Raw genomic sequence first — 57,671 nt, forward strand, 5'->3', positions numbered from 1 at the left:
CGATGCAGGTCCTGCAACACACACTTCCTCAGAGACGTAGATCATCTCCCTCTGCGATCAGAGGCGATAGTGCAGTTAACACAGTACGACCCGGCACCGAACTGGACCGGGTCGACGGTGGAGCGGTCCACGAACGCGACGATCTCGATGGCTTTCGCCGTCGGCAGCGGCATCCCGGCGAGGTCCTCGTCCGTGATGGGGATGATGTGGTCCTTCCGGTCCTCGTAGCCCTTCCCGATCTCGTCGTCGGTCAGCTCCTGGCCGTCGATCTCGCACGTCTTGCGGTACCGGATACGGCCGCCGTCCTCCGTGTGCACCTGCCGGAGGGACACATCGTGCCTCTCGGTGGCATTCACCAGCTGACACGGAACGGTGACCAGGCCGAACGAGATCGCACCGGACCACAGGGGACGGGGCATGCGCACTCCTCGCGGCCCCCCTTGGGCGTGCCATGTAGGGTCTCAAGTTTCGCTGCACAGTCTCACTCTCTGATGCATATCGACTGCATTTATGCAGCGGTCGTGAGACAAGCAGGTCGGCGTGTTCACCCTTTCGAGCTACCTCGCTCCTAGGCTAGGTGCGTTCTCTCGGCGGCGGGCAGTCTGGTCGTACGGACCATGGTCTGAACGGGGGTACGTCTTGGACATTGCTACGGAAGTCGTGGCCAGAGTGCGCTGCGATAACAGCGGCGCTGTCGAGGAGTACGCCTGGTCATCTGTTTCCGAGGAGCGGTTGGCCTCCGCAGCGCCGTGGCGGATGTTTCGCTGGTACCGAGGGCAGAAGCACTACTCGGGTACCTATTGGTCAGCGACTTTGCGGAACCACGTGATCTACGAGTCGCGTCTGGAGCTGGCTCGATTGCTTTTCGCGGATTTCGATCGCAGCGTGCATGGCATCGTTGCTCAGCCGTTCCTGCTTCAGACCGTGCTGGAGGGGAAGCTCCGCAGACACGTTCCGGACTTTCTCCTGCTCACCGATCAGGTACCAGTGGTCGTCGACGTCAAGCCTCTGCATCGTCTGTCCATGCCCGAGGTTGTGTTCACCTTCGGTTGGACCCGGCGGGCGGTAGAGGCACGTGGATGGAAGTACGAGGTCTGGAGCGAGCCTCCGACGGGAGAGCTGGAGAACGTCCGATTCCTGGCGGGCTTCCGCAGGGAGTGGCTGTTCAGTACGGCGCTGTTGCAGGAGCTTCGCGAAGCCGACCTCCATGGAGTGCCCTTGGGGCAGGCTGCTTCGTGTTTGCCTGTGCATCCGGCCTCCCAGGTTCGGTCAGCCATCCATCATCTGCTCTGGACGCAGAGACTCGTTACCGATCTTGACCAGCCACTGGGACCCTCCCACATCCTGTGGCAGGCAGCATGAGCAGGGCCGGGGCTCGTGTCGGGGTCGGTACGCGATTCCGCTACGACGGGGAGACCGTCGAAGTGGTCGAGCTGGCGGCGACGGCTGCGGGGAACGAAGTGGTCCTCAAGGATGGGCATGGGTGCGTCCGGCGGCTGTCCTTGAAGGAGCTGTTGTTCTCCGACCGTGCCGAGATCGTTCCTGACCAGGCCGGTCCGTCAGCGGAGGATGCCGGGGAGATCGCCTCGGTTGTCCTGAGTCAGCTGCGTGATGACGAGCGCCGGAAAGTCCTGGAGCGAGCGGAGCATGTCCGCGAGGTCCTGACGGGCTACCGCTCGGGCAGCCCGGAACTCGTACGCGAAGGGGAGCCACGCACGGAGTACCGGACGGGTGAGCCGGCCGAGGCCAGGTACGCGGCGAAGGCCCGGGAACTGGGCGTATCGGTTCGGTCGGTCAAGCAGTGGGTCGCGGACTTTCGGTGCCATGGTGAGGCCGGGCTCGTCTCGAAGCGTGGTCTGTCCGTGCCGAGGCAGCCGTCGGTCGATGACCGGTGGGTGGAGACCGCTCTAGAAGTGATGGTCGAGCACACCGGCCAGTCGAAGCCGTCGCGGACGCTGGTGATTGAGCGGACGCGGGCGCGGGTGGTTGCCCGGTTCGGTCCGGAGGTGGTGCCGCAGCCGAGCCGGGCGACTGCGTTTCGGGTGCTGAAGGGTCTGGAACGGCGGCATCCGTTGTTCCGGCTGAGTGCGAAGCGGAACCGGGACATCGCTGATCGTCCGGAGGGTGCGTACGGGAAGCTGCGGCCGACGCGGCCGGGCGAGTATCTGCTGATGGATTCGACGCGGCTGGACGTGTTCGCGTTCGACCCGGTCACGCTGCGCTGGGTGCAGGCGGAGCTCAGTGTCGGGATGGACTGGTACACGCGATGCATCACCGGGATCAGGGTGACGCCGGTGTCGACGAAGGCTGTCGATGTCAGCGCGGTGCTCTACCAGGCGTTCCGTCCTCGGCCAGCAGGGAGGGACTGGCCCCGGCACGCAGTGTGGCCCGAGCACGGGATCCCGCGGTCGGTGCTGGTAGACGTCGATGCTGTGGATGGGCCGGGTCTCGCGGGACCGGCGATGGTGCCGGAGACGCTGGTAGTCGACCACGGCAAGGTCTACGTCTCGGAGCATCTGACGAGTGTGTGCCGGCGGGTGGGGATCTCGATCCAGCCGACGCGGCTGAGGACGGGCCGGGACAAGGGGCCGGTCGAGCGGTTCTTCCGCACGCTGCGGGAGGACCTGCTGCAGGCGCTTCCCGGTTACAAGGGTCCGGACATTCACGGCAGGGGTGAGCGTCCGGAGGCGGAGGCGTTCTTCTACCTGGATGAGCTGGAGGCGATCATCCGTGAGTGGGTGGCGGTGGCCTATCACCACCGGCCGCATTCGGGGCTCGTCGATCCGGGGGTGCCGGGACTGCGGATGTCGCCGGCCACGATGTTCGAGCACGGTGTGGCCCGGGCCGGGTACATCGAGGTGCCCCGTGATCCGGACCTGGCCTTCGAGTTCCTCCAGACGAAGTGGCGCACGGTCCAGCACTATGGGGTCGAGATCGACCGGCGCCGGTACAACGGGCCGGCCCTCACGAAGCTGAAAGGGGTCCGCAGCCCCTATCGGGGGCCGGTGAAGAACGGCTGGCCGTTCCAGGTGGATCCCGACGACATCACCAGGATCTACTTCCGAGACCCCGATGACCGCAGGTGGCAGACGCTGCGCTGGGAGCATGCGCCCAGCGCGGAGATGCCGTTGAGCGAGGAGGCGCTGGCGTTCGCGCGGAAGCTGGCCGCCGCCAAGTACCGCTACCCCGACGACCGACTGGCTGTCGCTGACCTGCTGGAGCGCTGGAGTCTGGGGCTGGGTGACACCCTCGCCGAGCGGCGTATGGTCCTGCGGCTGTCGCGTGAGCAGGCCGCCATCGACCTGCCCACCACCGGGACGTCCTCTGCAGTGACGCTGCCGTCCGTCCGTCGCGCCCTGGGACAGGGCCTCCCGCTCAGCCCCAGCCAAAAGACGGCGCCGGATCAAGCGGAGCCGGAGGGCGGCGATGACGACGAGGCGGACCTCGATGCCTTCTACGCCGACGCCCTGGGCGACGCATGAGTGCCCGGCCAGAGCTGGCGTGCGCGTCGTTGTCCCGGAAGGAGGACTTCAAGGCGTTCGCGGACGCTCCACGCCGGCGCCGGCCGGACCCGCTCACCCGTGGACAGCTGGCCGCGCTCAGTCCGTTGGCACGGGCGGAGTACGACCTCGGTCGGCGTGAGTGGCACGCCAACCTGGGGCCGCTCCGTACTCCGCAGCTCGCCACGCTGCACGAGGACCTGTGGGACATCGTGGACAGCAACCTGCAGGACGGGGACAGGGCCAAAGGTGCCGTGGCCGTCGACGCGTTTCCGGGGCTGGGCAAGACCACTGCGGTGCTCGCCTTCGCCCGGGAGTTCCACCGCCGCGAGATCGCTGAGCACGGTCCGTTCACCGCGCAGGGGCATGAACGGTGGCCTGTGTGCCGGGTGGGGCTGACCGGCAACACCGGCATGAAGGACCTGAACCGGGCCATGCTGGAGTTCTTCGGCCACCCCGGACGCCAGACATCCACCGCCGCCCAACTCGGGCTCCAGGCGCTGGACTGCGTGCTGTCCTGCGAGGTCCGCCTGCTGATCCTGGACGACTTGCACTTCCTGAAATGGCGCAGGACCAGCGGCATCGAGGTCAGCAACCACCTGAAGTGGATCGCCAACGAGTTCCCCGTCACCCTCCTCAAGGTCGGCGTCGGGCTCGCGGACAAGGGCCTGTTCAGCGAAGGTGAGGCTCTCGGCGAGACAGTGCTGGCCCAGACCGGCCGGCGCACCACCCGTCTGGACATGCCTCCCTTCAGCATCGATACCGAGCAGGGCCGCCTCCAGTGGCGTCAGCTGCTGCTGTCCCTGGAACAGCGCATCGTGCTGACCGATGCCTATCCCGGCATGCTCGCCGACGACCTGTCCGACTATCTCTTCACCCGCAGCACCGGGCACATCGGCTCCCTGATGACGCTGGTCAACCGCGGCTGCCAGCGCGCCCAGCGCACCGGCACCGAGGGCCTCACCAAGGACCTCCTCGACCAGGTCCGCAACGACGAGGCCGCCGAACAGGCCCGCCGCGAACTCGAATACGCCTTCCACACGGGGATGGCCACCAGCCGTCCCCACGGCGTTCGGACGCCCAGGTGAGCCCGGCACGACGGACCTTGCCCATCAGGTACGCCCCGTTTCCAGGTGAAGCTCTGGACTCCTGGCTGGAGGCGATCGCCGCCCGGCTGAGCTGTCCCTTTACCGACGTCCTCGGCGCACTCGGCCTCCCGAACCGCGACCCAACCGCGGCAGCCCCGGTCCTGCCCCGCTGGACCACCTGGGCCACTGCCGACGAGCTGGCCGCCATCACCGACGTCACCGGAGTCGCCGCCGATGTTCTCACGGCCATGACTCTGCAACCGTACGACGGCCACGCGGTGGAGATCGTGCCCGGACAGCGCCGCGTGCACCGGCAGGCCCTGTGGGGACGGGCAGGATCTCGATTCTGTCCCGCCTGCCTGGAGGAGACCGGTGGCCGCTGGCAGCTGACCTGGCTGTCCCGCAACGATGCGTCGCGGGTGTGGGTACTGGTACACGAGCAGCCCGAAGGTTCATGGGATGCCGGATGCGCCGTCGTCCGCCACGCCGACCTGACCGTGCTCGCGGACGCGCAGCGGGCGGCCTCGTAAGCCCCTCACGATGCGCCCCACGGCACAGCCCGGATCGGTAGAACTGCTGGCCTGACGCGAGGGCAACTAACCCATCCCGGAAGCAGAGTTCATCGAGCCGCACCTGTCGAGCCGATGGAAACCGGCCCGGCCGGACGTGGCAGCCGGACCAGCGCACTCGCCGCGCGGAAGCCTCCCCCACCTGCGTCAACGCCGCGCCCCGGGCACTGAGGGCGAGGGTCGACGCAGAGGGTTCGTCTGCATAGAGTGACTATTTGATCGATCATTCGTATGCGCAGAGCTTGGAGGATCCGGACATGGCGGAACAGGGAGATCGGCGGCGGGTGACGGTGGTCACCGGTGGCAGCCGGGGCATCGGCGCGGCGATCTGCCTGCGGCTGGCGGCCGAGGGGCACGACGTCGCCGTCGGCTACCGGTCGGACGCCGAAGCGGCCGAGGCTGTGGCCGAAGGGGTACGCGCGCTGGGCCGGGCGGCCGTCGCGATCGCCGTCGACACCGCCGACGCGGCGGACGTGGACCGGCTGTTCGACACCGCCGCCGCGCAGCTGGGCCCGGTCACCGGACTGGTGAACAACGCCGGGGTGAGCGGACCGGTCGGACCGCTGGCCGACGCCGACCCGGAGGGCATGCGGCAGGCCCTTGAGGTCAACATCCTGGGCTACCTGCTGTGCGCCCGCCGGGCCATCGGCGACATGACGGCGGGCGGCGCGATCGTGAACATCTCCTCCGCCGCCGCGACCCTCGGCAGCCCCGGCACCTACGTCCACTACGCGGCGGCGAAGGCCGCCGTGGACGCCATGACGGTCGGCCTGTCCAAGGAGGTGGCGGCCGACGGCATCCGGGTCAACTGCGTCGCCCCCGGCACCATCTGGACCGACTTCCACGCCGACCCGCAGCGCCCCGCCAAGATCGCGCCCCTCGTACCCCTGGGCCGCGCCGGGCGGCCCGAGGAGATCGCCGGAGCGGTGGCCTGGCTGCTCTCGGACGACGCCTCCTACGCCACCGGCACGGTGATGAGGATCGCCGGCGGGATGTGAGCACGAGCGGCCCGGTGGCCTGTTCGTCGTCCCGGCCTCGCTTCGTACGAGCAGGCCGGGAGGATGTCAGGGGGTGACGATGGCGAAAGCCGGGTCGGGGTCGGTGACGTAGGAGAAGAGGCGGGTAAGGAGGCCGGGGTCGCCGTCGACGGCGACTCCGTCGAGGCCCTTGCCCGCGAGGACGCCGAGGAGTTCGGGCTTGGTCAGGGTGAGGGTGAGGCCCGGCTCGGTCTTCGGTCGTTCGGCGGCAGAGGTGGAGCGGTGGGTGAGGGCGCCGTTGTGGAGGGTGAGGCGGTGGCGGCGCTGTTCGTCGGTGAGGACGAGGTCAATGGTCAGTTCTTCGTCCCAGGCGCGGGGGCCGTCGATGCGGATGGCGACGGAGTCCAGGAGCATGTCGGTGGTCAGGGCCATCACCATCTCGGGGTTGGTGGTGTCGATGGCGATGGGGTTGACGCCGTGGCGCAGTTCCATGGCGGAGGTCAGGTAGAAGTTGCGCCAGGTGCCGTTCTCGGCGCCCTGGCCGAGGGTGTCGTAGACGCCGGCCAGGGTCTGCTTCGCGTCGGCGTTGCCGGGGTCGGCGAAGACCAGGTGGTTGAGAAGGGTGGCGGCGAAGCGGAGGTCGCCGTCCTCGACGTACGCGCGCGCCTTGGCCAGGGTCGGTTCGGGGCCGCCCATCGACTCGACGTACCGCTGGGCGAGTTCGACGGGCGGGTGCTCCCACAGGTGGGCGACGTTGCCGTCGAACCAGCCGAGGTAGCGCTGGTAGATCGCCTTGACGTTGTGGGAGAGGGACCCGTAGTAGCCGCGGGCGTGCCAGGACTTCTCCAGGGCGGGCGGGAGCTGGATCTCCTCTGCGATCTCCGGGCCGGTCAGGCCGGAGTTCAGCATGCGCAGCGTCTGGTCGTGCATGTAGGCGTAGAGGTCGCGCTGCGCGGTGAGGAAGGCGACGACGTTCTCCCGCCCCCAGGTGGGCCAGTGGTGGGAGGCGAACGCGACGTCGTAGCCGTCGCCGAAGTACTCGACCGCCTCGTCGAGGTAGCGGGCCCAGATCCGGGAGTCGCGGACGACGGCGCCGCGCAGGGTCAGGATGTTGTGCATGTTGTGCGTGGCGTTCTCGGCCAGGCACAGGGCGCGGTGGTCGGGGAAGAGGAAGTTCATCTCGGCGGGCGCCTCGGTGCCCGGGGTGAGCTGGAAGACGATCCGCACGCCGTCCACCGTCTCCTCCTGCCCGGTCTCCGTGATGTCCACGGTCGGCGGGATCAGGGTGATGGTGCCGTTGGAGGTCGTCATGCCGAGACCCGCGCTGATCTGGCCCTCGGGGGACTTGGGCAGCCGGTCGCCGTACATGAAGATCGCACGGCGGGTCATCGCGTTGCCCGCGTACACGTTCTCGCTGACCGCGTGCTCCAGGAATCCGGCGGGGGCGAGGATCGGCACGCCCTCCTCAGTGCCGCGGGGCAGGACGCCGCGGGAGCCGCCGAAGTGGTCGCCGTGCGAGTGGGTGTAGATCATGCCGGTGACCGGACGGTCGCCACGGTGCTCGCGGTACAGGGCCAGGCCCGCGGCGGCGGTCTCCGCGCAGAGCAGCGGGTCGATGACGATCACGCCGCGTTCGCCCTCGACGAGCGTCATGTTCGACAGGTCCAGGCCGCGGATCTGGTAGATGCCCTCGGTCACCTCGTACAGGCCCTGCCGGGCGCAGAGCTGGGCCTGGCGCCACAGGCTCGGGTGTGCCGTGTCGGGGCAGTCGGCCTTGAGGAAGGCGTAGGCGTCGTTGTCGTAGACGACCCGGCCGTCCTCCCCGGTGACGACCGCCGGGGAGAGGGCGTCGATGAAGCCTCGGTCGGCGTTGGCGAAGTCGGTGGTGTCCTCGAAGGGGAGGGCGGTCATCTCTCGCTCCGTTCTGCGGCGGTTGACGCCTGCGGCCAGGGGCTCCGGGCGCGGGCATGGCCCCATCTGAACATCACACCCACCCGGGTGCATTCTGGGGTATTTCAGTCATCGTTTCGGCTGGGTGGTTCACGGGCTCTCGGCGGGGTGGTTCACGGAGCGGAGAGATCGTCCGGAGGCTGTTCTCCCGGTGACGCCGGCGTGTGCTGCTGCTGCGCGATCCACGCCTCGGCGCGTACCACGGCGTCCTCCAGCGGGGCGAAGACCTCCGGCCGTGCCGGTACGATCCCGTCCTCCCCGAGCCGGGCGGCGATGCCCGAGCGTGCCAGGAGGCTCATCAGCGGGGGCTGGACCCCGCACAGGACGAGCCGGGCGCCCTGCCCGGACAGGCTCGTGGCGTAGCGGTCGAGGAGTTTAAGGACGGCCGAGGACGGCACGTCGGGCAGGGTACGGACGACCAGGACGAGCACGGCCGCGTGGGCGCCGTCCGGCCGGGGCAGCTGGTCCTCGATGCGGGGCAGCTCGGCGAAGAAGGAGGTGCCGGCGTAGTCCAGGACCGTGACCTCGCCGGGCACGAGCCGCTCGGGCGGGTCGGCGGTGCGCCATCGGCCGCCCGCAGTGCGCCGCAGCGCGACCAGCTTGGTCTGCCGGGCCGCCTGAACGCAGTACAGCAGGAGCGACAGCACGGCCCCCAGCACGATGGCCTGCTGGAGCGGGAGCTGGGTGGTGGCGAGGAACGTGAGGACCATCGCGGCCGACGACAACGCACTGGTGCGCAGGACGAGCAGGATGTCGTGGCGTTTGCCCCAGATCAGCTCCCCTCCCACGACGAGGATCAGGCCGCCAATCACCGGCATGGGGATCCGTTCCGCGAGCGACCCGCACACCAGCACGACGAGGGCGAGGAAGACGCCGGAGATCACCCCCGCCCAGCGGGTCCGGGCCCCGGCCGAGACCGCGACGCCCGTGCGTGACATCGACCCGCCCGACGGCAGCGCCTGGAACAGGCCGCCGGCGAGGTTGGCGTACCCCTGCGAGCGGAAGTCGCCGTCGACGTCGGAGCGGGTGCCGTCCGGGTTGGGCATCGACGGGGCGATCCCGGCCGCCTGGGCCAGGGCCACGAGCGCGACCGACACCGCGCCCCAGGCCAGGTCGGGCACGGCCGACAGGTCCGGCGCGCTGAACCCCGGCAGGGCGCCGGGGATCGAGGCGATGTCCTTCACCAGCTCCACATCGACGGCGAGAACCGCGACGCACACACTGACGACGCCCATCGCGACGAGGAGCGCCACCGGCTCCAGCCGCTTCACCGCGCGGGCCCCCGCCCACACGGCGACCGTCACCGCGGCGACGAGGGTCGCCGCGCCCTTCCAGTCGCCGACGTGCCAGAGCCAGTCGCCCAACTGGTAGAGCTTGTTGTGCCCCTGCGGCTTGTAGCCGGTGGCGTCCTTGAGGACGCCGGTGATGATCTGGAGCGCGATGCCGGTGGAGAACCCGGTCATCACCGCGTTCGACACGAAGCTCATCACCACACCGAGCCGCAGGACCCCCATCAGCAGCATCACCACGCCGACCATCAGCGTGAGCGTGGCGACGTTCCCCGCGTCCTTCGGGTCCAGCCCGGCGTCCGACAGCACGCTCTGCGAGGTCAGCGCGATGGCGCTCGTCAGGGTGGTGACCATCAGAACGGTGCGGGACGTCAGTGAACCGACGATCGCCGGGACGACGCCCGCGTAGAGGCCGGCGACCGGATTGAACCCGGCGATCGCCGCGTACGCCATCCCCTCAGGGATCGAGAACAGCCCCGTCACAGCACCCGAGCTGACGTCGGATGCGGTCGGGCGCCCGAGCCTCTTAAGCCGCACCCGCACCGTGCACCCCTCTCGCCGGCAGCTCCCGTCTCTTGATCACAGAGCCTGGCAGCGGGCTCCGCCGTGCACGAGTCGGTTGGGCCGTCCCGGGGACGTTCGGCAGGCCAGGTAGACCCGGGAGGCGGTGGGCTCGCCACCGTGCGAGGTTGAAACCGGCTCGTTCCACGGCGCGGAGGAGTGGCACATGGGAGACGCGATCGGACAAATGCTGACCTCTGCCATCGGCATCGCCATCAGTCCGCTGCCGCTGATCGCGGTCATCCTCATGCTGGCCACTCCGAAGGGGCGGGCCAACGGCATGGCCTTCGCCGCCGGATGGATCGTCTCTGTTGCTGCCGTGGTGACCGTCGTGGTCCTCGCCGGTTCCGGCGCGGACGCGGCGGGCGACGACGGACCCGCTGCCTGGACGCTCTGGCTTAAGCTGGCCCTCGGCACCCTGTTCCTGTTGCTGGGCGTCAAGCAGTGGAAGGACCGGCCGCGCGAGGCCGATGAGGCCGGGATGCCCGGCTGGATGAAGGCCATCGACACGTTCACCCCCGGCAAGGCCGCCGCCCTCGCCGGCGCCCTGGTCATCGCCAACCCCAAGAACCTCGTCCTCGCCGTCGGCGGCGCCGTGTCCATCGCAGGCTCCACGGCCTCGGCCGACGGCAAGACCGTCGCCGCGAGCCTGATGGTGCTGATCGCCTCCCTCTGCACTCTGCTCCCCCTCGCCGTCTACCTCGCTGGCGGGGACAGAGCGGCCGAGGTTCTCGGAAGCTGGAAGACATGGATGGCCCGCCACAACACCGCCATCATGACAATCCTCTTCCTCGTCCTGGGCGTGAAGTACGTCGGCGACGCCATCAGCGGCCTGACCACGTGAGACGGCACCTGACCTCTGGCCGGCGCGACCCATCGGACCTTGAAGCCGGCCACCCCACGGCTCAGAGGGGCGACGTGCGGGTGATGCAGCGGCGCAATCACAGGACACAAGACAGGAACGCCGAGGATGTGTCACGGCTCGTGAGACCGAGTGGCGTGCCATCGCCGTGAGACAACTCGAAGCCACTGGCCAGAAGTTCGGTCGGTGCCAGGGGCTGCGAAACCCTACAGCTGTGCCTGTAGGGTCCAGCATTTCGCGGCACAGTCTCAGCTGCAACGGCACCAAGATGGCACTTGTGCCATCCCTCTGAGACTCGCAGGTCGCACGCGGCATCCGTTCGAGCGGCTCCGCGCCGTGGTGACGCCCTCGCGGGCATCCCGTTTGTCATTCATTCGAGTGTCGGAGCCTCTGAGCCGAGTCGCTGAGGGATGACTCAGCCTGCCAGCGGGCCCGCACGACTCCGTCGCTGTCAGGCATGACAGCGGAGAGCAGGGGGACGCGTTCATCGGCGTACATGGGCAGAAGCGCCGCAGCATGCGCACCGGTGATTCGGGCAGCCAGCTCCGGGAACTCATCTTCGTCAGCGACGGCGCTGTGGATCTGGCCGTCCGTGTCCTGCCAGACGCCTTCGACGAGACCCTCGGTGGGGAGGGCGTCGAGGACGGCGGAGGTGTCGGAGGAAAGGTCTGGCCACACGGCCAGACGCGCGCGAGGAGCGAGGGCGGCGCGAATCGTGTCGATAGTGTCGCTGGTGAGGCGATGCCACCGTGAGGCGTTCTGGACGTAGATCTCTTCCAGGAGTCCCGCGCGGCCGCTGGCAACTGCCATGTGCAGGCTGGCCCAGAATTCGTCGTCACCCGGCCGTCGAACGCCGTCCTCGTCGGGCTCGAAGTCGTAGGGGGACGCGTCCAGGCGTTCCGGAAATAGTCCGAGCTCGCGGGTACGGGCCAGTGCCCCGTGGCAGGGCCGGCTGCTGCCGATGTAGACGTACTGGTCCCATCCGACGTGCACGGCGAACGCCCCCTCAGCCTCCAGTCGGCACCAGGCGCCACTGTCCCGCAGCATGAGCCGCACCAGCTCCAACCCGGTGTCCAGCGGCACCTCTGCTCCGTCGTGGAAGCCGGCAAGACCGCCCAGAAGAAGCGTGCCGAGACCGAAGCCATCCAGAGGCGGTTCGACGCCGAAATGTACGAACAACGAGACCTCCGGCTCGCGCACAGACAGACGGTCGACGTCTGTATCCACGGCGAACGCCTGAACCGCCTGAAGATAGGCCGCCTCGACCTCGCCGTGATCGCTGGTGACGTCCTCGACACCGGTGTAGTGCCCGTGATCGTCACGGTCGGCTGGGTCGTACTTAGTGACGCAATAGACGTGGGAGAGCTGCACACCGACATCTTCCAGCGCTGCCCTGAGGAAGTGCCACGGATTTGAGACAAGGACGTCGACACGCACTGCGAGACCACCCAGAGACTTGCTGGTCAGCGTGCTGCGCTATGCCACAAACGACGAGACCCTACATGCCACCAGGCTAGGCAGACCCGGCCCGTGATCGCACGACTCGGCGAGCGGGAGAGCGACGGCCCGCTCCTGTCTCCGCCCCGCGGCTCCGCCACCGGCCCGGCCGCGACCAGACAGCCCTTTGGCCCCCCGGCACAACCCACGGGGAGGAGTTGCGTGCCTAACCCGCCGGTCCTCCACCGTGCTGCCCACGCCCCGTGGCCAGTGCACCCAGCGCCGTATGGGTCCTACCGGTGGAGGAACCAGCACCATGACTCAGACCCAGACCGTCTACCTGCTCGCCATCGTCGTCACCGGGATGGTGGCCGGCGGCCTCGCGCTCCTCGCCTACACCCGACCCCGGACCGGCATCCCCCTCACGATCGCCGTCGCAGTGGTGGCCATCTCCGCAGCGCTCCTCAAGCCCGGGTCATGACCGGACGAGTACTCATGGACGAGTTCGACAAGGCTTTGCTACACCTGGCGGACGACGTGCTACTCGTCGTCCTCCACCTGCCGCTCGCCGCCGTACTCTCCGGGATCACGAACGGCGCCCCCGCTGGCCGACGCCAGTCCGCCGCGCGACGCACGCCCGGCTTCGGCAGACCCGCCCGTGATCGCACGCCCCTTGGCTACCCGGTGACGCGTACCCGCAGCTTGTACGGTGCGCCGCTACGAATAGCCTCAGCCTGCTCGATCAGGTCGGCGGTGGCGAAGCCGAGCAACGCGCGGTCGGCGGCGGCGCGGAGCAGCGGCACGATCTCGGCTGTCGGCCGGCCGCGGTGGGAGGCGGCGAGTTCGGCGTAGGCCCGCTGGTACGGGGCGCCGTAGATGCTCGCCGGGTCGTGGAGACGGTGGCCGATCTCCTGTGCGCTGACGGTGATCTCGCCCATGACCCGCTCCTGTCTCGCGGCGTGCCATCGCCCTTGCCGCCAATCACGACTCGTGTTCTGGCCCCGGACCGGTCTGGAAGTGCCTGGACATCACCACCGAAGACCTCACCGGCCTGCCGGACCCCGCGTACGCCCTCATCACCTGCCGCCTGGTCTACCGCTGGATGGACGACAGCCGGCGTTCCTCGATCGCGTCCGCCGACTTCTTTCGCCCGGCGGCACATTCTGGGTCGTCACCGAAATCGCTGGCCGTCGCGCGACAACCGACCCAGTTCTCCACGAGCTCGGCATCACCCCTGAGGACGCCGAACTACTCACGAGCGGATGGTCCGTCGTTCGCACCGTAGATCTCGATGTCCTGCGCTGCTACGTCCTGCGCCCCTGAACGCACTGCTTGACGAAGCCGAGTCCCGGCCGAATGCGAGCTGACGGTGGGTGGCCGGTGGTCAAGGGTCCGCAAGCGTTGACTCTGTTCTCGCAATCTGATGCGCGCCGGCCAGCTCGTAGCCCTGAGCTGTCCCCTGGGCAGGGGGTGCGGTCCTCATCTGTGGTGCGTCGCTATGGCGTCGGGGCGATGAGCTCGATTTCGAACTTGTCGCGTGATTCGAGGTAGGCGGTGTGCTGGTGGGTGCCGCCGGCGTGGGGGTGGCGGTCGGGAAAGAGAAGCGTCCAGCCGTTCTCGCGGGCCTTGGCGGTGAGGAGGTCGACGCGGTCGGCGGTGTCGATGTGGAACGCGAGGTGGTTGAGGCCGGGTGCGCAGCGGTCGTGGCGTTCTGCGGTGAGTGCGGGTGACTGTTCGAAGACGAGGTAGGTGGGGCCGAGTTTCCAGCTGAGGCCGTTGTTCCAGTTCTGGTGGAGGGTGTAGCCGAGGTCTTCGAGGAGCCATTGCCAGTCGCTGACGGCGTGGTCGAGGTTGGGGACCCAGATCTCGACGTGGTGGAGAGTGCCGGGTGCTGGTGGGTTGTGGTCGGTCACGGTGTGTTCTCTCGTTGGGGTTGTGGGGGCGGCAGCCTATACCAGATGGGCTATTTTGCTTCTAGGTGGCCCATTCGGTCATATGCCGTTGTTGTTACAGACAGTTGGCGGCATGATGCACCCATTTTTCTCTTCCTGACGGTACGACAGCTCTACAGCGTCGTGGACCAGGTGGGTCCTGCTCGTTGCGCCCGGGGAAGGAGGCTGGCTGGTGGCCGTGCTGCTGTGTTCGGCTGATACCGCTGCGGGGCAGGCGTCTTTCATCCTGAAGTCCGGCCCCTCCGCCTACGGACCGGCCCGGGTCGTCCCTACGGGCCGGGGGCCTCTGGCCGCGGTGCAGTGCTCTGATGGGAGCCTCTACCTGGCAATGTCGGTTTCTGACGAGGTTCTCGTCCTGAGCCCGGACGGCACGGAGTGTGGCTGGATGCGGGTGGGGTGGGCGCCTCGGTGTCTGGCTTCGGTGCCGGGCACGCCGTTCCTGCTGGTGGCGAACGCGGGTTCCGACACTGTCTCCGTCGTCGAGACCACCGAGGCACGGGAGGTGGCCCGGGTGGCGGTGGGCCGGGAGCCGGGGGCGATCGCGGTGACGCCGGACGGCAACGGCGCGGTGGTGTGTGAGCGCGGGGCGGGCTCCGTGGCTGTTTTGGACTTGTCCGCCCTCGTCTCCGACCGGAAGGTCAGGGTCGGGTCCCGGATCGCGCTCGGCGCCGCGCATGCTCAGCCGCGGGCGGTGGCGCTGTGCGGTGATGTGGCGGTGGTCGCGTGCACCCGGCTGGACGTGCTCCCTGTAGTCAACGTGGCGGGCGGACGGGTAGTGGGCTCGGTGCGGCTCCCGGGTATAGGTGCGGCGCCTGCCGGTATCGCGGTCACGGGCGAGGGCGGCTACGCCCTGGTGTCGCTGGAGCGGGTAGGTGCGCTCGCGATGGTGGACCTGCTGGATTGGGCGGTGACCCGGGTGGTCCCGGTGGGGGCCGGCCCGCGGGGTGTGACGATCGATCCGGCCGACGCCACTGTGTACTGCGCGCTCGCCGGGCAGAGGTCGCTGGCCGTGGTGCACCTGGACGGTGTGGACCTGTCCAATACGGACGGCAGTCCGCAGTTCGAGGTGATTCCCGTGGGCGCCGGGCCGAGCTCTGTCGCGCTCGTCCACGTCGATGACGCTCCCCGCTGTCCCCGGCCGGCGTCCCCGCACGGCAGGCCTTGAGTTCCGCCGGGGCGGAGCGGTGGAACTTCTCGCGATTTGGAAGGCAGTGCGTTCATGCCCTTACCTCGAAGTTCGCCTGTGCCGGGGCGGCCGGAGCCTGCGCGTGTCCGGGCGTTGGCCGCGCTGCTGGGGTCGACTCGTGCGCGCATTTTGCTGCGGATCGCCGTTCTGGAGGCGGCGACGACCAGTGAGCTCGTGCAGGAGCTGGGAGTGTCCGCGGCGACGGTCTCGCATCACACCGGGGTCCTGCGGCGTTCGGGGCTGATCAGCACGGTCCGGGACGGGGTGAGTGTCCGTCACGCGCTGACGCCGCTTGGGCAGAGTGTTCTGGGGGCGCACGGTGTGCGGTGAGGGCGGCAGGCGCCGGGGAGGTCTGGGTGAATGTGCGCCCCCTGGCGGCGGTGGTGAGCGCCGCCCAGAGGGGCTCTTGGCGCGGGTGGTGCGCGATTTTACCTTCGCGGGATGAGGTATTGGCGTGCTCTCGCCATCTCGGTGTGGTCGGTGGTGCGGGGTGGTGCATGGAATTCTGTGCGCGCCCTTTTAGAGCAGGATCGAAATGCTTGCGGCTTTGAAGGATTCGGGCACAGACTGATGGCTGCTCTCAATAGCACAGGCCATTTTGGTCGGTGAAATCCGCCGAAAATGCGCGGGGGTTGCTGTTCTATGCCGGTTTCCGAGAAATCCCAGAGTGCGGGGCCCGATGTGGCTGCCGCGACCCGGGCGACCGTCCTGCAGTTGTTCGCGACCCCGGTTGCCCGTACCAGGTGCCCGTTCGCCGAGGAGATCGGCGGCCGGCTGGTTGGGCTGCTGGCCGAGCGGGCTGGTGAGGGGGCGAAGGAGTTCGGCTACAAGCGGGAGACTGCCGGGGAGTTCACCCGGTGGGGCGGCCCGGACGCGGTCCGGCTGAGCCGGTGGGTGTGCGCGGTGGCGGGGAAGTTCACGGAGTCCCTCACCGGGATGCCGCTCGCCGAGGCGTTCGACCGTTCCCTGGAACGGGAGGCCGAGCGGTCCGCGGGCGATGTGCGGGCGGTGTCGGTGGGTGTGACCCGTAGCTGGGCCTCGCTCTACCGGGCAGGTGACCGGCACGAGCCGCACTTCCATCCCAACACCGCTCTGTCGGCGGTCTACTACGTGGCCGCTCCCGGCACGTGCGAGATCGACCTTCTCGATCCCAGGCCGAACGCGGACTACTACGACCCGGGGATCTCGCTGGCCGGTGAGAGCCATCGCGTCCGGCTCGCCTGCACGCCCGGGGAACTGCTGGTCTTCCCGGGCTGGCTGAAGCACGCGGTGCCGCCGTTCCAGGACGAGACGCCGCGAATGTCCATCGCCTGGAACCTGAACTACACCCTCGGCTGACCACTCATTTTCACGAGTCAGCCATCCAGTCCGGAATCCACCCTGGATTTCGGCTTGCCGTCCCGCACAGAAGAAAAGGAAACACCGCCATGCGCAATATCCAGTTCTTCTCCACCGACACCGACGACGGAGTGGTCTCCGTCGTCGCCAAGACCGGTTCGGGCGAGCACCGCACCATCGCTCAGATCCCCATCGGCAACGCGCCGCGGGGCGGTGTGAAGTTCACCAAGGACGGACGCGGGTTCGTCTGCAACACCAGCCAGAACACGATCTCCGAGATCGACGCCGTCGCGCTGACCGAAGTCCGCCGCATCGAGGTCGGCCACGGACCCCGCGGCCAGGGCCTCCTGCCCGGCGACAAGTACCTCCTGGTCTCCAACTCCGGCTCCGACACCGTCTCCGTCGTGGACCTCGACCTCAACGTGGAGGTCCACCAGATCCCCACCGGCCGCGACCCCCGCCACATGGGCGTCAACCAGGACGGCACCATCGCGTACGTCTGTGTCTGGGGCGACGGCTACATCAGCAAGCTCGACATCAGCCCGCTCGCCGACGGCCACCCGGAGCAGGTCACCGAGATCGCGCAGATCCCCGTCGACCGCGAGGCCCATCCCTACAGCCTCGGCATCGACCCGACCGGCCGTCGCGTGTTCGTCGCCAACACCCAGGCCTCCTACGTGACCGTCATCGACGTCGCCACCGACGCCACCCACCGCGTCGACGTCAGCTCCACCGGCGGCCGCGGCGTCGCGTTCACCCCCGACGGCCAGTACGCCCTGATCACCGTGGAGAACTCCTCCACGATCGCCGTCATCGACGTCGACACCCTCCGCGTCACCCGGCACATCCCCACCGGCTCCGGCCCCCGTGGCCTGGTCATCGACCACGGCGACAAGACCGCCTACATCACCAACTTCTCCCGCGCCGGCATGATGTCGGCCGCCCACCCCCAGTTCTCCTCCAACAGCCTGACCATGGTCGACCTGACCTCCGCACCTCTGGACCGCGACGAGGGCACCTTCACCTACGAGGAGATCTCCGTCGGCTACGGCCCCTGCTCCGTGGTCATGTTCGACCTCGACACCCTTCCCGAGTCCGAGCGCCTGCGGCGACTGGACCGCACCGACACCCCGGCCTGACCCTCTGGTGGGGCCGGACACCAGCCGCCCGGCCCCACCAGCCAGCCGGTCCGGGTGCCTCCCGGCACCCAGCACGACAAGGCGCTCGGCCACCGGGCCCGAGAGGTTCCAACCCGCCCGGGCCCCTGACCCGCCGCCCTCAGCCCGTGCTGAACCGGACGGCGCCGCGCCGCCCCCGGGCCCGTTCCCTTCCGCGAGCACGGGCCCGGGGGCAGCGGTCCATGAACAGCCTGTCCAACGACAGAGAGCAGAGCGCATGGCCGAGGTCACCTTCCGCCCGCTCCAGCCCTGGGCGCTCCTGCCCGACAAGCCACGCATCGACCGGGCAGCGGCCCGAGCCGAACGCGACATCTACGAGGCGTCGTTCCGGTACCTGCGTATCCCGCGTCTGCCTGCGGACTGTCCGCCCTGGGTCCTGGGCCAGGAACTCGGCTGGAGCCTACGGTCCCCGCTGACCCTGACGATGAAGCCGCTCGACGACATCGGCTTCGCCGTTCCCGGTCCCGAGGACCCCCACCACACCGGCCGGCGGCTGGGTGGAGCGGGCATGTGGCAGCGCGGCGAGCACTGGATCGCCGCACGGGACGCCGACTGGCTCCACCTCGGTGACCACCGGGGCCCGAGGGGAGGCTGGGAGGGCATGTTCGTCCCCAATGGGCTGGGCACCGTCGAATGGCGACTGGGCTGGGCAGCCACGATCCCCGCCGGCACCTTCCTGATGGTGATGCCGCTCCCCGAGGGGGCACCCGATGGCCTGCGAGTGCCGCTCGGCGTGATCCCCGCCAAAGCCGTCAACGCCATGACAGCGCGCGGCGGGATGAGCATCGCGGTTGAACCCGAGCGACCGGTCACCGTCCACCGCGGCCAGGCCGTCGCCCGCATCGTGCTCCTGCACGCCGACTCCCTCCGTGCGGGCACCCGAACGGAAACCGCCACCAGAGCTGAGGAGCCTCTTCTCCATGGCGCGGGCCCCGTGGCTGAGGCTCGGCTGACGGCGGACGGCGAAGGTCCCGCAGACGAAACGGAGCCGGTACGGTGACCGCACCCGACGCAACGGCTGCCCGCATGGAATCCGCCGGTTTTCTCAAGCATCTGACCCGCCCGCCGGTGCGGGGCCTTCTCGCGCTCGCGTTCCTCGCGCGGACCACCGCAGCCGTCCTGCCGATCACCCTGCTCCTGGCGCTCGCCCAGTCCCACGGCTACGCGCGCGCCGCGCTGGTGGGCGGCGGCTACACCTTCGTCCTCGCCTTCTGCGCGCCTCTGCGCGGCCGCCTCCTCGACCGGTACGGCGCCCACCTCATGCTCACCCTGATGGGCGCGGCGACCGCGCTTTTCCTGGGACTGGTCGCCTGCAGCGTCGAGTTCCTCTGGCCGTGGTGGACGACATTGCCCCTGGTCATCGCCGCCACCCTGACCAGCCCGCCCCTCAACGCCGCCCTGCGCTCGTCCTGGCGCCGCCTGGCCAGCGGCGACGCCCAGCTGAAAGCGGTCCACAGCGCCGACTCCATGCTCGAGGAAGCCGGTTTCGTCCTCGCCCCGCTGGCCGCTGGCGCCGCGATCGCGATCCTGGGCCCGCGCCACGCGTACGAGATGGCGGCGGCCTGCTTCGTCGCGGTCACCGCCCTCTACCTCACGGCAGCCCGCCGCCACCAACTCGGCACCGCCCCACCCGCCGCCACTCCCCCGCCCACGCGTGCAGGGCGTCCGGGCGGGCGGACGTGGCTCGGCCCGCTCGCCACGCGCGGGATGCCGGCGATCCTGCTGCCGCTGCTCGTCATGGGCTGCGTCTTCGGTGGCACCGGCGTCCTCGTCCCCGCCTACACCCAGCACCAGGGCGCCACCGCCTGGTTGGGCCCCCTCCTCGCCGCCATCAGCACCGGAGGCGTCATCGGCGGACTCCTCTACGCCACCATCGACTGGGAGACCAGCCTGTGGCGCAAGTACCGGCTCCTCACTCTGGGCTTCACCCTCCCCTGCACCGCGCTGTTCCTCGCACGCCCCCTGTGGCTCCTCGCCGCCCTGCTGCTCCTGGCAGGCCTGTTCGTCACCCCCCTGTTCATCAACGCCTTCCTCCTCATCGACGCCACCGCCTCCGACGACACCCGCGTCGAGGCGAACACCTGGGTCGGCGCCTCCACCGACATCACCAACGGCATCATGGCCATCGTCATCGGCGCCCTCGCCGAACACCAGAGATGGGACCTGGCCCTGCTCACCCTCACCTGCTGCGCCGCAGCCGGCGCCGCCAGCACGCTCCTGACCTCAGCCCGCCACACACTCCCGCCACCGGCCTGCCCCCAGAAGCCGGCGCCACCTGAAGCTGCTCCCCCCACGGTCACACCTCCAGCCACCGGGACACGTACAGGTGAAGCCACAGAGCCGATAGACGGCACAGCCTCGATGCCGGAGCCGCGCCGATGACCGCCCCAACCCCACCACCCGCGGTGGACATTTCCCTGGCGGAGGCGCGGGACATCGCCGTCGCCGCGGCACTGCCCGCCGCGGGATTCCCTGACGTCACCGCCGCCCTCGCCCACCTGCACATCATCCAAATCGACAGCATCAGCACCCTCGCCCGCGCCCACCAGCTCACCCTCACCGCCCGCGTCCCCGGCACCACCACCCAGGACATCGAAGCCGCCCTCAACGCCAGCGGCGAACCGGTCGCGTTCGACTACCCGGCCCACGCCCTCGCTCTCGTGCCACTCGCCGACTGGCCCCTATGGGCCTTCCGCCGCCGCGCGGCACGCCGCCGCCCCGATTACCCCGACCAACAGACCCGCGCTGCGCTCATCTCCCGGATCACCCGCGACGGTCCGCTCCCCCTCCGCCGCCTGCGTGCAGAAGCCGAGGCAGGAGCCGGTTGGGACTGGAGCCCGACCAAGACGGCCGTGGAGTTCCTGCTCTGGGCCGGGGACATCACATGCACCCGCCGCACCGGTGGCCAGCGGCTGTTCGATCTCGCCGAACGCTCCATCCCCGCCGCCTACCTCACCGACCACACCACCGACGACGACTGCCTGAGCCAGCTCCTCACCCACGCCGGGACAGTCCTCGGCGTAGCCACGACGGACGACCTCGCCGACTACCTCCGCATCCCGGCCTCCGTCGCCACGCGAGTCCTGCCTGCCACTGCTCTCATCCCTGTACGGGTCGAGGGGTGGGGAACATCCTGGGCCGACCCGAAGGCCCTGGAAGGGGCTGTCCACCCATTTCGGGAGCCTGTGTTTCTCGGGCCGTTCGACAACCTCATCTGGCACCGCCCTCGGGTCCAGCGCCTGTTCGGATTCACCCAGGTCTTCGAGGCATACAAGCCAGCAGCTCGCCGCATCTACGGCTACTACGTGTGCCCGCTGCTCGCGGACGGCCGGCTGATCGGCCGCGCCGACTTCGCCCGCCGCGACACCATACTCACCATCCAGCGAGCCAGCCTCGAACCCGCCGCCGGGCCGGACGCCGCGACCAGCTTCGCCCACGCATGCCGCAGGCTCACCGCGGCCACCGGCCAGGCCGCCATCAAACTCGCCGGACCAGCCACAGACGCCGCAACGGCGTCACTCCTCGGCGGGTTCGGGCGCCAGCAGAGTCAGCCGACAGACCAGCCGTGACCGCCGTCGCGGCCTCAGTGTCCTTCGCCCGGCGTGCCTCGGCGACGTACGCGTCTCTCGACACGGTGAACTCGCCCGGCTTCAGGCCGTACAACTCGTCGGCGACCTGCTCAACATCCACACCCGTGGCTGTGCCCCGCCTCGCCCGGGCGATCGAGCCGAACCTCGGCCAGGTCTCCGTCACGCTGACCATGGGCCGGGGAGAGGCCAGCTCAGCGGTCGATCTACAACGGGGACGACGAGTGCGGAAAGCATGCCGCGCCTGCGTCATCTGCGTGATCTGCTGCCTGTCGCTCCACAGGGACGCGGGCGTGCAGCCTGAGGTCATCGCCGTAGGGAGGCGAAGCGTTCAGGCTGCACGCGGGTACCTCTCAGTGCCGGGGCGGGACGGGTGGTCTGCGCCCGGTGAGGCTTTCAGCTCGGTTCATGAGTCCTTCGGCGATGTCGATGTAGTCGCCGCGGGCAACGGACTGAAGCAGTTCGCAGAGCGCGGCGAGTTCCCCGATCCGTCCGGCCGGGGTTTCGAGGACGTCGGCGAACTCGTCCCGAACGCGCGCTGCGACTGTGGGGACGCTCAGGCTGTAGGCGTGGAGGAGGCCGGCGTCGTAGCCGACGGGCACGTTGCCCCACCGTTCCCAGTCCATGATCGTGAGCGGGGTGCTGGTGAGGTTGGCCCAGTGCAGGTCGCCGTGCCCGGTCACCCGCTCGATGTGGTCCGGGGCGTCGACTCCGAGGAAGAGGGGGAAGGAGCGGCGCATCCAGAGCGTCCGGACCGTCTCCCGTTCCGTCGGCACCCCGGCGAGGACGTTCAGGGCCTGGTGGAGCTGGTGCCACCACGCGTCGGTCAGGTCTGGGTCGGTGAGGAGTTCGGGGGTGTTGCGGGAGATGACGGGGTGGTGGATGTAGGAGATCAGGTCGGCATCGTAGGTCCAGCCGTCCTTGGTCCAGCGGACTGTGGCACGCGTGCGGGGGCGTGGTACGGCGTCCGGGATGTGTTCGGCGCCGGGGATGCCCTCGTGCGGTGAGCGGGCCGTGGCCCGGTTGTCGGGGGTGGCTTCGACGCGGAGCCAGTGGTCGGTGCCCGCGCGGGAGCTGATGGTGCGGCCGTTCCAGCCCCAGGCGTACGGCGGGCTGGTCGCGGTGGCGAGCCGGCTGGCCGCTTCGGTGTGCGCTGCCTCCATCCGCGTACGGGTGGTGTCATCGGGGGGCGAGTACATCGAGCACCTTCCTGAGTTCCGTGTCGGTCAGCGGGGTATCAAGGGCTGATGCGGCGGTGTCCCAGTGCTCTGGTGTGCTGGCCGAGACCAGCAGGACGTCCAGGCTGGGGCAGGAACCGGCGGCGAGCAGGCAGGCGGTAGCGGGGGGTGTGCCGGGCCGGATCAACTCAACCAGTTCGGGCGTGATCAGGTCCAGGAGTTCTCCGCCGTGCAGGGGCGCGGAGCCGAAGGTCAGGAGGCCGGCGGAGCGGGCCTGGACCAGGGGGCCGCGGCCGTCGAGTGCGCGGCTGATCGGCTGGGCCATGACCAGGCTGACGGGCTGCTGGACGGCGGCCAGGTGGTGGCCGGGGCCGCCCGCGTCGCGGGCGAGGGCGAGGAGTTCGGGGACGGTGAAGGCGTCCTCGGTGAACCCGGACCAGGTGGCGATGCCGTATCCGCCGATCAGGCCGGAGCCGGCCAGGTCTTCGAGGACCTCGAAGGCGGCCCGGATTTCCGCGTGCAGGCGGTCGCGGTCGCTGTGACCGGCGGTTTCGGGGTTGTGGACGAAGACTATGTCGGCGCGGCCGAGAGCGGTGGCGGAGCGGCGGGTCTGCCAGTCGATGAAGTCCGGGGCGAGGCTGTGCCGGGCCTTGCCCTGCCCGGGGCTCAGCACTCCGGCCTCGACGGCGGCGTGGCCCTGGGCGCGGGTGTGGAAGCCGGTCTTCGTCGCCACCCTCACCGCCGGGAACGCTTCCAGTACCGGGCGGAGTTCCGGATGTACGGTGCCGGCGCCGTAGTTCGGGGCGGTGTCGATCCACCTTGTTCCGCCCTCGCACGCGGTCCGCGCCGCTGCGGCGGCGGCGCGGACCCGGTGGGTGCCGAGGGCCGCTTCGGCCGTCACCGGCCGGCCCCGGTCACGGCGGCGGCCTGGCCCTGTACGAGGACGGTGAGCAGCGCCGCGGTGTCGGTGACGGGCAGGCCTGCGTGCTGGGCGAGTTCGCCGAGCGTGGCGGGCTGCCCGGTCTCCAGCCGCGTGAGGACGGGGCCGGCCGGGGTGGCGAAGTCCCACGCGGTGCCTGCGGCGGTAAGGGTCCACTCCCCCGTTTCGGGGTTCTGGTGGAGGCGTGCGCGCGGGCAGGTCAGCCGTACGGTCAGGTCGGGATCGGCGGGGATCTGGTCGAGGTGGGGCAGGGAGGGGTGGGGGCGGCCGTGGTGGGTGGCGTCGAGGGAGCGGGCCCAGTGGCCGGTGACCGCCGGGTCGTCCAGCGCCGTCACGACGGCTTCGCGGAGCGCGGTGACGTAAGCCCTCTGGGCGGCCAGGGTGTCGAAGCGGGGGACGTCGGTGCGGAAGCGGACGTCGCCGCGGAGCTGGTCGATGATCCAGTTCATGAAGTCGGCGCCGGTCTGGGTGGTGAGGCCGAAGGTGAGGTGGAGGGAGGGGGTGCCCTGGTCGGCGGTGACGGCGTGCCACCAGCCGCGGGGCAGGTAGAGGGTGTCCCCTGGGCTGAGGACGACATCGGCGAGCGGCTCTCCGCCGGGGATGTGTGGGGTGTCGGTGTCGCGCCACGTGGGGGCCGGGCGCGTGGGCCCGTAGATCCGCCACCGCTTGGCGCCCTGGACCTGGCAGACGACGACGTCGTGGTCGTCCCAGTGGGTCCCGAAGCCCTCGGTCGCGGTCCACGACGCGTATGCGTTCGCCTGCACCGGGGTGCGGAGGAATCGTTCCAGGCCTTCGGCTGCGGCCGTGATGGGGGCATGGATCTCGTCGATCGAGTCGATGACGAGGGAGGCGCCCTCGCGGATGCGGGCGTGGAGTTCGGCGGGCTGGACGCGGTGCCAGACAGTGGCCCGGCGGGTGGTGACGGGCACCGCGTATCGGCGCAGCGGCACCATCTCGCCGCCTTGCGAGAGCCGCAGCCGCGGCGGCTCCAGTCGGTGTGTGGCGATCACCTGGTTGAGGGTGGTCCAGGAGACGAGGTCGGCGAAGTCGTCGGGCTTGCCCCGGACGACGAGGTGGGAGCGGAAATACGACTGGGCGAGGAAGACGTCCCCGCCCAGCCGTTCCGCCCACGAAGGGGCGTCGAACATCAGAAGGTCAGCTCCTGCCGTTAGTCGTTGCTGTCGGATCGGCCGGTGCCGCCGCCGTCGGACTCCTGCTCGGCGCGCGAGCGGGCGGCGTTGATGCGGCGGGACGCCAGGAGCAGGCCGCTTCCCGGCTTCGTGTCGGAGGTGGTGCTGTCGGGCGTGGTGCTGTCGGGCATGTAATTCCTCCTGCTGCCGTGAGGCGGGCCGGTTGCCCGCCCCGGGTGCGCGCCGCGTAAGACCTGGCGCGGTTCCGCCCCGGAAAGGGGCGGACGTGGTGACCGCCGGCGTAAGTCGAGGGCGGAGTTGTGCTGGCCGGGCCGTGCCTCGAAATGGGCTGAGGCACCGCCCCGGCATGGCCGCGGCAGCCTGAGCGGCCGGTGGCCGCTGCGGTGGATCAGGCCGCCGGGCTCGGGCGGAGGATCACGGGGCGGACCGCTCGGCCGGCGCGACCAGGGCGCAGCCCCGTATGGCGAGTCGGCGTTCGGTGCGGTCCGCGAGGCGTACCCAGAGGTAGGCGTGGGCGGCGTCGACGCCGTTCCAGCCGCTGCCGACCTGGACGACTTCTCCCTCGTAGGTGTCGGGGGTGCGGTGGTCGCCCGGCGGGAGGGCTTCGGGGCCCCGGACCACGTCTCCCACCGCGTAGGGCGCGGACATCCCTCCTGGGCGGTGTCGGGTGCGGGCGGCCACGGCGGTCATCCCTGAGCGCGGGCGGCGAGGGCGAGTTTGACTACCTGGGCCAGGTGCGGGCGCACTGCGGTGGCGGGCGGGAGGGGGAGCTCGTGGTCCGGGGCGGTGTCCCAGCGGATGCCGTGGGATGGGGGCATGGCCACCCAGCTCTGTGGTCCGGAGCGGACTTCGACCTGGGGGCAGGCGTCGAGAAGGGTGCCGGTGCCGGCTTCCACCAGCAGGGTGGCCGTGGTGTGCCCGGCGGTCAGGCAGGGGATGTGCAGGCTCTTCGCGTCGGCGCGGAGCATGACGCCCATGCCGATGGCGTGGGCGACGACCAGGGCGTCGAACCGCGTGCACGGGATGATGATCCCGGCGCCGGGTGCGGCGTCGAAGGCGGCGGTGAGTTCACCGCTCTCCAGCGGCCGGACGGTCTTTCCGGCCGGGTGGGCGCCCGGGGTGAGGCACGGCGTCGCCGTGGGGTTGTCATGGCAGGTGCAGCCGGAGCCGGTGCGCTGGCGGTGTCCGATCGCGACGGGCCAGCCGAGCCGGTGGTATACGGCGGCGCTCTCGGTGGTGTCACGGCCGTGCAGGACGTGCAGGATGTCGCCCATGTCGCTCCCCGTGCCCGGCTGGGAACCGTAGGTGATGGTCACGGTATGAGGGTCCCGCCGAGGACGAAGGGCGACCCACAGGATTCCTGTAGGCCGCCCAACTGGCATATGCGCCCCGGTGTCAGGACCCGAGTTCCATCCCGCGCACCAGCCCCGACAGGGCTGCGGCCTGCGACGGGACGCCCCGGCGGACCATGTCGCCCACCAGCTCACGGGCCATCGGATGGGCGTGCACGTAGTGCGGTGCGCGCTGCGCAGCCGCCCGCAGGGTTACCACGGCTTCACCGGAGCGGCCCATGCGGTGCATCGCCCGCGCCTCGTCGATCCGGTAGTGCGTGATGCGCTCCCGGCTCGGCATCGCCGTCACGTCGACGTCGTCGACGAACGACAGCCCCGTGGCGGGGGCGTCCACTTCGACACCGGCCTCGGTCGTGTGCACCAGGACGTTCGCCCGGGAGAACACGGTCTGCCACCGCAGATCGTGATGGCCCTCGGGGAGGCGCTCGGAGACCTCTACCGCGCGGGCGGCCTGGCTCCAGGCTCCGTCGGCGTCGCCGGCGCGAGCACAGGCCACGACCTGACGCAGCACCAGAGCGCCCTCCAGCACGAGGGCGTCGGTGTCCCCCGTCGCCGAGACCGCCTCCAGATCGCGCAGAGCGGCGTCCGCGACCGCCTGCGTCTCGCGGGCCGAGCCCTGGTGGAGCAGGGCGCCGCACCGGTCCCACGCGACGGCGGCCTTCACGATCGGGTCGTCCAGCTGGGTCGCCGCCCCGGCCGCGACCTCCGCCGCCACCCACGCCAGATCGGGCAGACCGGTCTGGTTGAGGGTCTGGCGCGCGTTGCGGGCGGCGTCGACCAGGAGGCGCAGGGCTTCGTCCCACTCGGCGGTGCCGCGCTCGTGCATCAGGATCGTGGTGTTGAGGTCCTCCAGCAGAGCCGGCAGGAGTCCGGCGACCGCGGGGAGGTTCGCGCCCTGGCGGTGCCGGTTGGCCGCAGCGGCCTGGTCCCGGACGCTCTGGACGTCGGCGGCCGGCGCGGACGGCACCAGACCGGGGTGGCCGGAGAGGATCAGCGAGGAACGGCGCAGCGCCGCACGGAGCGCGGGCACGTGCGGGACGGCGGAGCCCTGCTCGCGGCGCAGACGGTAGGGCTGTCCGAGGAGCCAGACGACGTCGACCTCGCAGACCGTGGCCACGGCCGTGATCAGGGAATACCGGTCCAGAGGGAGGCGGCCGGCCTCGACGTCCTCGGCCCAGCGCTCCGAGCGGCCCACCAGACCGGCCATCTCCGCCTGCGTCAGGCCTGCCGCGATCCGGGCCACACGCACGCGCGCCCCGATGCCGGTGTCAGGGGAATGGGTCATCAGCGGCACCTCTCCGTTCTGGACTCCTCACCCGGACGGTACTCCCCACGAGCGAACTGCGGACACGCCAACTGCTCGACAGAGGCCGCCTCTACGTCCGCAAGACCGTCTCCGGTGCTGTCATTGGAGGGACGGAGAAGCGGCCGGATGGCCCACGAACCGACGGCATCGGGACGGGTTCTCGGTCGTCCGGGGCCGGTGCGCGGAACACGGATGGCGGCCATGACGGTCTCGAAGACCGGGGCGTCACCCGCCTGGCCTGTGGTGAAGGGTGAGTGCCTCGCCGGGATTCGAACCCGGGTTTCCGATTCCGGGTGACCCGGAGACCGGTGTCCTTGGCCGCTGGACGACGAGGGATGTGCGGCAGCATACGGGCCGGTCCGGCGTGGGCACACCAGATTTCCGGCAGCGGCAGAGCCCGGCAACACGTACCCGGAGTTTGTACGGAGAGCTGCGCTGCTGATCGCCTGGGGCTGCTCGGACAGGTCGGCACCGGTGAACGCGAGTAGCGCCCCGTCGGCGGCCGCGTAAAGCAGGGGCACAACCTCGGGCTTGTGGCCGGTCTCTCGCCAACGTGCCGGATCAGTACAGGTCGTACAGCAGCTCGGTCATCGCGTTGCGTGCGTCGACTGCTGCGGGAGTCAGTGGTCCGGCCGGGTGCGGGGCTGGCCCCTCGCGAGGGGCGAGCACGGGTTCCAGGGCGCGGAGGTGGCGAATCATGGTCAACCCGTCGCCTTAAGATCGCAGGGCCTGAAGGTGGCCGCTGGCCTCAGGACCGAGCGCGGCCCATGCTGGCGCCGTGGCGGCCACTGCTTCGGAGACTGCCCGAACACGGGTCTCGTTGCGCAGGACCCATGCGTCCGTGAGTCGCTCATGGGCTTCGCGGAGGGCTTCGACGGAAATCGCCCCACAGGCCTGACCGTGGGCGACGGGCTGGCTCATCTTCATCACGCCCTCCCAACGCTCCACGACCGCCTTCGGTGACTGCCCCCCCCCGCCGCCGTGTTCAGTCGCACCGGCGCGGGCACGGCATCGTGTTGATGCCGGGCCGGCGCGAACTCGGCTGTGCTCACCCTGCTGGGTGTTGGCGTGCTGCGGAGAGCAGCCTTTGCGCGGTGCGGTCGCTGACTTCGTAGCGGTGGGCGACCTCGGTGGTGGTGACGTGGAACCGGCGGGCGCGCTCTGCGATCTCGGCGATGCGCGGGTCGTGGCGGGGACGGGGCGTTCGGTTGCGGGGGCCCAGCTGCCGACCGGGATTCTGGTGGCGCAGGTCCCCCGCGTCGCCTCGCGCGGTGACGGCTCGGCGCGGCCACCAGGTCCGGCCGTGCCGGTCGGTGCCCTTGGGCAGGTAGCCCGTGGTGGCGTAGGCACGGACGGTGGAGGGGGCGATGCCGAGGAGGGCTCCGGCTTCCTTGTCGGTGAGGAGGTCGCTGGGGTGGAGACCCGTAGGGGGGAGGGTTGGGATTGCCTTGCCCGCGATGTGAGCGAGGGCTTGGGCCGCGTCGTAGAGCCGCAGCCGTGCGCGGGGGTCGACCACCTCTACGCGGGCGCGAAAGTCGGCGCCGTGTCGGCGCCGCCAGGTGTGCAGGGGAAGGCCGCTGGCGGCGGCGATGTCGTCCTCGGTCATGGTGGGGCGTCCGTGGGGGATCATCCGTGTCGCTCGCTTTCGGTGGGACGGGTTCAGCGTGCCGTACGCCGAACCCTTCGGTTGTTGAGGTTGCGAGACGGGCGCGCCGCGGGCGCTGCGGTTTGCGCGCATCGGGAGGTGGCCGGCGGACCCGCCGTCGTCCAGAGACTTCCGCCGACGGCGGCGTGCGCGCCTGTCTGCGGCCCCGGGCGCGACCGCCGCGTTCCCGCGCTGCCAGCGGATCGGAGTGAGCCATCGGCGTGCGCGCCGGGAGAGGTCCGACGGGGCGAGTGCCGCCCGGCGGGATGCCATTGACGGCGGCGTGCGTGCCCGGCGTTCGGCTCTTGGGCGGCCGTCGCATCGCGCCTTGGTCTCGGGCGCGGGGTCGCCCGGCCGGGGCTCGCAGCTCCGACCGGGCGAGGTGAGGCAGGTTCCTTGGTTGTGGACGGGTGCTGCCCGGCCGGATGGGTCTCCGGCCGGGCTAGGTGGGTCACGCGCTGCGAGCGCTGTGCTGGTGGGGGCTGGTGAGCGGGCGGGGCTCGGCCTCATCGGTGAACTGCGCGATCGCGTCGCAGGCCGTCCTCCAAGCGCACCCGTCCGGGATGTGGTGTGCGGACGCGGCGAGCAGGTCGGCGATCGCACCGGCGAAGGCCGTGTCGTCGAGTCCTTGGACGGGGGCCGGGCGCTCAGTGGTGCGGGCGTAGTTCAGTGCTCGGTGGAGGATGTCGGCGGCGTCGTGGTGGTCGGCGGTCGCGGCGTGCAGGACGTCGCAGACGGCGTCGGTGAAGGCGGCCTGTGCGGAGGCTTCGTGTCGGTGGTCGCGGGCGGCCTCCGCGACGAGCTCCGTACCTCGGTCGATGTCCGTCGGTGCGTCCAGGTTTTCGCTGAGGTCCATGTAGATATGGACGGTCGCCCGGCCGTTGCAGGCGTACGCCTCCCGGAGGGCGCCCCGGATCGCGATGACGGCAGCGGCGGTGTCGGCGTCGAGGTCGGCGGCGGCCGGACCGGAGTAGATCCGCTCATGGTCTTCGGCTTCTCCGGTCGGGCTGTAGGTGATCCCCCACCCTTCGTGCTGGCACGACGGGTAGCCGGTCTCGCACTCGACGCCGCGCTGGCCGGAGATGATGATCTGGCTGCCGAGCGGGCCTTCGATGCTGATCCAGTCGGCTCCGGCGTTGATGTGCCCGTCGTGATCCCAGCGGATTCCGGCGGCGGCGAGGGCCTGCTCCAGTACGGTCCTGGCGGTCGGGGCGTCGGTGGCGGTCGTCATGGCGTTCCTCCGTGCTGCGTGTGGAGGGTGGGGCGGACTTGTCGCCCCACCCGACGGGAACTGATTTACAGCGGTAGGCGACTGATCAGAGGACGGCGGCCACGGCGGCACCCAGCCACTGGGCGACGTTGCACGAAACGGCGTTTCCGGCTTGCATCGTCTGCTCGGTCTTGTTGCCGCGCATGATGTAGTCGGCGGGGAACCGCTGGGCGGCCAGCTGCTCGCGTGGCTGCAACATCCGGAAGTGGCAGTCCTCGACCCGCAGGGGTTCTTCGACGGCGTCGGTGGGGGTGAGGACTCCGGCGGAGTCGCGGGTGGCGAGGGTGAGCAGCGGCTCGCTGGTGGGCTTGGCCGCGCCCTTGCGGTAGGGGATGACCAGTCCGTGGTGGCGGCCTGCGGCTGTGACGGTGGCGAGGGGCCGGTCCACTCCGTCGGTGCGACCATTGCGGCGCATGGTGACGACGAAGGGCATCGTGACCAGGGCTTCGCTGTCGCGGGTGGTGCGGGTGCGCATTGGCTCGGCGAGCATGGTGCCGGTGTCGTTCCAGGTGCCTCCGGCGGGGACGAGCATGCCGTGGCGGCTGGGGATGAGAATGCCTTCGCCAACCTTTCGGGTGCGAGCGGGCAGCGGTCCGTGCTCGGGGAGCATGGCTCGGCCGTCGTGGCCGGAGTGGTTGAGGGTGAGCAGACTGGCGCGCTGCGGGTACTCCGCGAGGCCCTTCTCGATGCGGCCGATGGTGTTGGCGGCCAATGGGCGGGTTCGGTCGCCGATCCGCTTGCCAAGGTTGGTCCAGTCGATCGCCTCGGCGGCGGGGCGGGTGTAGGGCTCGATGAGGCTGTTGCGGCACTTCGCGTTCGGGCAGCGGTAGTCGTACTGCTGGCGGTACTTGCCGATCGTGCGGTTCTTGCGCCACGCCTGGACGGCGTGGACGTCTTCGTCGCAGGTGGGGCACCAGGCGAGGGGGCGGGGCCGCAGGTCGGGCCGCTTGATGCCGGTGCGGGTGAAGCAGATGTAGATCCGGTCGCGCCACTGCGGGGCGTGCTGGTTGTCGGGGCTGCCGACGTGGGCGGACGAGACGGAGACGATCTGGCTGTTGTAGCCGAGGAGTTCGATGCCCTGGCGCCACCACTGGAACAGGCGCCAGTCGGTGGCGAACTCAACGACGTTCTCGCAGAGGATGGCCTTGTAGTAGTGGACCTCGGCGGCGCGCATCACGTCGTAGGCGGTCGCGCGGGTGCGGACGAAGCTCTCAGGGTCGGCGGGCTCGTACTCGTCGCCGATGCCGATCTGGCCGCTGTTGCGGGTGCGGCGGGTGCCTCCGGCGGGGCTGATCTCGGTGCAGATCGGGGAGGCCCAGAGGATGTCTGTGCTGGGGAGGCGCCTCATGTCGTAGTTGTTGATGTCGGCGCAGATGTGGTCCGCGTCGCGGTGGTTGGCGCTGTGGGTTTCGATGGCGATCTTGCTGTGGTTGGCGGCGAGCTTCAGCTCGTATCCGGCGGCGACCAGGCCGGTGGAGCTTCCTCCGGCGCCGCAGAAGATGTCGGTTGCGGTCAGGGACATGCCTGCTCACGTTCTGTCGAGATTGATCTGACGGGCTGCCAGGGTGGGTACCGACCACCCTTAGCGACAAGATCAACTTTACAGCAATAGCAGACATACGGGCGGATTCTCTGTAGTGCAAACGGGTGAATAGTGATCACCGGTAGAGCCGGAATTCGCGGCGGCGGCTCGCCGAAGTGCCGGGCGAAGCGGGGTGGGTCCCTCGTTGGGCGGCGCTCTCGGTGGCCCTGCGGGCGGGTGGGGGTGGCGGAGCTTGCGGAGCTGGCCCCGCCCGGTCGTGGGGCATGGTGCGGAGGGACGTCCAACGAGGGACCCGCCCCGCGCACCACACCTCTCCCCCACTCAGCGCGCGCTGTCGTCGACCCCCCTCAGCAGGGTGGCCAGGGGTGTGGGGGCGGAGCCACCGCTGTCTGAACCTGCGGGGGGCGGCCCGGCCGCGCCACGTCGGCCGGGCCGGGAGGTCAGCGTCCTGGCCGGGGGCCGCGCTTGGGGTCAGCCGCTGTCCGTCGCAGGTGCCCCAACTGGTCGGCAGGGGCACCTCTGGGCTTCGGCGGCTTGCGGACCGTGGTCGAGCGGGCCCTTGCCGCGTTGACCTTCACCTGCGATGCAGCCAGGCCATCGCCCAGCAGCCGCATCCGCTTCTGGAGTTCGGACTCTTCGCCGCACGGAGGAACGGTGGGCCGCCCATACCGGTCGGCAGCCTCGTGTAGACGTTCCATACAGGCTGCCGGCTCCAGCACGTCGCCACGTAGCCGGTCGGCGGCTCGCGTCGCCAGGTTGGCGATCCTCTCGCAGATCCGGATGGAGGTCCTCTTCCACCAGGCCTGCACGCCGTCGTCGCCCATGAACTGCTGAAAGTGCACGCCGGTCTGCCGCTTGATGACCTCCCACAGGTTCCGGACCGCACCGCGCACGGTCTGGATCTCCTGCCACTCGGGCGTCGAGTGCAGCGCAGCTTGGTGCTGGTCGGCAGCGACGAGAGCCCTGTTGACCGCGGCGCCGTCATGCCTCGGGGTTGATCCCGGCGATTCCCCTTCAGGTGAGTCCCCTGTGGCGTTCTCCTCGGCAGCAGTCTGGACGGCGACGGGGCCGTTCAGCGCCTGCTCAAGGGCGGTCAGCTCGTCCTGGAGTGCTTCCCGAAAGTCTTGTGGGACATCACCGTTGGCCAGGACCGCAGCTGCTGCCTGGAGCATGCTGAGGTCGCTGCCAAAGGCCGAGTCGGCGGCGTCGGGCTCGTAGGAGGTGATGTCGTCGGGGTCGCTCGCGGCCCACAGGGGAAGATCTGCAGCTGCTTCCCCGGCGGGCTCCACCGGAGCAGGCTCTCCGACGCTCGGCGAATCGACCCCGGGCTGCTCCGGCACCGCAGCTTCCTGCTCACGGCCTGCCGGAGTGGAGGTGTCGGAGAAGTCACCCACCGCGCTCGGTGAGACGACCAATTCCGCCGGCTCTTCGTAGGGCGGAGCCGATGTCGACTCGGCTTCGGCTTCGGCTTCGGCTTCGGCTTCGGCTTCGGCTTCGGCTTCGGCTTCGGCTTCGGCTTCGGCTTCGGCTTCGGCTTCGGCTTCGGCTTCGGGAAAATATCCGCCAGCCACTGGCAGGTAGTCCGGTGACGGGTCGGGCTCGGCATTAGGCTCGGCAGAAGCGTTGGTACCCAGATCCTGGTCGGGTCCGGTCGGCACGCTGGCCTCAGTGTTCCGCTCAGCCACTGGCGCCTCGGCTGAATCTGCCTCCGCGTCGGCGGCCTCCCCAAGAGCCTCCCGTTCTTCGCGAACTGCTGCGGCTGTGGCCTGAAGGCGCGCCTCCAGGCGTCGGGCATCGCGTGCGAGGTAGGACAGCGGAAACATCATGTGCTGCCGCTCAGGGCCGGCTTCGACTGGCAGGTAGGAGACCCAGGCCATGGCCGCCGCGTCCACGGCATTGAGCCGCTCTTCCATCTGGTTCACATACAGGGCCTCCTGGGGCGCGGCGGCCAGACCCGCAAGCGCTTTGGTGACGGCCTGCAGGTGAGGGTTCTGCTCGCGCTTGGTCGGCCAAGCTCGCGCTGCCGCGTCGGTGATCGCGTCACGATGCCGGGCCGCCAGGTCGGCCATCTCGGCGCATACCACTTCGGCACGGGTCGCCGCCTCGGTGTCCCGCGCCGGGGCGGGCACATCTCCGTATTCGACGCCGTAGCCGATTGAGTAGAGGATCGCGCCGTGGTGCGCCGCCTCTTGAGGGGTAGCGACCGGCGGTGTGACGTCGAATCCGGCTGCCGCATCTGTGATCTGCCCGTACCAGCCTCCGGCTGCCGAGTAGCGCACGATGGCAAACTCGGCCCGCCCGTTGAGAACCTCACCGTAGTCCGGTTCCTGGCCGACCTCGCCCGACATTCTCAGGCTGAACCGGCCGTCCTCGTCCAGAGCCGTCGTACGGAAGTACCGCTCCGGCTGGGACTCCGGTACGTCTGTTTCCAGCTCCATATCTGGGTCCGGTGGAAGGTTCGGCTCCGGCTGCGTTTCCACGGGGTCGGGGGCGGCGACGGCCATGTCGCGATCGGCGCTCGCGGCCGGCTGTTCTCGTTCCGCAGGCGTGGCTTCCAGGGCCGCGCGCAGATGGTCCTGGAGACGGGCGGTGTCGTAGAGGAGGTGGGCAAGGCGGTAGCCCATGTGGTGCCGCTCAGGAGCAGCCGGGTCCTCGGACAGGGCGCCGCGAAGCTCGACGGCAGCCTGCTCGACCGCTTCCAGATCCGCTGCCATCCTGTGTGCGCCCGCCGTGTCGATCAGGGCTCTCTGCATCTCGAAGAGTCGCTCGACCAGGTACTGCAGCTGTGGGTTGCTGCCATAGATTGTGGGCCATGCCCTCGCCGACGCTGCGATGATCAGATCGCGGTGCGTGCTCGCGGCGTCGCGGAAGGCCGTGCGGACGATGTCAGCGCGTGACAGCTGACCTACCGGCTGGGCATCGGGGATCGGCTCCCCGTATGGAGTCGCGGTGAGCGACGAAAAGTAGACGGCTCCCTCGTGTGCCGCCTGGAGCGGCGTAGCTACCAGTGAGGTGACGTCGGCTGGCAGGCCTTCGGCGGACAGACGGGCGAACCATCCCCCGGCCTGGCTCGGTCGCACCGCGGCGATGGCGGTCTCTCGGTACAACAGCTCGCCGGACTCCGGTGGCTGGCCGTCCCAGCCGTACAGCCGCAGCATGAACTCCGTGTCCATGGGAAGAGCGGTGGTCTCGATGTATTGCTCGGGCTCCGGTGGATCCTCCACATCAGGGGCGGCGGGCTCGGTGTCAGACGTCCGCGTCATGTCGTGCTCCTCCAGACCTTCGGTAGGCGAGTCCGCTGGGGCGAGGCTGGGCTGATCTTCCGCGTGGGTCTCGGCTGTCGTGCTCGCTTCAACGGGGCCCGGGTCTGGCGTCAACGGCTCGTCGGTGTCGGGCGCCGATGCGTCCGGTGCCGCTGGGCTGTCGCCGGAGGCCGTGGTGCCAGCAGACGCCGCAGGGGCTGCCGGGTGGTCTGTTTCCTCGTCGCCGCCGTCGGGCCCGGCCGGTGGTGGGCCTGCCATGATGTGATCAATCTCTGCTGGCGTGTGGTCCGGCCACGGCGTGGGCGTGGTGCCGAGCCACTCGGCCACATGAGGATGAGGCACCCCGGGGTGAGCGTGGGCCCAGATGATCGCCGACTCGTGGGGCCGACCGAATGCACGGCCGACCAACTGTCCATCCGCGTCGTCGACGATGATCGTGTTGAGCACGGCCGTCGGATGTGTTCGTGCGAGCTCGGGAGGCAGCGTGGTCGCGATGTAGGACCGGCCCTCGTAGGTGTAGCGCCACCAGCCCTCTGCGAGGTCTTCGGTGGTGACGGGCGGCATGTCGGCTTCTGCCACAACCTCGGCGGTCGGTAGGTCGTGACCGCCGAGGGTGTGGACGACAGTGCCGTCGTGCGAGATGCCCTCGACTACGTACCGCATGGCGTCGTGGAATACGCGGTCCTGCGGGGCGAACCGCTCCTCGTGGGGGCTGGCACTTGTGGCGTCGGCGGCGGATTCAGTGGCTGGTGCGGGGACGGCGGGCGGCGCTGCCTCAGGGGCTGGCTTCGGCGGGCGGGGTGCGGAGCGTGTCGGTGACTTCTCGTCTTGGTTCGGGGACTCGCTGACGGGTGGGGTCGGCGGGCTGTCGGCGGTCGGGCTTGGCGGCGCCGTCTGGTCCTGGTTCTCCACTGCGGCCTTCTCGGTCTGGGCGATCGGCTTCCCCGACGGAATTTGTTCTGTAGGGGCCGCGGGGGGACTGTCTCCGGCGGTCCGCCGCTTCCGGTCGAGCGCGCCTTCGTCGGGCGGTGTGGTCTGGTCGGCTGGTTCAGGGCGGGGCGGTGGCGGGGTATAGGGCCCGGCGTACGGGTCTGGTTCTCCGATCGGTGGAATCGATGCTCCTCGGCGGGCCGTTTCGTATTCCTCGTAGTGGAGCCGGTCAGCGGCGTTGCGCAGCACCTTGCGGGAGCGCCGTCCGATGGTGGTGGTCGTGTCGCAGGTGTCGGAGGCGGCCTCGGCTGCTTGTCGCAGAGCTTGCATCTGGGCCACGCTCATGACGTACCGGCGGTGTTCACCGACCCACGGCGGTGTGGGCAGCTCGGTGCCGTCGGGGTATGTCCCGACCAGCGGGAGAGAGCGCAGCAGGGCGACTTGGGCTGCCGTGAGCTTGATTTCGCGGACCGCGTACGGCGGAGTGACTACCTGTGTGTGCCCCGTCAAAGACGACGGATTCCTGTCGGTTCGGACGGTACCGGCGGCCCTGATGGCAGGCACTCCTGCTTTGGCAGGCAGCGCCTCGTGGAACGGCATGTCGTCGGGCGGGCCTCCGGCAGCGTCCTGCGCCCACCAGTAGCGCTTGCCGTTGTCACCGATTCGGGCACGGACCCAGCCGACGACCTCGCCTGGCTCGTGGACAGTCCCGTCCCAGTCGGAGGTCATGCCCTCGACGATGGTGCCGTGGCCGGCCTCCTCGTCCAGGTCGCACAGGCGGCGGTAGTAGGGGTATTTCAGAACAATTCCTGCCGAGGTGGAAGCCTTGGCCGCGTCTGCCTCGTTCTGCCTGCGCTTGGCCGCGTCCGCCGGGTCGATCAGCGCGGCGTGGGGTTGTCCGGGTCGGTGGAGTTCCGACAGCTGCCAGACTCGGCTGCCGGCCGTCTCGGTGGCGACGAGGGCGAGGTCGCCGTTCAGGGCCATCAGGCGGCCGGGGCCGTCGGGGGTGATCACGATGACCTTTTCGCCTGCTGTAACCCGGGCGGCCAGGTCGTGCGCGTCCTGGTCCCTCGCGTGCCCAGCGTCGGGGTCTGCCTGCTCGATACCGGTCGCGGGTCCGTCCGGCTCCGGTTCTGCCTGCGGCGGTGCTGCGGCGTCTGAGGTGTCAGGGTTGGCGTTCGGATCTGGTGCTGCCGGGGTGCGATCTGGGTTGGAGGGGTGGCCGGCTGAGGCCTTCGCTGCTTTGGCCTCGGCCAGCTTCGCCGCTGCGGCGGCCTTCTTCTCCTCGGCCGCTGCTTGGGCCTGGGCGTCGCGGTCAGCGAGAGCCGAGGCCTGGTGAATGCCCGGACTGCTGTCGATGCCGCGCTCGCGATCGCAGGAGGCCCGCACCTCTGCGATGGCCCGGTCCAGTCGGTAGCCCTCGGACGAGCGCCATTTGCGGGGCGGCGGCCAGGTGAACGGTGTCCCGTCGTCCGCGTGCAGGGCTTGGTCCAGCCTGCTGGCGAAAGCTTCCGCGTGTTCGCGCTCGGTTGCGCTCTCCCACGATGCGATGCCCATATAGGCGCCGATCTTGAGCCGCTGGCCGTTGGCGGGCACCACCTCCCATCCCTCGGCCACCGTAGAGGTCCGCTCGATCAGGACGTATCCGGGCGTCGAGGCAAGGTGAAGTCGTTGGCCGCTGCGCCCTTCAGCAGCGGCTCTGACCCACCAGTCCTTCGATTCCAGCCATAGGCGCCTGACGGCGTCGACCTCAGGATCAACCAAAACGCTGTCAGGGTCCTCACTGGGCGTTTCCTTCCCGGCATCCAGGGACGACTCGTCTACGGGGATCTCGCGGCTGCTGGCGTGGACGGATGCGGCAGCGACGACCGCGATTTCCTCTACCTGTTTGCGGGTTGCGCGGTGCAGGAGGAACCGGATCAGGACCGGGAGATCGTCGGCGTCCGGCTGGCCGGCGAGGTCAAGCAGCCACGCCTCGGTCCACTCCGCGAACTTCGCAGCGAAGAGGTCAGGCCCCGCCTCGCGCGCCCACCTGGTGACGACGGCGTCAGCCATTCCTGCGGAGGCGATCAGGGCGGCTGCGCCGTGCGCTCCTTCTTGGAGCGCGGCCTGCATGAAGGAGGACAGGTGAGGCTCGGTGTCCCGTCGCGCGGCCTCCGGCTCGGCTCCAGGCTGGTGGACTGTGGCTTGGACCGCCTCAGCGACTCTCGCCACGACCGCTTTGCGGATGTCCGCAGAGGCCTGGAAGTAGAGGGTGACCCACTCCGGCCGTTCCTCTGTGTCCAGGCCCTCCCAACGGTCACCAAGGTGACCGTCCGCCCACTTCCCCAGGGGAATCACGAAGTCTTCGACATCGTTGGCTCGCGCCCAGTTGGTGACTCGTTCGTCCAGGAGTGCGCCCGCCGTCAGCTCCCGTAGGGCGGTCTCCCACAGGTCCCCCGTGTTCCGGTCCCCCGCTGCGGCCGGTGGGGAGGATGGTTCCGTATCGGGGTTGTTGCTCGTACGCGGTGCGAGGGCCTGAGCCCTTTTCTTCTCCTGGCGGTCGCTGTCTCGTGTCCTGTCGGGCCCGGTGGCGGGAGGGTTGTCCTCGGCGGTGGCCGCCTCGGTGACGACAGGCAGCTGTCCGGGCGCCCTAGCGGAGCCCTGCGCTGGGGCCGGTGCCTCTTGGCTGTGCGCGTCTGTCGCCTTGTTCTGGATGTCCTGCTCGGCACTGACGAGGGCCCGCAGCTCGTCGGCCTTCTCGCCGAGCTCCTTCATCTGGTCGGCATCTGCCGGTTGCGCGGTACGGCCGGCCTTCTCGATCTTGTCCGCGAGGGTGGTCTTCTTCTCGTTGATGATGACGAGCTGGGCGAGGAGCTTCTCCTCACGCTCCTTGGATCGGGCCTGAATGCTGTACGGGTTGGCTTCGTAGGGGCGCAGGTTGTTGGCGGCGTCGGTGCGGTGGCCTCGCTGGGTGGCGATTTCGCGTTCCAGCTTGTCTGCGTCCTCCTCCAGCTTCGTGAGGAAGTTCTCCAGGCTGACGATGGCACCGCGGGCGTTTGACTCGGTGACGCTGGTCGCCTGCCACTGTGCGCGGTCGTCGCGGTGTCCGATGGGGACGGTGTGGCCCCAGGCGAAGCGCAGTTTGAGTTGTCGTCGGCCGCTGTAGTCGTAGGAGACCTCGCCGTGGAAAGGGAGACCGCCGAGCTGTCCGATGGGTACTCGTTCACCGGGGCGCAGAGAGCTGTCGCGGGCGAGGGCGACCATGCGGGTGCCGAGTGCTCCGGCGGCGGTGTCCCGGCCGCGCAGAGTGCGGCCGTCGATGGTGAGGGCGAAGGCGTCTCCCGCGGTGGGCCGGCGGATCGGGATTGCCTCGCGCATTCCGGCCAGGGTGGTAGTCGCCCGCGCGATGTATTCGTCGAGGTCCTTGACCGTCTGGACCCGGGAGTCCTGCTGCCGGTTCCAGGTGCGGGCAAGGCCTTGCATGCGGGCCCGGTCAGCTGTGGCTTCGGCCAGCTGCAGGATGGCCGGGTCGCCAGAGGCCAAGGCGGAGAGCATGCCCAGGTTGAGGGCTTCCTCGCCGATGTCCTCAATCTCGCGCAGGGAGAAGTTCTTGCGCTGGATCTGCGCGATGAAGCGGGCCTTCCTGGCCAGGGCGTTCAGCCGGAACTCGTCAAACGATCCCGAGGTGACGTAGTAGAAGATCCGGACGTCGTCAGGGGTGCCCTCGATCCACGGAGCGTTGAGGTTGCCCTGCCGCTCGACGCGGCCGTCCCGCTGCGCCATGTCGGCTGGCCGCCATGGATAGGACAGGTGGTGGAGAGCCACGCATCGGTCCTGGATGTTGGTGCCTGTTCCCATTTTTGAGGTGCTGCCGACAAGCACGGAGACGCGTCCGGCGCGGCAGTCGGAGAAAAGCTTCTCCTTCTTCCGGTCGGTCGATGCTTCGTGAACGAAGCGGATCTCCTGCCGGGGAACGCCCTGCTCGACCAGCTGCTCGCGCAGCGAGTCGTACAGGTCGACGGGGTTCACTGCGGCGGAGCCGGGTGTGCCCTCGTCCAGGAAGACCAGCTGGAGTCCACCGGGCTGCTTCTGGGGTGTCGGATCGTCCTTCGAGGTGGGGTAGACAGTGTCCTTGGTCTGGCGCCAGATGCCCGCGATCTGCTCGGCGGCGTAGGGGAGCTTGCTTCCCTCTTCTTCGTCTTTGCCGATCAGCCTCATGTCCAGTGAAGCGCGAAGGCCTAGGCCGAGGGCTTTGAGGACTCCCCCGGGCTCATTCACCCAGCTCTGGTGGGGCAGGGCGCGGATGAACTCGCGCTGCGCGCCGGTGACGGGGAAGGCGATGCTCTCGCCGCGCTGCCCGTCGGAGCCCTTGCGTACGGGCGGTGTAGGCAGGTTGAGGTCTTCGGCGGTCTGGACGTCGGCGAAGCTGCGGTAGGCGGCCATCAGCTCGGGGACGTTGAAGAACCTGCTGAACCGTGCCTTGTACTTGTAGCCGTCACCTTTGGCGTCGGGCTCTAGAGCGCTGACGACCTCGCCGAACGTCGCCGCCCAGGAGTCGAAGTTCGACAGTCCCTGCTTCTCCAGGAGGTCCGGGGCTAGGTAGCGCTTGAGGACGTAGGCCTCGGTGACGGAGTTGGCGATCGGAGTTCCGGTGGCGAGCGTGCATACGCGCCCGCTGCCGCTGCTCTCTCGCAGGTGGCTCAAGACCATGTGCAGCTTGGTGGCCTTGACCGAGCCCTGGATGCCGGCGCCGGGAATGGCGGAGATCGTCCGCAGATTCTTGTACCCGTGCGCCTCATCGACCATGAGGTAGTCGATCCCGGTGTCTTCCAGGAAGACGCCCGCCCCGCTGGCGGAGTCGTCGACCTGCTTGAGCATCCGGGCCTCGACCGCCGCGAGATCGTTCTCGATTTGCTTGATGGTGCGCTCGTGCATGCCGGCCTCGCTGGCCGCATCGAGCTGTTCGCGCAGGGCGCCCAGTTCCGCGTCGATGTACGCGCGCTGGGTCTCGGGGCGCAGCGGCACCCGGTTGAACGCCTCGTGGGTCATGACTACGGCGTCCCAGTCTCCACCCGCGACCCTCGCCATGAACTTGGCGCGGCGCTTGACGTTCAGGTCGCTCGCGCTGATCGCCAGCAGTTTCGCGTTCGGGTAGATCTCGCGGAACTCGCGGGTGATCTGCCGCAGCATGTGGTTCGGGATGACGATCGCCGGCTTGCGGGCCAGGCCCGTGCGGCGCAACTCCATGACGCCGCCGACCATGGTCGCGGTCTTACCTGCTCCGACGACGTGGGCGAGGAGTGCAGTGGGTTCCGACAGGATGCGCCGGATCGCGGCGTTCTGGTGCGGGCGCATCTTCCAGTCGCCGACGCCGGGCAGTGTCAGAGGCGAGCTGTCGTAGTCGGGCAGGACCAGCGCGTTGAACGTCTGGTTGTAGATCCCCGCGAGGCGCTCGGAGCGGGCCGGGTCGGCCCAGATCCAGTCGTCCCAGGCCTCCCGGATGAGGCGCGCCTTTTCCCGGGCCGCGTCCGTGGCCGGCTGGTCAACCACGACCTTGCCCTGGTTATCGCGGTAGGTGACCTGGATGGTCGAGTCGGCCTGCCGCAGGATTGACAGCATCAGGTCCTGCGCGCTGCGTTCGGGTGTGCCCCACTCCGAGCGGGCCAGGTCTCCGACGTGCGCCCCGCGGACCTCCCACAGGGTGCCGCCAGCATGGCGAACTTCGGCGTACTCGAACCCGAGATGGTTGAGGAAGGCCAGGTAGTCCTCAACGGGAATCCACGGGGCGCCGCAGCGGGCCTTGATCTCGGCCGGGGTTAGGGCCTCTGGTTGGACTCTCTCCAGCGCCCCGACGTTGGGGTCGTACGCGGGGTCCTCGGCCGCGCTCGCGCGGGCGAGCTGCAGTTTCTCGCGGACGTTGCCCGACAGGTAGCGGGCGGCCGGCTCCCAGAAGCCGTTCTGAGCTGGGTCGCGGAAAGCGAGGTAGCCGACCTGGAGGGCGGCTTCGTCTTCCTCGACCCCGAGGAGGGAAGCGACCCGGCTCATGTCGAGTCGGCCGCCGTCCCATTCCATGGCGAGCGCAACGGCGTCCTCGGGGCTCTGTGCGGTATCGGGGATCTGACGCGGTTCCAGGACCCGCTCGTGAAGGACCTTCTGCTCGGTGGCCTTGCCGGTGCGGTCGTCCCAGATCTCCAGGCCGAACAGGAGGCTGGCGTCAGGGTCGTCGTCGATGAAGGCGAAGGCGGTAGTCGCCTTCCACTGGTCGGGGACCGACGCGAGGCCGAGCAGGGCCGCGCGTTCGGTGGCCTCCTTCGGCGTGAAAATGCGACGCTGTCCGGGCTTGCCCGGCGGCGGGTTCGTCTTGCGATACGCCCGGTAGGCCTCCCGCAGTCCCGCTCTCAATTCCGCGAGCTGCGGGGTCTCCCCCGGCTGTTCGATGGCGGCCTCGGTCTCGTACAGGGCGATGGTGCGCGTCTTGAGCCCGATCAGTTGGACCAGGCGCTCGCGCTGCTCGGGGTGCACCTCCAGCACGACAGGGCGGCCGTCTTCCACGATCGTGGGCCGGCCCTCGACGTCCAGACCGAGCGCACCCTCGGTCAGGTACTCGGTCACCAGTGCCGGCCGGGGCAGCCCGGGAGCCGCACTGTTCTGGCCCGGACCGGCCGCCACGGTGGCGGTGAGCCCGGAAGTACGGGCGGCTGCTGCGATGGCGTCGACGGCTTCGGCCAGTCCCGCTGCGGCGTCCCGCTCCCCCGTGACGGTCACGTCGGGACCGAACGGGCCGATGCGGGAACGCAGCTCCCCCAGCACGTACCGCGGGTGCTCGGCGATGTAGTCGTTGACGACGACGGGCTCGCCGATGCCTGGCAGCACCTGCTCCGAGGCCGTCAGCCAGCGGGGGTCTCCAGGCGTCTCGCCCTCGGCCCGGCGCCGCAGGAACAGGACGTCGGTGACTACGTCGGTCCCGGCAGCCTCGCGGTGCGCACCGGCAGGAAGGCGGACCGCGCCCACGAGGTCGCCGAGCTCGTACATCCGCTTGCGGGCGGAAGAGTCCTTGCCGTCCAGGGTGAAGCGGCTGGTGACCAGAGCAACGATGCCGCCGGGCCTGGTGAGCGCGAGGCTCTTGAAGACGAAGTGGTCGTGGATGGAAAGCTTTAGGTCCTTGTTGTGGACCTTGTCGTAGCGCTGGTAACGGCCATACGGGACGTTGCCGACCACAGCGTCGAAAGCACCGTTGGTGAAGGCGACGTCCTCGAAGCCGGCCGTGACTACGGTGGCATCCGGATACAGGCGACTGGCGATCCCTGCGGTCTTGGCCTCGACCTCTACGCCCGTCATCTCGACAGGGACCGAGGTGTCCGTCGGAGCCAGCCCAATGAAGTTGCCGCTGCCAGACCCGGGCTCCAGAACCTGGCCGCCGTCGAAGCCAAGCCGGCGGAGCCCCTCCCACATCACGGCGGCCAGGGCGGGGTCGGTGTAGTGCGCGTTCAGTGTGTTGCGGCGGGCGTCAGCCCACTCTTCCTCGGTCAGCAGTTCACGCAGCTCCTGCCGGGCTGGTTCAAGCGCCTGCCACCGGATCGCCGCTGCGCGCGATTCAGGAGCGGCTCCCGGCTCATGGGCACCGGGCTCCGGCGCGAAGACGACCGGCAGGGCTCCCCACCCCGACCACGCCGCGAGAACCTGCTGCTCCTCAGGCGTCGCCGCCCGCTCCTCCCGGTCGAGCAGCGCCAGGGTGGTCAAGGCCCGCACGTTGGCCATCGCCCGCTCACCGAGGTGCGATGGCACCAGGTTGCCGCGCGCACCGGGACGGAACCGTGGCGCCCCTACATCTCGCGGTGCTCGGTCCCGGGCTCCTTGGGCAGGTAGACCTCCTGTGCGTACACCATTTCCTGCGCCTGTGCCCGCACCGCGTTCCTCGCCCCCGCCCGCTCCTCCATGGGCACCTCCTGGAGCATCTGATCTGACAGTGACCCGATCTGCTCCTGCAGCCGCAGGTCCAGAACCACGAAGTGTGTCTCCTGTTCCTCGGACGACCCCAGACTCTCCAAAGCCTGTGGACGGTACGTCTCCCAGTACTCCCTCGCCAGCCGGCCGTGCCTGCTCATGTGCGCCACTGCTGATCCCTTCTTCGTCTGTACGGAGCGACCGCTCCACGTCCTCGGTACTCACAGATCCTCCCCGACGGCTGTCCGGTCAAGTCACGCCGCCGCACGACGAGACCGCAGCAAGAGACGTGATCGATGTCCATCGGAAGCAGGAACAAGGAGGTAACGGGTCGGTGATCGTTTTCGCCGAACCAGGGGAGCGTCATCACCGCCAGGAGTGAAGAGGTCACCGAGGGCTGGTTCGTCAGGACGCCGAAAGGGCCCGGCCACCTGGAAGGTGAACGGGCCCTCATGCCGCTTCGTCAAGCCGGGCGGGTCAATCAGGGGGATTCACGCCGGTCATCAAGCTCGAGATTCTCTGACACCGCACGGCTCTGCTGCAGCAGGATTTTGTCCGGGTGTTCCTCCTCGGGGTCCGTTCAGGCCGCCGAATGCCTATCTCGGGATACGGCCAGCGAGGTCAGGCGGCGACTACGGATGCGGCTTCGGCGGCTGCGTCGATCACGATCTCGTACTCCCGGTTGTCGAGGAGGACTTCGAGGCCGAAGTTCGTTGCCCACGCGATCTGGAGGGTGTCGGGCAGCTGGTGTGAGTCGCCGAAGAGGAGGCGCCCAAGCCGTTCACGGCGCACCTGGGAGGTGCCCACTCGATCCTCGCCGCGCCGCTCTTCAACGGCGCGCTGGGCGCGGTCAATGAAGGTGGTGTAGTCGTCGCCGATGAGCTGCTGGAGGGTCTGGAGCTGCAGGTAGGCAGCCTGGATCTTGAGGGGCCAGTCGGCGGGCCGGCCGAGGCGTGCTTCGAGGGAGCGCTGGAGTAGGTGCTGCCGCTCCAGCGTCTGGGCAAAGTCGTTCATGGATCTTGGATAGCGCCGGCCGGGTCGGGGCCAGAAGGGAATGACTGCTTGCCACTCGATCGGGCGACGACCGTTGCCCTGCCTCGTACGGGTCCCCTCCGGTGTGCGGACGATCCCTCGTTGGCTGCCAGAAGTCGGCTGAACCGCCGTGGAACCTGTACAGAAGGCCCCTGATCTCGGCCTCAAGGCAGAGATCAGGGGCCCACGGCAGGTGAGCTAGGCGTCCCTGAGGAGGCCGGCGGCGACCTGCTGCAGGATGTCAGCGAGGGAGGCACGGTCATGTGGGGCGAGCTCTCCCCGCATGTCTGTGATGACGGCCTCGACTCCTTGGCTGCGCCTGAAGTAGCGCAGGATGAACGCGCTCCGCTGGACAGGGTCCAGTCGCTCGAAGGCAGCGTTCATCAAGGCTGCTCCGTCATGCCACGGAACCACTCCGGTGGAGACGTCTGCAGGAAGGTCGGCGGTCGGCCGCGGTTCAGGCAGCAGGCGTGCAGCTGGCTTGTCCTGGTCATTGACATCGAGGGCGCCCTCGCCCCCTCCCCCGCTGCCGACAGGCGACGCAGGAGCCGAGTTCAAAACCGGGTTTTGAACCGCTGGAGAGACCTGAGCAGGCGTCGCGCGTTTCCGGGGGGCCTTGGGCTGCTGCGCCTTGAGGATCTCCTCAGCGGCGAGTGCCTTCTGCTGCTCGCGGTCCTGGACCTTGGCGATCTTCTCCGCTGTCTTCACCGTAACTTGCTTGGTGTCAACAACGTCGCGCAATTCGGGTGCCAGGTTGAGAAGGCTCAGGCGGTTGGAGACGTACATCTGCGACTTGCCGATGCGCTCCGCGACCCTCTCCTGGGATCCGTGCCGATCGACCATCCTTTGCAGGAATTCCGCTTCCTTGTAGGGAGGGATGTTCTTGCGGTGGATGTTCTCGATGATGACGGCTTCGTCGACCTTGTCGTCGTCCTGGCTGCCGAGGCGGTCGCGGACTCTGATCTCGAACTTGGTCCAGCCGAGCTGCTTCGCGGCGTGGAATCTGCGGTTGCCGAGGATGACGATCCACTGTGCGTCGCCGATGCTGGCGCCGTGCTCGGGCTTGATACGTAGGAAGGCCTCGCGGGACATGGCGACGGCCGGCTGGAGCTGGCCAACGGATGTCATGGACTCCTTGAGTTCGCGAAAGTCGGAGTCTGCGTCGGTGTAGTCGGCGTCGGTGCGGGGGTTCTCTGGGTTGCCGACGAGGGTGTGCATGTACACGGTAGTCGGCGGTGCTTCAGCCTTGACGGCCTCAGCAGTGCTCGTGCGCTTGGCGCCAGGCTTGCCGGGTCCGTCGAGGAGGTCTGCCCAGGGCTTCTTCGCGGCGGCCATCAGCGGCGGTCCTTCTTACCAGCGCCCAGCTCGAGGGCGAGCTGGTAGAAGTCCTCGCGGGCTTCCATGGCGACCCGGTTCTTCTTGTACTGGGTTACGACGGTTCCTTCGAGGGCCGCCCGGGTGTGGACCTTGTAGTGGCGAACGACAGTGTTCGCGAGGTTCCAGCCCTGGGAGCGGACGAAGTCCTTGGTCTGATCAAGGTCGGCTTCACCGTCGCGGGGGTCCCAGTTGTTGATCACAACCAGGTAGGGGATCCCGAGGGGCTTCACCACTTCCTCGATGGTGTCGCGGGTCGGCATGAAGCCGAGGGGCTCAGGCTCGACGGGCACGATGATGTCGTCGGCGTTGGCGAGCACGGCGCGCATGGCGTCGGCGGCGGTGCTCTTACCGAAGGGGTCTCCGGCTTCTTCCTTCTCGTCCTCGGGGAGGTCCATCCATCCGGGGGTGTCGATGAAGGCGTGCTTGATCTTGCGGGACCTCTTGAGGTGGGAGAACAGCTCGAGGTCTTCTCTGGAGTTGATCTGCTCAAACGAGAAGGGCAGATCGTGACCGACTCGTTCCGACCACCAGGTTGTGGAGCCCTGGGGGTCGGCGGAGACGGCGGCGACGTAGTTCGGGTCCCCCTCGGGGGATTCGCCCAGGACGTGGGCGGTGATGGCCGCTGTGTTCACGGTGAGAGTCGACTTCCCGACTCCACCCTTGCGGTTGATGAGCGCGGTGATCCGTGCCATGGGTGGTACTCCTGATGCTCCGTATGCTTCCCGGCCCGGGTGGGTCGGTACTAGCGGACCGGGACAGGATGCCACGTATCGCCCCTCATGTTGGAGTCCAGCGCATCGGTTTCAAAACCGGGTTTTGGAGCTGCCGCACCAAGGAGGCGGCCAGGGTGGACTCCCGGCACCGAGGCTGGTCTTCAAAACCGGGTTTTGAAGACGCCCCTGGGAAGTGCCTTCTGCGCTCACGGGTGGGCTCGGGTCGATGCGTAGAGGTAGGGCAACTCTAGGCTTCGTCACAGGCCTATGCCTCGCGGTTCAGGTTCAAAACCCGGTTTTGAAGGCAGCCCCACCCGCCCCGGTTCCGGGCTTGAGGGTCAGTTCTGAGGATTTCAGGGCGGATTACGTTACTCCGGTGCCTGCGGCGTATGGATGTCCTGCCTCGCGCACTCGCTCGATGACCGCTAGGACTGTGATCACAGCCCACACATGAAGATCATCGCAGTCGCTGCCTGGTCTCCCTCACGGGTCCAGACCTGCGGGCCCTGGATCTGCCGGCCGAGCTCAGTAGAGCCAGCGGTCCAGGAGCCCTGGCCAGAGAAACCCCTCGTAGCCGTTGAAGGCCGCCGGGTCGATCTCCTTCAGTTCCTCGGCCAGCCGGTTCAGCTCGGCGAAAGCCTGCTCTTCCTCCCCTTCAGAGAGGTACTCCTCGGGGCCGTCCGGCTCGCGGAGAAGCTCTGAGGCCGTTACGCAGCTGCCGTAGCGGTGAAGGACGTCGAGCCACACGTCGACACCCGAGTTGGCGAACCATGCCTCCCCGTCCGGCATGACGAAGTAGACCGCCCCGGTCACCGGCTCGACGCCGAACCATGACCACTCGGCCTGATCATCGGGGTCCGCCTGCTCGGTGAGACGGTAGAGCGGACCACGGGACGTGAGAAGAACTGGCTCAGCCTCGCTCTGCATCACGACTCGTTCGATGAGGCGCGGAGCTACTGGAACGCCCACCTCAACGAGCTGTGCCTTCATGAAGCCCGGAATCCGCCAGCCGGCCACAACGTCCCGTCCGGCTCGCGTGACATGCCCCAGACCGGCCCACTCGGTCAGAAGGTCGTACGTCGTCATCGAACGATCCTCTTCCGCCGGCTGTGTTCCTGATCCTATCGAGCCGGTCTCAGGTCGAGACACGGCCGCGCTTGCGGGACGGTCCTTAGTCATCACCCAGTTGCTTCGCCGGCTACGGCTGGAGGACGAGGCCATCGCTAACAGTGCAGGGAAGGGGGGCCGTGCAGGCGGCGGTATGCCTGGGACGTCAGGGCCGCAGGAGGTGAGGCAGTTTCCCTGGCGGCCGATCTGCGCGCCAAGTTCGGCAATGCGCAGCTACACGTTGGCGGAGACGTCGAGGTCGGTCGTAAGGTCGGCGACGTGGCCGCATGCCAGGACCAAAGCTGGCCATCGCCGCCGATCTGCGATACACGATCGCGAGGGCGTCGCTCCGCTCGTGAACGATGGTGGGCGGCGCGCCGTCGTTGATAATCCGGCAGGACAGGCAGCTGGAGTGCGAGAGCTTGCGGGAGACCGGGGTCCGGTTGATGCGGGGGGTGACCTGAACGCGGGCGCCGGTCTCATGCATCCGACCGCCTAGGGCCTCCGCGATTGCGGATGCCCTTTTTCGGACCATGACCGGTGGAGGGCTGGGCACGCAACGGCCCCACGACAGCTGACCCCAACGCTCTTGATCAACTTCATGAATCAGGCCCGACACCCCGAAGAGGGGAGCCGGGCTCTCTGATACACACAAGATTCTGAGAGCGCCCACCCAGGTCTGCGCTACGGGTAAAGAATCCTGCCATGCCAAGCAAATCCCGAGCGCGATCCACGGATGGCGCAAAGCTCCGACTGACCTCCCCCCTCCGTGACAAGCTCAAAGCCGTCGTGTTCGACGCGAACGCCTACGGCTTCGCGCGACCCGATTTTGACCAACTTGAGCGATTGGCTCAGCGGCTGGCCGGCATAGGCGTCGAGACCTGGGTGCCCGAGACCGTCGCGTGGGAGTGGGCTGAGCACCTGGTCATCGACTGGCAGGTACTTAAGAACGCCGCGTCCACCGAACGTCGGCGACTCCAGGAGGCTGGTCTCAACGTGCCCCCGACTGGCTACACCGACCGAAACGAGGTGATCGAGGCCGCACTCGCCAACCTCGCCAAGATTCCCAACGTGAAGATCATCGAGCTCACAGGCCGAGGCGCCATCGAGGGGTTGAAGGACCAGGTCCTCCTGCGTCCCCCGGCCAAGCTCAAGGGAGGAAAGGGAAGCACACCCGACGCCGGCAGGGGAGACAACGACTCCCGGGGTGTTAAGACGGGGGCGAGCGACAGTGCTTGGATCCGCGACGTTCTGGACCTGGCCGATTCAGACGAGATCTTGATCGTTTCTGCCGATCGTGACGTCCTGGCCGCCTTCAGGGCCTGGAACAAGCCGGTGCCGAAGACGCGAAGCCTTGTCGACCTCAAGCCCACGCTCTTCGACTTCACGGTGGACGATGGCCACGCGCGCTCCGCCATCATCCGCTACCTCCGTGAACAGCTGCCGACGCAGCTCGACAGCGACGTGATCGACATCGGTCGCATAGAGGGGCTCGAACGGGCCTACATGCACACACGGGACGGCGACGGCACCAGCGTGAGCAGCTACGGTGCGAGCGTGACGCACCTGCTGGCACTGGCCGGGATCGATGACGTCATGATCGAGAGGATCGAGCCCACCGCGTTGGTCTCGACCGGCCGCGGAAACCCTCAAGTCGATCCCGGTACGGCCAGACAGGAGACCGTCTACGCGACGGTGGAGTTCCTGGCCGCGGGGGAGACCACCGTGCAGTCATTGCTGCACGGTGGCGACCCTGAGGTGGAGGTCATCTCGATCCCCAACGTCCTGGTGAGCTCGCACCTCACGTTTCAGTTCTCCGACGGAGTCATCACCTCCATGGCGGCCGACTCCGAGGCCATTGCGGCAATCCTTGAGGATGCCTACGACGACCCCGCTGAAGTAGAAGCGGCACTCGTCGACGCGCTGAACATGGTGCCGGGGATCGCATTGGATCATGGCCCCTTGCTGGATCAGGAGATCAGCATCCCAGGCACGGATGCACACGTCGGACTGGTCACGACCCGGAGGGATGTAGACGGCCGGTGGGAGGGGAAGATCATCCTCTGGGTCGGTGGCGACGAAGCGCAGGAGCAAGCAGAGTCCGTAGGAGCGGAGTACTCGTACGAACCGTCGTCCCGGTGGAACGGCGCGGACGACTTCCGAGTGCCGGGCTCCTACCCTGTATCTGTCTGGGGAAATGGCGTCTACGACGACCACGGCCTCTGGTCGCTGCCCGCCTGGCTGATCGAACGCATCGAGTGGCCGCTGTTCTCCGCTGTCGCCACGCAGTCCACAGAAGCGACGGACGGCGAGTTCGCCGACGACTGACGCGCCCCGCGGCTCAGAGCTGCCTCCAGAAGGTCCCGGTCTCTCCTGGGCGAACCTCGACGTGGCCAGCCCAGGTGAGACTCGCATTTCTGGAGCACGTCGGTGCGACCAGCTTCAAAGCTGGTCGGAGGACGAGCCGAGAGGGCGGCGAGGTCACTCCCGCGAGGATTCCTGCAGAGTTCGCCGGGCGACATGGGTCCGTACAGGGGCTGGCGCTCCACACCTCATCAAGCGGGCCGGGCTGCGCTGCTGAGGACCGGCCCGGATGCCCCGACCGCGCCTCCGGCGGGATGGCCACCGACGCAGTTGAGCTGGCGCGATGCGGCTCATCAGGGGTGAGCACCTGAACTGAGAGCGGCTGTTCTGCAAGGATCAACGACCATGAGACTCAGACCCGGATACACACTGGACATCGCAGAGAAGGACCTTTCAGCCGCCCTAGTGAAGTGGGAGAACCTCTACAGCGATCAGAATCAGCTGTGGACGCGATACTTCCAGACGGTCACCGATACACACCGTCAGCTCTCGCAGTGCCTGATGGATCCAGACCTCGGGGCCGGTCTCTTCGAGGGAAACTACTGGAATCTGGCCACTGTCGCAGGCGCCTCTCCAACACTCCACGGCACTCTGGTCCGTGAGGTTCAACAGCAGATATTCGCAATCAAGCAGGCCCAAGAGTCGCTGAAAGAACTTCGGCTGTACGCGGAGCGGCCGGGTGTCGCCATCGTGTACGACACCAATGCGCTCAACCACTGGCCCCGGCCGGACGAGGTGAAGTGGTCCGAGGAGCTGCGCGCGGCAGGGCTTGACCAAAAGCACGCTCGCCTCGTCATACCTCTCGTGGTGATCGACGAACTCGATCTGCAGAAGAGCGGTTCGAACGCCCTGAGCGAGAAGGCCACCAAGGCCATCCGGTTCCTGGAGAAGGAACTCGACGGTGTCGAGCCCGGCGGCACAAGGCAGGTGCGGCAGGACGCGAGCCTGGAGGTCCGGCTTGATCCACGAGGGCACCGCCGCGGCGACCCGGACATGGAAATCTTGCTGTGCGCCGCCGAACTTGACGGACTGGGCGTGCAGACGCGAGTGCTGAGTAATGACTTCGGCCTGCATCTGCGCGCCAGGAACATGGGCCTGGTACCGATGAGACTGTCCACGGCGCAGCGCCGGAAGGCGCCCCCCAGCCCCTGACCTTGGCAGTCAGAGGCAACCCACCCCTCGACATGACAGGTACGGGTCGTAGTCACAAGGAAACTCCAGCTCCGCCGTCGGGAGCGCAAAGAGTAGATCAATGGGTAGGTCTCGATTCCTTAGGATCGCTCCTGGAGAAGTCATTGATCACTCAACTACCTCTCCGTTCCGCCAGGAACTGGTGCAGAAACTGCTCCAGCCCCACCGCTGGTCTGCCGGGCCGCCATGGCCCGGTCCAGGGCATACTCCTGGGCGAGCGTCGGGATCCGTCTGGGGCGCGCGAAGTGGATGCCGAGCAGGAAACCGCGGGCGGGGTGGGTGCAGGGCTACTGCGGCCGCGCCGGGTCGCTCACAGCAGCATGGGCGGCAGAACCGCAACCGGGCCTTCTTGGCGCCGGGCTCAGTCCCATGTCGCGCAGCTGTCGGCGGGTGGCCAGGCCCTCAGGGATCGCGTTCTGGCCGAACTCCTCAAGGGACGCGGCGCTGCGGTACCCGGGTCGCCTCGTGGCCCCTTCGACGGGGCCGGGCCATCATCGGCTCCAGGAGTCGGGGGAGCCGACCGGGGCGCTGGGGGTAGGGCGGCGGCAAAGCGGACGTGGGCGTCCGATCCGGCGGCACGGGCGAGGCGTGAACACGGCATGTCCTCCACCAAGGGGTGATGGCGGACAGCGCTGCGCCCCGCCGTCGAAGAAGCCGTCGGCGGGGCGCGGAGGGGTGTGGATGGGTGGCCGATCGGCCTGCCGGGTTCTCACTCTGCGGAGACGGGCGAGGGTCAGACGGTGCAAGTGGGGAAGCGGTGGATGGTCAGGTGAAGCAGGTGAACTGGCTCGTGACGTCGGTCCCGTTGTCGTCCAGGACTGCGATGTCCCAGGCCTTTCCGGCGTCGCCCAGCGAGTTCGCCGTGGGTCCCTCCAGCACGCTGACCTCGCGGCGCAGAAGCCGCCGTTTCACAACGGCACCGGCATCGGTGATGTAGCGGAGCGTGAAGGTCGGATTGATGTCCCGCAGGTCCATGGCATTCCTAGAAGGGATGGGCAGGGTGCGTGCGATGGCCGGTCGGCCTGTCCGGTCCTCGCATACCGCGGGAGGGTAGGCGAGGGCCAGGCGGAGCGACCGGGGGTCAGCCGTTAGGGAAGCGGATCACTGTCGGCGGGGTGTCGTCGCCGTGCAGGGTAGGTGCGGGCAGCGTGGCGTGGAGGTGGAGTTCGGGGCGGAACTCCGGGCCGAACACCGGAGCGGCCGGGGCCGCCTGGTGGTTGTGGATGACGGGGCGGAAGGACAGGCCGCGCAGGGCGAGGGTGCTGGCGAGTGCCCAGATGATGGCGGCGAGCGCAGCGGCCAGGATGCGGTCGCCGGCCAGGGAGGCGGACCACACGGTCCAGATGGACGCCAGTCCCCACAGGGTCCACAGGATGCGGGCACCGGTGATGCGCAGGAACCCCGCCGATCAAGGCGATCAGGCAGTGGCCTGCCACAGGTGTAGGCGGTGGCGCCGGACAGGACGGGCAGGTGTGCGGCCTGGGCGTCGAGGAAGGTCCGGATCGGGGTGGTGAGGGTGGGCCAGATGCCGCTGGTGTCGTGCTCCAGGTTCATCTGGGGGCGGGGCACGCTGCTGGTGACGGCGTCGCCGATGGCCCTTGGTCCCAGGCCCGGTTCCACCAGGCTGCTCCGGCGGCGTCCAGCCGCAGGCGCGCGTTGCTCTTCAGGAACGGCCTTGAGGTGGGGAGTTCGGGGGTGTTGTTCGGCCCGGTCTGCATGGCCAGGTCTCCTTCATGACGGGGGTGCTGGGGCCGGGCGGACTGCCCCGCTCTCGTCGTGCCGACGCCGTGGGGGTGGGGACGAGAGCCGGGCGAGGCGATCGGCTCCAGCGGTGGGTGATGCGGCAGGGAAGGCCCCGGGCGGTCTGCTCGGTGTGCTGCACGTGGTGGGTGACCGGGCCGGTGTAGTGGTTCTCGGTGCGGGTGACGGTCGCGCGGGCGTGCTGAAGAGCGCTGCCGATCGTGGTGGCCAGGGCGGCGAGCGCTGCGAGCGGCAGGGTGACCATCAGCACGCTGGTGAGGGTGACGGCGGCCAGTCCCTGCAGGACCAGCCAGGCGCCGCAGCCGACGCCGGTGATCCCGGCGCCGATCCCGATGGAGCCGACTGCGGTGCCGGCCGCCCAGGCCGGGACAACCCGGGTCTCGGGCTGGAGCACCGGCGGCGTAGGCCCGAACGTCGGGAGCGGAGTGTCGTCCCGGAATGACGTCGAGGCCGCGCCGGACGACCGTGGCTGGTCGTGGAACTCGGCGCGCAGGATGCGTTCGGCCTCGGCAGCGGCCTCCGGGTCGGACATCGGTCGGCCGGGAGTGGGGCAGTAGTCCATGGTGTTGTCCGATCGGGGATGGGCGTGCCCGGCCGTGCAGTACGCGGCCGGGCACGCAGGGGGTGGGGGAGTGAGGCTGAGTCAGGGAACGAGGATCTTGATGGCTTCGAGGGCCTGGCGGGCGGAGGTGACCTCGGCCCGGCGATTGCCGCCGGGCTTGCCACGTTCGTGCTTCCGGGCGCCACGCCGGCGGGGCTCGGCGCCGCCGTCATCTCCGTCGTCGGGGACAGGGTGGAACTCGCCCGGCCGCTCGGGCTCGTTCCAGTCGAACCACAGGCCGCGCTTGTCCAGCTCGCTGATCTCGTGGTCGGTGAGCCGGACAACCTCGTCGGGGAAGATCTGCGCGAGGTCGGTGTCGAAGTCGGCGTACAGGCTGCGCATGAGGACGGCGCGGCCGTTGTCCAGGACGATGACCGCGACGCCGCCGGTGGAGACGCCGTTCTCCGGGTCGGCCTCGCCGCGCATGGCCCGCTCGATCACCGAGCCCTCCTGCTGGGAGTAGCGGGTCGGAATCGACGGCACGTCGTGGGGGTTCTCCATTGCGCCCTCGACGGCCTTGCGGGTGGAGGCCGGGTTGCCCATGTTGAAGACCACCGCCCTGCTGTTCTGGCGGAGGTTGGCCTTCATGCCGGAGGAGAACCCGTCGTGCGCGAACGGGGACTGCCCGGCCGGGAAGAATCCGATGCCGTACTTCAGACCGGTGACGGTGAGGTCGTCGGCTTCGGTCTGGATGAACTCGCCGTACTCTTCGTCCTGGGACGCGGTCATGAACTCGTCCGCGAACACCGCCAGCTGTGCGTAGGGGCAGCGCGGGTCCCCGGGCTTGAAGTCATGCGGCTGGCCGTCGTGCGACCAGGGCATCTCCGCCCGGATCTCACACAGCGCCCTGGCCGCGCGCAGGGAGCGGGCCATCCACAGTGCGTTGGAGCCTTGCCGGTCGATGTACCGGCCCAGCACGGAGGTCTTCTCGTCCTTGCGGACTGTGGACAGCCACGACACGCCGCCTCCCAGCGACTGCGCGGCCATCGCCACGGCGAAGAACTGGGTCTTGCCCGAGCGCGAGACGCCGAGGATCAGGCCGTGGCAGGGGGCGTTCTTGTCGTGCTGGTAGATCATGTTCTTCACCGGCTGGCCGGTGGTGGTGTACCCGCACACGTACATGCCCTTGGCGTCGGGCGTGAGGAGCTCGCGGCTCGCGGGGAATGTCTGGCTGAGTGGCGGGGTGTCGAAGACGCTGATCAGGAACTCCGAGCCGTCGACGAGGACGAAGACACAGGAGTCGTCGGCGGGGAGACCCAGGCCCCGGCACACCTTGGCCAGGTCGATCCGCGGTACCTCGGTCTCATCGGTCATCCGCGCCCTGTAGAAGGACACGCCCCGTACCTCGTCGCGGGTACGGGTCACGAGCTCGGAGCCCGGGGCACCGCCCTTGGCCCCGGCGACCTTGTCGGCCCACCGCTCCTTCAGGGTCGGGGCCTTGGTCCGGCGGGCGGTGGCGTCGGGCGTGATGTGGGCCTGCAGCCAGCCCGGACCGCCCTGCCGTCCGTCCCTCTGCTGCTCCACCGGCGCCAGGGCGACCTCGTCCTCGAAGACAGCGAACGCGGCGGCGACGTCGGCGGGGGAGAGGGACTTGATCGGGCGCCCGGGGTCCTTGGAGCGCAGCAGGATCGTCAGATCCTTCGCCGTGTCCGGGTGCGGGATCGCCTTGACCAGCAGCGTGCCACCGGGCAGGCCGGCCCGCTCCCACACCTGCCGCGCGCTGCGGGTGTAGAGCGAGGCACCGTCCTCCGGGTGCAGCGGCGCCGTCTCCGGCTCGGCCGGGGCGGGCAAGGCCGCCGCCGTGGGTGCGGCGGCCGGGAGGACGGGGACCGGGGCGGACAGAGCGGGACGGTGGCCGCGCCGTCCGGTACGCGAGAGCGGGGCGAGCGTGCCGCAGAGCAGCGCCCATCCGGCCGCGAGCAGGACGTCGGTCTGCCAGGGGCCGTATCCCGGCGTCCACACCGCCGCCAGGTCGGCCCCGGCGGCCAGGGCCAGGGGCATGGACCGCAGGATCCGCTGCCCGGAGCCGGGCAGGCGGCTGATGCTGGCGTGGAGGGCGTTCGCGGTTCCGGCGGCGCCCGCCAGGAGCAGGACGATGTTGGCCGGGCCGTCGGGGGTCAGGTTCGGGGCGAGGGCCACGGCGGGGGCGGCCAGGGCGTAGGCGAGGCGTTCGAGCGCCACACTGCGCGGCAGGACCATCGGGGATTCTCTCCTGGGGAACAGGTCAGGGGCCGGACCGCGGTGGCGGTCCGGCCCCTGACACGGGCGAGGTGGGGGAGTGGCGGGGGGTGCTACTCGGCGAAGAAGCCGGCCTTGGGGGTCTTCTCCCGGCGGCCCGAGCGGATCTCGTCGAGCTGGCCGTAGAGGCGGGCGTGCGAGTCCTGGACCACGCGGGACTGGGCCGCGCCCGCAACCGCGTCCTCGGCCAGGCGCTGGATGTGGACGGCCGCGCCGCCCAGCGCCGTGGAGACCGCTACGGTCAGCTCCACGAACCGCGGGTCCAGGTCGGCGGTCTCGATGGTCTGGGCGGTGTCCGCGGCCTTCTTCGCGTTGGTCTTCATCCGGCGCAGCAGAACCTCAAGGTCGACGGCCTTGTCGTCCAGGGCCTTCGACAGCTTCGTCAGCTTGGCCTGGACTTCCTTGTAGCCGTTGTCGTCGCTCTTGATTTCGGTGGTGCTCATCGGGACGGTTCTCCTCTCGATGTGAGGTGGGGTCAGTTGTGGTGGGCGGCGGCTGAGGCGTGGGCCAGGCCCGCGTCCCGCTTGGCGTCCATGTCCTGGCCGTAGACGCGGGCGACACCGGCGGCGGCCTGCACGGCGGCCTCGGCGGCGTCCGCGCACTCCTGGGCACAGCGCACGGCCTGGGCCGTCATCGTGTTCAGCGCCTCGGACAGCTCGCTGATCTGCGAGGTGATCCGCTTGTCGACGTTGTGGTCGTCGGCCAGGTCGTCGGCGATCTCCTGGAGCGCCTTGGCCGTGGCCAGCAGGCGGCCGATCATGTCGTCGGCCGTCTCCTTGTCGCTGAGAGCGGTCAGGGCGATGTTGGTCATCTCCACCAGGTACTGGTCGAGAGTGATGTCCGTCTGGTGCTTCGCGGCCAGCTGCGAGCCGGCCGAGGCAGGGGTGTTGCCCATCGACGGGGCCTCCTTGGGGGTGGTGTCAGGTGGTAGGGGCTGAGCAGAGTTCCCCGCCTCGGAATCCATTCCCGGCCGGGCGGTCTGGCCAGAGCCGGAGGGCTCGCCCTTCCCGGCCGGCTCGCTCTCCTTGCCGTACTCGGCGTCCGGTGCCGGGGTGCCGCCGCCCGAAGGGGCCTTCCTGGGAGTGGTGTCAGGTGATGTGGACTGCGCCGGGATCCCCGCCCCGGGCCCGGGCCCCGCTGGGGTGCTGTTGCTGTCCCAGACAGGCGTCGAGGGCTCGGCCGGACGGGTGTGCCCGGGGACGAGGAACCCCAGGAGCTGGCCGTCGGTGAGGCCCGCCAGAGGGTCGGCCTTGCCGACGGGCGCCTCGCCGGAGCCGGGGGGCTTGCCCTTCCCGACCGGTTCGCTCTC

General features: G+C 69.2%; 44 protein-coding genes and 2 pseudogenes (1 of these 46 running past the window's edge). 16 read left to right on the forward strand and 30 right to left on the reverse strand.

From position 1 onward, the window contains the following. Positions 1-83: 83 nt before the first annotated feature. Positions 84-419 (reverse strand): annotated as a pseudogene (locus tag ABT129_RS31470) (Ku protein); the annotation flags it as partial. A gap of 337 nt (positions 420-756) precedes the next feature. On the opposite strand from ABT129_RS31470, the gene ABT129_RS31475 reads away from it, so the two are divergent. From ABT129_RS31475 to ABT129_RS31495, 5 genes are all read left to right on the forward strand, one after another. Then, on the forward strand, positions 757-1,362 hold the full coding sequence (locus tag ABT129_RS31475; RefSeq protein WP_351908486.1) for a TnsA-like heteromeric transposase endonuclease subunit: 606 nt from the start codon (positions 757-759) through the stop codon (positions 1,360-1,362). Continuing rightward, on the forward strand, positions 1,359-3,482 hold the full coding sequence (locus tag ABT129_RS31480) for a TnsB C-terminal domain-containing protein (protein ID WP_351908488.1): 2,124 nt from the start codon (positions 1,359-1,361) through the stop codon (positions 3,480-3,482). The genes ABT129_RS31475 and ABT129_RS31480 overlap by 4 nt, the downstream gene beginning before the upstream one ends. After that, entirely contained in the window at positions 3,479-4,588 is a 1,110-nt protein-coding gene (locus ABT129_RS31485) for an AAA family ATPase (protein WP_351908404.1), read from the forward strand. Before ABT129_RS31480 ends, ABT129_RS31485 begins: the two co-directional genes overlap by 4 nt. Before the next feature lie 17 nt (positions 4,589-4,605). After that, complete coding sequence (locus ABT129_RS31490; RefSeq protein WP_351908406.1) at positions 4,606-5,118, forward strand: TniQ family protein; 513 nt, start codon at positions 4,606-4,608, stop codon at positions 5,116-5,118. A 296-nt stretch (positions 5,119-5,414) separates the two neighbouring features. Beyond that, positions 5,415-6,155 carry an SDR family NAD(P)-dependent oxidoreductase gene (locus tag ABT129_RS31495; protein ID WP_351908408.1) on the forward strand — a complete coding sequence of 247 codons (741 nt, stop codon included), beginning with the start codon at positions 5,415-5,417 and terminating at the stop codon, positions 6,153-6,155. Between the two features lie 66 nt (positions 6,156-6,221). On the opposite strand, the gene ABT129_RS31500 is transcribed toward ABT129_RS31495, so the two are convergent. Together ABT129_RS31500 and ABT129_RS31505 are read right to left on the reverse strand one after the other, a co-directional pair. Next, positions 6,222-8,045, reverse strand: a complete 1,824-nt coding sequence (locus ABT129_RS31500) for an alkyl/aryl-sulfatase (protein WP_351908410.1) — start codon at positions 8,043-8,045, stop codon at positions 6,222-6,224. A 152-nt stretch (positions 8,046-8,197) separates the two neighbouring features. Further along, positions 8,198-9,916, reverse strand: a complete 1,719-nt coding sequence (locus tag ABT129_RS31505; protein WP_351908412.1) for a SulP family inorganic anion transporter — start codon at positions 9,914-9,916, stop codon at positions 8,198-8,200. Between the two features lie 184 nt (positions 9,917-10,100). Between ABT129_RS31505 and ABT129_RS31510 the strand changes: the two genes are divergently transcribed. Then, positions 10,101-10,778: a GAP family protein gene (locus ABT129_RS31510; RefSeq protein WP_351908414.1), complete on the forward strand. Its 678-nt coding sequence runs from the start codon at positions 10,101-10,103 to the stop codon at positions 10,776-10,778. A gap of 384 nt (positions 10,779-11,162) precedes the next feature. On the opposite strand, the gene ABT129_RS31515 is transcribed toward ABT129_RS31510, so the two are convergent. Next, positions 11,163-12,233: an RNA-binding protein gene (locus ABT129_RS31515; RefSeq protein ID WP_351908416.1), complete on the reverse strand. Its 1,071-nt coding sequence runs from the start codon at positions 12,231-12,233 to the stop codon at positions 11,163-11,165. 316 nt (positions 12,234-12,549) lie between these two features. Between ABT129_RS31515 and ABT129_RS31520 the strand changes: the two genes are divergently transcribed. Further along, positions 12,550-12,714, forward strand: coding sequence for a hypothetical protein (locus tag ABT129_RS31520; RefSeq protein ID WP_351908418.1), 165 nt, complete (start codon positions 12,550-12,552; stop codon positions 12,712-12,714). A 196-nt stretch (positions 12,715-12,910) separates the two neighbouring features. Here ABT129_RS31520 and ABT129_RS31525 read toward each other — a convergent pair whose 3' ends face one another. Both ABT129_RS31525 and ABT129_RS31530 read right to left on the reverse strand, forming a co-directional pair. Beyond that, complete coding sequence (locus tag ABT129_RS31525) at positions 12,911-13,171, reverse strand: hypothetical protein (protein ID WP_351908420.1); 261 nt, start codon at positions 13,169-13,171, stop codon at positions 12,911-12,913. A gap of 558 nt (positions 13,172-13,729) precedes the next feature. Next, positions 13,730-14,146: a VOC family protein gene (locus tag ABT129_RS31530; RefSeq protein WP_351908422.1), complete on the reverse strand. Its 417-nt coding sequence runs from the start codon at positions 14,144-14,146 to the stop codon at positions 13,730-13,732. A 211-nt stretch (positions 14,147-14,357) separates the two neighbouring features. Between ABT129_RS31530 and ABT129_RS31535 the strand changes: the two genes are divergently transcribed. The 7 genes from ABT129_RS31535 (at position 14,358) to ABT129_RS31565 (ending at position 21,456) form a co-directional block, all read left to right on the forward strand. Continuing rightward, on the forward strand, positions 14,358-15,350 hold the full coding sequence (locus ABT129_RS31535; protein ID WP_351908424.1) for a YncE family protein: 993 nt from the start codon (positions 14,358-14,360) through the stop codon (positions 15,348-15,350). 54 nt (positions 15,351-15,404) lie between these two features. Then, the gene (locus ABT129_RS31540) at positions 15,405-15,701 is read left to right on the forward strand and encodes an ArsR/SmtB family transcription factor (protein ID WP_351908490.1); all 297 of its coding nucleotides are present in this window, start codon (positions 15,405-15,407) and stop codon (positions 15,699-15,701) included. A gap of 351 nt (positions 15,702-16,052) precedes the next feature. Further along, positions 16,053-16,709 carry a TIGR02466 family protein gene (locus ABT129_RS31545; protein WP_351908426.1) on the forward strand — a complete coding sequence of 219 codons (657 nt, stop codon included), beginning with the start codon at positions 16,053-16,055 and terminating at the stop codon, positions 16,707-16,709. 89 nt (positions 16,710-16,798) lie between these two features. After that, positions 16,799-17,848 (forward strand): beta-propeller fold lactonase family protein, encoded by a 1,050-nt coding sequence (locus tag ABT129_RS31550; RefSeq protein ID WP_351908428.1) that lies wholly within the window; start codon positions 16,799-16,801, stop codon positions 17,846-17,848. A gap of 256 nt (positions 17,849-18,104) precedes the next feature. Then, complete coding sequence (locus ABT129_RS31555) at positions 18,105-18,887, forward strand: hypothetical protein (RefSeq protein ID WP_351908430.1); 783 nt, start codon at positions 18,105-18,107, stop codon at positions 18,885-18,887. Next, on the forward strand, positions 18,884-20,269 hold the full coding sequence (locus ABT129_RS31560; RefSeq protein ID WP_351908432.1) for an MFS transporter: 1,386 nt from the start codon (positions 18,884-18,886) through the stop codon (positions 20,267-20,269). Before ABT129_RS31555 ends, ABT129_RS31560 begins: the two co-directional genes overlap by 4 nt. Continuing rightward, the gene (locus ABT129_RS31565) at positions 20,266-21,456 is read left to right on the forward strand and encodes a DNA glycosylase AlkZ-like family protein (RefSeq protein WP_351908434.1); all 1,191 of its coding nucleotides are present in this window, start codon (positions 20,266-20,268) and stop codon (positions 21,454-21,456) included. The genes ABT129_RS31560 and ABT129_RS31565 overlap by 4 nt, the downstream gene beginning before the upstream one ends. 371 nt (positions 21,457-21,827) lie before the next feature. Here the strand turns inward: ABT129_RS31565 and ABT129_RS31570 are convergent, their stop codons facing one another. The 18 genes and pseudogenes from ABT129_RS31570 to ABT129_RS31655 form a co-directional block, all read right to left on the reverse strand. Further along, a complete protein-coding gene (locus tag ABT129_RS31570; protein WP_351908436.1) occupies positions 21,828-22,673 on the reverse strand; it encodes a hypothetical protein in 846 nt (281 codons plus the stop codon). Next, positions 22,654-23,553, reverse strand: coding sequence for an aldo/keto reductase (locus ABT129_RS31575; protein ID WP_351908438.1), 900 nt, complete (start codon positions 23,551-23,553; stop codon positions 22,654-22,656). The genes ABT129_RS31570 and ABT129_RS31575 overlap by 20 nt, the downstream gene beginning before the upstream one ends. Beyond that, complete coding sequence (locus ABT129_RS31580; protein ID WP_351908440.1) at positions 23,550-24,740, reverse strand: cupin domain-containing protein; 1,191 nt, start codon at positions 24,738-24,740, stop codon at positions 23,550-23,552. Before ABT129_RS31580 ends, ABT129_RS31575 begins: the two co-directional genes overlap by 4 nt. A gap of 20 nt (positions 24,741-24,760) precedes the next feature. After that, positions 24,761-24,913, reverse strand: coding sequence for a hypothetical protein (locus ABT129_RS31585; protein WP_351908442.1), 153 nt, complete (start codon positions 24,911-24,913; stop codon positions 24,761-24,763). Positions 24,914-25,157: 244 nt separating this feature from the next. Beyond that, positions 25,158-25,391 carry a hypothetical protein gene (locus tag ABT129_RS31590; RefSeq protein ID WP_351908444.1) on the reverse strand — a complete coding sequence of 78 codons (234 nt, stop codon included), beginning with the start codon at positions 25,389-25,391 and terminating at the stop codon, positions 25,158-25,160. A gap of 38 nt (positions 25,392-25,429) precedes the next feature. Beyond that, entirely contained in the window at positions 25,430-26,059 is a 630-nt protein-coding gene (locus tag ABT129_RS31595; RefSeq protein WP_351908446.1) for a hypothetical protein, read from the reverse strand. A gap of 79 nt (positions 26,060-26,138) precedes the next feature. Continuing rightward, the gene (locus ABT129_RS31600; protein ID WP_351908448.1) at positions 26,139-27,380 is read right to left on the reverse strand and encodes a helix-turn-helix domain-containing protein; all 1,242 of its coding nucleotides are present in this window, start codon (positions 27,378-27,380) and stop codon (positions 26,139-26,141) included. 131 nt (positions 27,381-27,511) lie between these two features. Next, positions 27,512-27,646 (reverse strand): annotated as a pseudogene (locus ABT129_RS31605) (IS5/IS1182 family transposase); the annotation flags it as partial. 316 nt (positions 27,647-27,962) lie between these two features. Then, on the reverse strand, positions 27,963-28,100 hold the full coding sequence (locus ABT129_RS31610; protein WP_351908450.1) for a hypothetical protein: 138 nt from the start codon (positions 28,098-28,100) through the stop codon (positions 27,963-27,965). A gap of 349 nt (positions 28,101-28,449) precedes the next feature. Further along, on the reverse strand, positions 28,450-29,007 hold the full coding sequence (locus ABT129_RS31615) for a DNA-binding protein (protein WP_351908452.1): 558 nt from the start codon (positions 29,005-29,007) through the stop codon (positions 28,450-28,452). A gap of 490 nt (positions 29,008-29,497) precedes the next feature. Then, entirely contained in the window at positions 29,498-30,277 is a 780-nt protein-coding gene (locus ABT129_RS31620; protein ID WP_351908454.1) for a hypothetical protein, read from the reverse strand. A gap of 85 nt (positions 30,278-30,362) precedes the next feature. Next, complete coding sequence (locus tag ABT129_RS31625; protein ID WP_351908456.1) at positions 30,363-31,838, reverse strand: DNA cytosine methyltransferase; 1,476 nt, start codon at positions 31,836-31,838, stop codon at positions 30,363-30,365. 461 nt (positions 31,839-32,299) lie between these two features. Then, positions 32,300-43,774: a helicase-like domain-containing protein gene (locus ABT129_RS31630; RefSeq protein ID WP_351908458.1), complete on the reverse strand. Its 11,475-nt coding sequence runs from the start codon at positions 43,772-43,774 to the stop codon at positions 32,300-32,302. Between the two features lie 83 nt (positions 43,775-43,857). Continuing rightward, positions 43,858-44,148, reverse strand: a complete 291-nt coding sequence (locus tag ABT129_RS31635) for a hypothetical protein (RefSeq protein ID WP_351908460.1) — start codon at positions 44,146-44,148, stop codon at positions 43,858-43,860. Positions 44,149-44,599: 451 nt separating this feature from the next. Continuing rightward, positions 44,600-44,992, reverse strand: a complete 393-nt coding sequence (locus tag ABT129_RS31640) for a hypothetical protein (RefSeq protein ID WP_351908462.1) — start codon at positions 44,990-44,992, stop codon at positions 44,600-44,602. Between the two features lie 216 nt (positions 44,993-45,208). Further along, on the reverse strand, positions 45,209-46,345 hold the full coding sequence (locus tag ABT129_RS31645; protein WP_351908464.1) for a ParB/RepB/Spo0J family partition protein: 1,137 nt from the start codon (positions 46,343-46,345) through the stop codon (positions 45,209-45,211). Further along, positions 46,345-47,079: a ParA family protein gene (locus tag ABT129_RS31650; RefSeq protein ID WP_351908466.1), complete on the reverse strand. Its 735-nt coding sequence runs from the start codon at positions 47,077-47,079 to the stop codon at positions 46,345-46,347. Before ABT129_RS31650 ends, ABT129_RS31645 begins: the two co-directional genes overlap by 1 nt. A gap of 546 nt (positions 47,080-47,625) precedes the next feature. Next, positions 47,626-48,186: an SUKH-4 family immunity protein gene (locus ABT129_RS31655; protein ID WP_351908468.1), complete on the reverse strand. Its 561-nt coding sequence runs from the start codon at positions 48,184-48,186 to the stop codon at positions 47,626-47,628. A gap of 726 nt (positions 48,187-48,912) precedes the next feature. On the opposite strand from ABT129_RS31655, the gene ABT129_RS31660 reads away from it, so the two are divergent. After that, on the forward strand, positions 48,913-50,535 hold the full coding sequence (locus ABT129_RS31660; RefSeq protein WP_351908470.1) for a hypothetical protein: 1,623 nt from the start codon (positions 48,913-48,915) through the stop codon (positions 50,533-50,535). A 381-nt stretch (positions 50,536-50,916) separates the two neighbouring features. Then, positions 50,917-51,723 (forward strand): PIN domain-containing protein, encoded by an 807-nt coding sequence (locus tag ABT129_RS31665; RefSeq protein ID WP_351908472.1) that lies wholly within the window; start codon positions 50,917-50,919, stop codon positions 51,721-51,723. Between the two features lie 804 nt (positions 51,724-52,527). Here ABT129_RS31665 and ABT129_RS31670 read toward each other — a convergent pair. From ABT129_RS31670 to ABT129_RS31695, 6 genes are all read right to left on the reverse strand, one after another. Then, a complete protein-coding gene (locus ABT129_RS31670; RefSeq protein ID WP_351908474.1) occupies positions 52,528-52,737 on the reverse strand; it encodes a hypothetical protein in 210 nt (69 codons plus the stop codon). A gap of 106 nt (positions 52,738-52,843) precedes the next feature. Then, on the reverse strand, positions 52,844-53,098 hold the full coding sequence (locus ABT129_RS31675; protein WP_351908476.1) for a hypothetical protein: 255 nt from the start codon (positions 53,096-53,098) through the stop codon (positions 52,844-52,846). 327 nt (positions 53,099-53,425) lie between these two features. Then, on the reverse strand, positions 53,426-54,055 hold the full coding sequence (locus ABT129_RS31680; protein ID WP_351908478.1) for a hypothetical protein: 630 nt from the start codon (positions 54,053-54,055) through the stop codon (positions 53,426-53,428). Between the two features lie 111 nt (positions 54,056-54,166). Further along, positions 54,167-56,323 carry a chromosome segregation protein ParM gene (locus ABT129_RS31685; RefSeq protein WP_351908480.1) on the reverse strand — a complete coding sequence of 719 codons (2,157 nt, stop codon included), beginning with the start codon at positions 56,321-56,323 and terminating at the stop codon, positions 54,167-54,169. A 92-nt stretch (positions 56,324-56,415) separates the two neighbouring features. Continuing rightward, positions 56,416-56,805, reverse strand: a complete 390-nt coding sequence (locus tag ABT129_RS31690) for a conjugal transfer protein TraB (RefSeq protein WP_351908482.1) — start codon at positions 56,803-56,805, stop codon at positions 56,416-56,418. Between the two features lie 32 nt (positions 56,806-56,837). Beyond that, positions 56,838-57,671 carry the end of a hypothetical protein gene (locus ABT129_RS31695; protein ID WP_351908484.1) on the reverse strand. The gene runs 2,040 nt beyond the window's last position, so 834 of the gene's 2,874 nt are visible here — the last part of the coding sequence; the start codon falls outside the window, past its right edge; it ends in the stop codon at positions 56,838-56,840.

It is taken from the genome of Streptomyces sp. NPDC002057 (assembly GCF_040296665.1).
Taxonomy (GTDB): Bacteria; Actinomycetota; Actinomycetes; order Streptomycetales; family Streptomycetaceae; genus Streptomyces.

Excerpts from the sequence above, each read along its gene's own strand:
- ABT129_RS31475 (WP_351908486.1), top strand. The coding sequence starts at position 757 with ATGTTTCGCTGGTACCGAGGGCAGAAGCACTACTCGGGTACCTATTGG.
- ABT129_RS31480 (WP_351908488.1), top strand. The coding sequence starts at position 1,359 with ATGAGCAGGGCCGGGGCTCGTGTCGGGGTCGGTACGCGATTCCGCTAC.
- ABT129_RS31485 (WP_351908404.1), top strand. The coding sequence starts at position 3,479 with ATGAGTGCCCGGCCAGAGCTGGCGTGCGCGTCGTTGTCCCGGAAGGAG.
- ABT129_RS31495 (WP_351908408.1), top strand. The coding sequence starts at position 5,415 with ATGGCGGAACAGGGAGATCGGCGGCGGGTGACGGTGGTCACCGGTGGC.
- ABT129_RS31500 (WP_351908410.1), bottom strand. The coding sequence starts at position 8,045 with ATGACCGCCCTCCCCTTCGAGGACACCACCGACTTCGCCAACGCCGAC.
- ABT129_RS31510 (WP_351908414.1), top strand. The coding sequence starts at position 10,101 with ATGGGAGACGCGATCGGACAAATGCTGACCTCTGCCATCGGCATCGCC.
- ABT129_RS31520 (WP_351908418.1), top strand. The coding sequence starts at position 12,550 with ATGACTCAGACCCAGACCGTCTACCTGCTCGCCATCGTCGTCACCGGG.
- ABT129_RS31525 (WP_351908420.1), bottom strand. The coding sequence starts at position 13,171 with ATGGGCGAGATCACCGTCAGCGCACAGGAGATCGGCCACCGTCTCCAC.
- ABT129_RS31540 (WP_351908490.1), top strand. The coding sequence starts at position 15,405 with ATGCCCTTACCTCGAAGTTCGCCTGTGCCGGGGCGGCCGGAGCCTGCG.
- ABT129_RS31550 (WP_351908428.1), top strand. The coding sequence starts at position 16,799 with ATGCGCAATATCCAGTTCTTCTCCACCGACACCGACGACGGAGTGGTC.
- ABT129_RS31555 (WP_351908430.1), top strand. The coding sequence starts at position 18,105 with ATGGCCGAGGTCACCTTCCGCCCGCTCCAGCCCTGGGCGCTCCTGCCC.
- ABT129_RS31565 (WP_351908434.1), top strand. The coding sequence starts at position 20,266 with ATGACCGCCCCAACCCCACCACCCGCGGTGGACATTTCCCTGGCGGAG.
- ABT129_RS31570 (WP_351908436.1), bottom strand. The coding sequence starts at position 22,673 with ATGTACTCGCCCCCCGATGACACCACCCGTACGCGGATGGAGGCAGCG.
- ABT129_RS31580 (WP_351908440.1), bottom strand. The coding sequence starts at position 24,740 with ATGTTCGACGCCCCTTCGTGGGCGGAACGGCTGGGCGGGGACGTCTTC.
- ABT129_RS31585 (WP_351908442.1), bottom strand. The coding sequence starts at position 24,913 with ATGCCCGACAGCACCACGCCCGACAGCACCACCTCCGACACGAAGCCG.
- ABT129_RS31590 (WP_351908444.1), bottom strand. The coding sequence starts at position 25,391 with ATGTCCGCGCCCTACGCGGTGGGAGACGTGGTCCGGGGCCCCGAAGCC.
- ABT129_RS31600 (WP_351908448.1), bottom strand. The coding sequence starts at position 27,380 with ATGACCCATTCCCCTGACACCGGCATCGGGGCGCGCGTGCGTGTGGCC.
- ABT129_RS31610 (WP_351908450.1), bottom strand. The coding sequence starts at position 28,100 with ATGATTCGCCACCTCCGCGCCCTGGAACCCGTGCTCGCCCCTCGCGAG.
- ABT129_RS31615 (WP_351908452.1), bottom strand. The coding sequence starts at position 29,007 with ATGACCGAGGACGACATCGCCGCCGCCAGCGGCCTTCCCCTGCACACC.
- ABT129_RS31620 (WP_351908454.1), bottom strand. The coding sequence starts at position 30,277 with ATGACGACCGCCACCGACGCCCCGACCGCCAGGACCGTACTGGAGCAG.
- ABT129_RS31625 (WP_351908456.1), bottom strand. The coding sequence starts at position 31,838 with ATGTCCCTGACCGCAACCGACATCTTCTGCGGCGCCGGAGGAAGCTCC.
- ABT129_RS31640 (WP_351908462.1), bottom strand. The coding sequence starts at position 44,992 with ATGAACGACTTTGCCCAGACGCTGGAGCGGCAGCACCTACTCCAGCGC.
- ABT129_RS31645 (WP_351908464.1), bottom strand. The coding sequence starts at position 46,345 with ATGGCCGCCGCGAAGAAGCCCTGGGCAGACCTCCTCGACGGACCCGGC.
- ABT129_RS31650 (WP_351908466.1), bottom strand. The coding sequence starts at position 47,079 with ATGGCACGGATCACCGCGCTCATCAACCGCAAGGGTGGAGTCGGGAAG.
- ABT129_RS31655 (WP_351908468.1), bottom strand. The coding sequence starts at position 48,186 with ATGACGACGTACGACCTTCTGACCGAGTGGGCCGGTCTGGGGCATGTC.
- ABT129_RS31660 (WP_351908470.1), top strand. The coding sequence starts at position 48,913 with ATGCCAAGCAAATCCCGAGCGCGATCCACGGATGGCGCAAAGCTCCGA.
- ABT129_RS31665 (WP_351908472.1), top strand. The coding sequence starts at position 50,917 with ATGAGACTCAGACCCGGATACACACTGGACATCGCAGAGAAGGACCTT.
- ABT129_RS31670 (WP_351908474.1), bottom strand. The coding sequence starts at position 52,737 with ATGGACCTGCGGGACATCAATCCGACCTTCACGCTCCGCTACATCACC.
- ABT129_RS31680 (WP_351908478.1), bottom strand. The coding sequence starts at position 54,055 with ATGTCCGACCCGGAGGCCGCTGCCGAGGCCGAACGCATCCTGCGCGCC.
- ABT129_RS31685 (WP_351908480.1), bottom strand. The coding sequence starts at position 56,323 with ATGGTCCTGCCGCGCAGTGTGGCGCTCGAACGCCTCGCCTACGCCCTG.
- ABT129_RS31690 (WP_351908482.1), bottom strand. The coding sequence starts at position 56,805 with ATGAGCACCACCGAAATCAAGAGCGACGACAACGGCTACAAGGAAGTC.